Raw genomic sequence first — 57,671 nt, forward strand, 5'->3', positions numbered from 1 at the left:
TGATGTAACGTTCAGCATTTTTTAACGTTTGGCGACGCACATAATGAGGCGGCACTAAATGGCTTTGCCCTCGGCTTACTTGAATGAAGAAACCATGCACATTGTTATAACCAACTTTTAAGCTATCGATGCCGTGACGCTCGCGTTCCTCTGCTTCCATCTTATCTAAGTATTCAGTCGCACCATCCGCTAAATTTCTCAGTTCATCTAACTCTGCATGGTAGCCTTCTGCTAATACCCCGCCATCTCGGATCACTACGGGTGGGTTTTCTTTGATGGCGCGTTCGAGTAATGAACAGATCTCATCCATCGGTAAGCACGCTTTAGCCAGTTTTTGTAAATAATGGTGTTCGAAGCTTTGGGTAATGTTGCTTAATTCAGGCAATTGCTGCATGGCATTACGTAAGCGCGCTAAGTCGCGTGGCCGAGCCGAACGTAGCGCCAAACGGGCTAAGATGCGCTCTATATCACCAATACTTTTTAAGTTAGGGTGTAATTCAGCAAAGTAGGCGTTATCTTTAATTTCAGTAATCGCATCAAGACGTTGATTCAGTATGTCGTTGTTGCGCATTGGCTGATGCAACCAACGTTTGAACATACGACTTCCCATTGGGGTGGCGGTTTTATCGAGTACTTCCGCCAATGTGTTATCTGTGCCACCGGCTAGGTTATGGGTGATCTCTAAATTACGGCGAGTGGCGGCATCTAAGATCACCGACTCATCTTGGCGATCAAGGGTCAAAGAACGAATGTGCGGCAGCGCAGTACGTTGAGTATCTTTCACATATTGGATCAGGCACCCAGCTGCACATAAACCAAGCTTGGCATTTTCAACCCCAAAACCAACCAGATCTTTCGTACCAAATTGCATATTAAGCTGCTGCTTGGCAGTGTTTAATTCAAACTCCCAAATCGGACGGCGGCGTTGACCTTTTGATCTCTCAAGTAATGAGGTGGCTTCAAAGTCTTCTGGGTATAACAACTCTTTTGGCGAGGTGCGTTGAAGCTCGGCCTGCATCGACTCATAGGTTTCTGGTTCGCATAATTGGAAGCGACCTGATGTCATGTCTAATGTGGCATAGCCAAATTTATCACCTTGTTGGTAAATCGCGGCAACGAGGTTATCAATACGCTCTGGTAATAATGCTTCGTCCGTGACGGTACCAGGAGTGACAATTCGTACCACTTTTCTTTCAACAGGGCCTTTGCTGGTGGCTGGGTCTCCAATTTGTTCGCAAATCGCGACCGATTCACCAAGCTGAACTAATTTGGCTAAGTAACCTTCAACCGCATGAAAGGGAACGCCTGCCATAGGAATCGGTTCGCCAGCTGAAGCGCCTCGCTTAGTGAGGGATATATCGAGCAATTGTGAGGCACGTTTGGCATCATCGTAGAATAATTCATAGAAATCGCCCATACGATAAAACAGTAAAATATCTGGATTTTCTGCTTTTAAACGCAAGTACTGCTGCATCATTGGAGTATGAGTTTCTGATTTGGCCACGCTTACCACCCGAGGTTGTGTTGAAACATATAAGTTATAGCCCGACATGATATTTTTCATACCAATAGAAAGCAATGAAAATGGCCCAGTTCATGCTGAAGTGGGCCATTTTTAATATGGGTATAAATTTTTATGTTCGATTTAATCGTTGATTTAGGATAATGCCGGTTCCGCTCGCTTGGCATTAAGCACCATAATTACCGTCACTAATACAATGCACACTAGGCGATAAATATCATCAGTAAACAAAATCCCTAGCGCTAAGATGAGTAATAAACCACGTTCAACCGCATTTAGTGTTTTGATCAAACGTCCTTCAATTCCTCCGGCAAAAGCAAAGATCAAGCCTAATGTTGTGATCACGCCAATTAAGAAGTGAGTGAACTCGCCGTCGATCCAGATTAACCCAGAGAACGCCATCATTGCCGGAATAATAAAGAAGCCTTGTGCCAGTTTGAAGGCTTGAATGGCAGACTTCATTGGGGAGGCTCCTGCAATCCCTGCACCCGCAAATGCAGCTAGAGCAATAGGTGGCGTGACATTTGAGGTTTGGGATAACCAAAACACAATCATGTGCGCGGTGAGTAAGCCTAATCCAAAATCATTGAGCGCAGGTACGGCCATTACTGATAACACAATATACGCGGCGGTTACAGGAAGCCCCATTCCTAAGATTACTGCGGCAATGGCAATTAAACCTAATGCTGACCACAAGTAGCCGCCCGATAGCGCAATTAAGAATTGAGTGAACTGTAATCCAATACCGGTTTGCCCAACCACACCAACGACAATACCCGCGGTCGCACAAGCAATTGAAATAGGCACGGCAGAGGTTGCGCCTTCTTTTAAACCTTGTAGAAAAACAGGGAACGTAATACGGCTGTGTTTTCTTAACATGGCGGCGACTAAAATCGCAGCACATCCGGCAATACCAACCAATACTGGAGAGTAGCTCATTAATAATAAAGTGGTAATGAAGACCAGTGGCACGAGAAAATGCCAACCATTTTTCATGACTACTCCGATTTTTTCAGTGACGCTCATGCCTTGTAAACCAAGCTTACATGCCATTAAATGAACATAGAGCAGGGTGCTAGCAAAGTAGAGAATGGCAGGCGCAATGGATACCAGTAAAATATCGCTGTAGGGAATACCAGTAAACTGCGCCATTACAAATGCACCAGCCCCCATTACTGGCGGCATAATTTGCCCTCCGGTTGAGGCTGCAGCTTCAATGCCAGCCGCTTGCTCTGGTTTATAGCCGAGCTTTTTCATCATAGGAATCGTTAAAGCGCCAGTGGTTACCGTGTTAGCAATTGCAGAGCCAGAAATTGAACCTAAAGCTGCTGAAGCCAAAACACTGGCTTTAGCTGGACCGCCTCGATATTTACCCGCCACCGCGAAGGCAGCATCAATGAAAAATTGCCCCGCGCCAGTGACTTGTAAAAATGCACCAAATAACACAAACATAAACACTACCCCGGCAGCAATCGCAAGTGGGGCACCGAACACGCCGTTAGTCGAGAAAATATGAAATCGGATGACTTCTTCGAGGGAAAAACCTTTACTGGCAACGCCTGCTGGTAAGGCATCCCCAAAGAATGCGTAAGCTAAAAATAACCCAGCAATAAATACCATGACAAAGCCGACAGTGCGACGAGTTGCTTCTAGCAGAGCAACAATTAGAACCACGCCTGCAAGTTGATCAATAGGCTGTAAACCATCCAATAAAAAGCTGATGTCGTCGTAGTCAAAAATACTGATTTGATAAGTTGCCCAGCACGTCGCTACGATCAATACCAGATCAATCAACCGTGAGCATAAATAAAGTCCGATTGGTTTATTTTCTGGCTTGAGCAATGGGTAGAGTAAGAAAGCTAAAGTAAGAATCCAGGCTAGGTGAATTGGGCGAAAAACAGGTGCGGATAAAGTGGGTTGTAGACCTTGCCATACTTGAAAAACAGATAAGCCAACAGCGACCACCGCAGCAAAAAAGACAAACCCATCAGTTATGGTTTGGCTAAGCGGTTTGGATTGTGTCATTTCAAACTCCGTATGAAAAAACAGGTTTAGTAGTTGAAGCAATAAGGGGTTAAGCGGCAACTGTCACATTGCCGCTTCAGTACTAAGGTAGTGTTACTTCTTCATTTGTTCATCAAGGTATTGCTGCGCACCGGGATGCAGCGCAATGCCTGAGAGTTTGTTCATATTTTCAAGGGTTGTGAATTTAGTGACTCCAACCACTTGGCGAATTTTCTTCATGTTATCAAACGCCACTTTGGTCATTTCATAGGCTTGTTCTTTTGGCATGTTTTTATTCACAACCAACACATTCCATACTGCTGGTGTCGTAAATGCTGGGACATTTTTGTAGGTTTCGGCAGGCGCTTCTAATGGCTGATAGGATGGGTTGGCTGCTATGATTTTTTTCATTTCTTCATCGCTAAATGACAAGATACGAATTTTACGTGTTAAGGCTAATTCGGTAATAGCACCGACACCTAAACTCCCAACGATCACGCCGGCATCAATTTGTCCATTAGCTAATGCGTTAGTCGTGGCGGTATAGTTAAGTGACTGGGGTTTTACATCACTTTCATTAATGCCTAGTGTGCTTAAAATATTGACCGCGCTAACACGAGTCCCCGAACCTGGTGCGCCGAGAGAAATTCGTTTACCTTTTAGATCCGCAATCGATTTGATATCGGAATCGGCTGGCACCATAAATTGAACTGCATTTGGGTAAAGTGCAAAGAGAACCGAAACATCCATCTTTCTTGGAAATGGTTTTACACCTTCATTGGCTTGTAAAACGACATTGCCTTGAGCTATCCCAACCAGTTGTTTACCTGTTGCGACCTTGATGGTGTTTTCTACGGAGGCGGCGGTTACCTCAGCACGCATATCAAAATCATCAATATTCTCACTCCAGATTTTGGCTAAAATGCCACCAAGTGGGTAATATGTACCGCTTTGGCTGCCAGTTCCTATTGTATAGCTAGCCGCAAAAACGGGGATGGAAACCGCAAGCGATAGTGCAACTAGGGTTTGTTTAGCAAATTTCTTTAACATGGTAACTTCCCTTTTTCGTTATAAAGTAAATCTAGATGAACGACTTTATTGAGTATAGAGTGAATTGGCTTGTGAAATACTTGTTAATTTTGTGAGTGTGATTTCTAACAATGAATTACAACAAAAAGTTAAGTAGTGTCACAAAATTGACCACATTTATTATTAGCAATAAAAGAGAATAGAGCATGAATTTATCGGAATTACATATTCTTAGTAAACGAGTTGGTATCAAATTGAAACAGCAATCTCATTTATTAGTCACCGCGGAATCGTGTACAGGCGGTGGCATTGCAACGGCGATTACTGAAGTATCTGGTAGCTCTGCTTGGTTTGACCGCGCCTTTGTGACTTATAGTAATGAAGCTAAAATGGAAATGCTGCAAGTTTCAGAATCAACACTTCAACAATTTGGTGCGGTAAGTGAAGAGACAGTAAAAGAAATGGCTCTTGGTGCTTTGCAATATTCAAGAGGGACATATGCCATATCAGTCAGTGGGATTGCAGGGCCAACAGGAGGAACCGATGAAAAACCCGTTGGAACCGTTTGTTTTGCTTGGGCCAATACACAAGGGGAGTTAGAGATTGAAACGATGAATTTTAATGGCAGTCGTGAAGAAGTAAGACTTCAAGCTTGCTGGCATGCATTAGAGCATTTAGAAGACATGTTAGATAAAACCGAGCAAATGTGAGCGAAAAAAATTTAAAAGTAAAAAAATCATATACAGGTGTGGACACTGTACAAACAAACAGTATAATGAGTGCATCTTTACAAGAACAAGTTTAACGCATCTGATAGGTGGAATTAGAATGGACGAGAACAAACAAAAGGCTCTAGCGGCGGCACTTGGCCAAATCGAAAAACAATTTGGCAAAGGCTCAATTATGAAATTGGGTGATAACCGCACGATGGACGTGGAAACTATTTCTACAGGCTCTCTTGCTTTGGATATCGCATTAGGTGCGGGCGGCTTACCAATGGGACGTATCGTTGAAGTATATGGCCCTGAAAGTTCAGGTAAAACAACCTTAACATTAGAATTAATCGCAGCAGCACAACGTGTTGGTAAAACCTGTGCTTTTATTGATGCAGAGCATGCGCTAGACCCTATCTACGCTCAGAAGCTTGGTGTCAATATTAATGATCTTCTTGTTTCTCAGCCAGATACTGGTGAGCAAGCACTTGAAATTTGTGATGCGCTTGCTCGTTCTGGTGCTATTGATGTTTTGGTTATTGACTCAGTAGCAGCATTGACACCGAAAGCGGAAATTGAAGGTGAAATGGGCGATAGCCATATGGGGCTTCAAGCTCGTATGCTTTCTCAAGCCATGCGTAAATTAACGGGTAACCTAAAACAGTCTAACTGTATGGCAATTTTCATTAACCAAATTCGTATGAAAATTGGTGTGATGTTCGGTTCACCTGAGACCACAACCGGTGGTAACGCACTCAAATTCTACGCATCTGTTCGTCTTGATATTCGCCGTACTGGTGCGATTAAAGATGGTGACGAAGTTGTTGGTAACGAAACTCGCATCAAAGTAGTGAAAAACAAAATTGCAGCACCGTTTAAGCAAGCTGAAACGCAAATTCTATATGGTAAAGGCTTTAACCGTGAAGGTGAGTTAATCGACCTAGGTGTGAAAAACAAACTGGTTGAGAAAGCGGGAGCATGGTACAGCTACCAAGGCGATAAAATTGGCCAAGGTAAAGCAAACTCTTGCAACTACTTACGTGAAAACCCAGCGATTGCACTAGAAATTGATACTAAACTTCGTGAAATGTTATTAGCCCCAGTAGTTGCTGAAGGGGAAGCAGTTGAAGCTGCTGAAGTTGAATCTGGTGAAGAGTTTTAATGACTGACGCCATTTAAAGTCAGCAGAGAAAGAATCAAAATCAGCCCTACCTCCGAGTAGGGCTTTTTTGTTACTTATTCTTGTTGTTACCTATTTATATTTATCCAGTGTTACTACCAATATTAATCAGATGAATTGCCATGTATCGAAAAAAAATGAAACTTTCTGCCCGAGAAGTGGCAGTACAATTGCTTAGTCGACGGGACCATGGTGAATTTGAACTGAAACAAAAACTCAGTTTAAAAGAGTTCGAAGAACAAGATATTAATCAAGCGTTAGACTACTGTATATCGAACGGTTGGATGGATGATCTTCGTTATGCGAAGAGCCAAATTCGGCAGCATGTATCGAAGGGGCATGGTAAACGGAGAATTCAGCAAGAGCTGAACCTGAAGCAGGTTGCCGATCATATTATTGAACAAGCGTTTGATGAAGAGCCGCAAGATTGGTTTGAGTTAGCAAAAGAAACTGCAGAAAAAAAGTTTAAAGGCCAAAAAGCTATCGACCAAAAAGCTTACGCTAAACAGATACGTTTTCTACAATATCGCGGTTTTGATTTTGACCAAATTCATTACGCGTTATCCAGTTTTGAATCTCATGATTAACCTCACCGAGTGGCCGATGGGAACTTGTTTTACTAACGAGTCATCATCCATTACAATGACGCAAAATTATACCTCGAATATTTCCGGAAGAATTGCATGTATATGAGCACAGATGAGGTACGCCGCGCGTTCCTATCGTTCTTTGAAAGTAAAGGACACCAAATTGTTGATAGTTCTTCATTAGTTCCAGCTAATGATCCAACCTTGCTATTTACTAACGCAGGGATGAACCAATTTAAAGATTGTTTTCTAGGTGCTGAAAAACGCAGCTATACACGTGCGACAACCGCTCAACGTTGTGTACGTGCTGGCGGTAAGCATAATGATTTAGAAAATGTCGGCTTCACTGCGCGTCATCACACTTTCTTTGAAATGCTAGGTAACTTCAGTTTTGGTGATTATTTCAAACATGATGCGATTGGATATGCATGGGAATTCCTAACTGGAGTACTGCAACTTCCGAAAGACAAATTATTGGTTACGGTTTATGAAACCGATGATGAAGCCTTTGAAATTTGGAATAAAGAAATTGGTATTCCGGCTGATCGTATCGTACGTATTGGCGATAAGAAAGGCGGTAAAGCTTACGAGTCGGATAACTTCTGGCAAATGGGTGATACGGGTCCATGTGGTCCATGCACCGAAATTTTCTATGATCACGGCGAACATATTTGGGGGGGACGCCCTGGTACACCAGAAGAAGATGGTGACCGATTCATCGAGATCTGGAATAACGTATTTATGCAATTTAACCGCCATGCTGACGGTACAATGGAGCCGCTTCCAAAGCCTTCTGTTGATACGGGTATGGGGATTGAGCGTATCTCTGCCATCATGCAAGGCGTACACTCGAACTATGAAATTGATGTCTTCCAAACGCTAATTAAAGCAGCAGCAGACGTTATCGGCACTGAAGATTTAGATAATCAATCATTACGCGTAGTCGCGGATCATATTCGTTCATGTTCATTCTTGATCGTTGACGGTGTAATGCCATCGAATGAAGGCCGCGGTTATGTTCTTCGTCGTATTATCCGCCGTGCAGTACGTCACGGTAACAAACTTGGTGCTCAAGGTACCTTCTTCTACAAGCTAGTCGGTAAATTGGCAGAAGTCATGGGAACGGCGGGTGAGGAACTGAAAAAACAGCAGCCAGTGGTTGAAAAAGTCCTTCGTATTGAAGAAGAGAACTTTGCTCGCACACTTGATCGCGGTATGGCTATTTTGAATGACGCTATTGATGCTATGGACTCACAAGATGGTGAGAAAGTGCTTGATGGTGAAACCGTATTCAAACTTTATGATACCTACGGTTTTCCAGCGGATTTAACCAATGATGTGGCGCGTGAGCGTAATGTTGCGATTGATGAAGATGGCTTTGAAAAAGCGATGGAAGCCCAACGTCAACGTGCACGTGAAGCTGGCCAGTTTGGTACTGATTACAACAAAACGATTAAAACGGATGTGGATACTGAGTTCTGTGGTTACACAGGGGTTAGCGGCGAAAGTACGATTGTTGATATGTTCGTTGAAGGTGAGGCGGTTGACAGTATCAGCGCCGGTACAGATGCGATTATCATACTAAATGAAACGCCATTCTATGCTGAATCAGGTGGTCAATGTGGCGATGCTGGTGTTTTAAAAACCGATTCAGGCTTATTTAAAGTACTTGATACTCAAAAACTGGGTAATGCTATCGCACACCATGGAAAATTGGTTGAAGGTGTCATGGCTAAAGCGGATAACGTGTTAGCACAAGTGGATGCTGAACGCCGTAATGCTATCACTTTAAATCACTCAGCCACTCACTTGCTGCATGCGGCATTGCGTAAAGTGCTGGGTGAGCACGTAACACAAAAAGGCTCTTTAGTTCGTGCAGAGAACTTACGCTTCGACTTTTCACATTTAGAAGCGGTAACGGCACAAGAATTACGTGAAGTTGAGCGCCTGGTTAACCAACAAGTTCGTCGTAACCACCAAGTTGAAACTAATATCATGGATATTGAATCAGCGAAGCAAAAAGGAGCGATGGCCCTATTTGGTGAAAAATACGATGAGCAAGTTCGTGTTTTAACTATGGGGGATTTTTCAACCGAGCTTTGTGGTGGTATCCACGCTTCAAATACTGGTGATATTGGCTTATTTAAAATCACGTCTGAAAGCGGTATTGCAGCTGGTATTCGTCGTATTGAAGCAGTAACAGGTGAAGCAGCACTGGATGCCATTGAAGCTCAATATAGCCAATATGAGCAAAAAATCGCAGAAAGTCAGTCGAAGGCCAAACAGCTAGAAAAAGAAGTTCAACAACTTAAAGACAAGTTGGCTTCACAAGCCGGAGCGAGTCTAATTAGTCAAGTAAAAGAAATTGCTGGCGTTAAGGTATTGATCAGCCAATTAGATGGTGCGGATAACAAAGCATTACGTGGCATGGTTGATGAGCTTAAAAATCAAATTGGCAGCGGGATTATTTTACTTGGTAATGTGGCTGACGATAAAGTGGGTCTCATTGCTGGCGTAACGAAAGATCTTACTGGCCAGGTAAAAGCGGGTGAACTTGTTAATTTTGTTGCTCAGCAAGTCGGTGGTAAAGGCGGTGGTCGCCCTGACATGGCACAAGCAGGTGGTACAGACGGAGCGGCACTTCCCGGCGCTTTGAATGCAGCTGAAGCTTGGATTACTGAAAAACTTTAATTAGCAAAATGCAATGTGATTTAAAGGCGACGTTCATACGTCGCCTTTTTATATTTTGATGACAAAATATGCGATAGTTTTGATAAATCTTTTTAATAAGAAAGGTATAACATTATCGAAATAAACGGAAACGTAACGATGGTAGCTTAAACTGCTCAGTCAGCTTATACTGGATTAAAGTTTAGGTTGGATCATAAAATTGCGATTTAGTGGTCGCTAAGCCTTTAATTTTAATTGATTGTGTAAATGGAATGGTGATCAATATAGGTATTGCGTATGGTTTTCTCATTAGAGTAAATAATATGGCAACCATTGGCATCAAATTACTTAAAAAAACATGTTTTACCGATAAGTTTATTTACCTAAATATGACTTTTCATGGATAATGGCATGATTGAAATAATAAATAGAGATTACTCAAGGAGTATACAATGCTAATTTTGACCCGCCGAGTTGGTGAAACTTTAATGATTGGTGATGAAGTCACCGTAACCGTTCTTGGTGTGAAAGGGAATCAGGTACGTATTGGTGTTAATGCACCAAAAGAAGTATCGGTTCACCGTGAAGAAATTTATATGCGAATTCAAGCAGAAAAAGGTACAGGTTCTGCTCCAACGGATAACTTTTAATTTGCATTGTAAGAAGTAAGGTCAGCATCGCTGACCTTTGTTTTCTCTAATAAGGAAATCAATATCAGTGATCCTTCACTTTGTTTGATTTCGCGCTGAGCTATCGCTCTCTTCGAATAAAATTTCAATTAAAAAACAATAAATAGCTCATATTTTATCTGATTTGATTGAATACTATCCTATTGGACGTTTTTTCTGATTTTTTGCCAAGAAAGTGTTTGACATATTTTGGGTAAAACGTAATATGTGCCTCCGCAAGACGGTGAGGTGGCCGAGAGGCCGAAGGCGCTCCCCTGCTAAGGGAGTATGCGGTTTGTAGCCGCATCGAGGGTTCGAATCCCTCCCTCACCGCCATTCTTGCATTGTTTCTATAACCATTCAGGTTAGCAACTGAGTGTTAAGTTAGGAAACGCTCTAATTATAGAGATTCAGATTATTGCGCGCTCGTAGCTCAGCTGGATAGAGTACCTGGCTACGAACCAGGCGGTCGAAGGTTCGAATCCTTCCGAGCGCGCCATTCTGAAAAAAAAACAAAAAAGTGGTGAGGTGGCCGAGAGGCCGAAGGCGCTCCCCTGCTAAGGGAGTATGCGGTTTGTAGCCGCATCGAGGGTTCGAATCCCTCCTTCACCGCCATTTGTTGTTGAAGAATATTTTAGCCTAGCAACTAAAATCAATTCGAAACTAACTCTTATTAGAGATCAAATCATTGCGCGCTCGTAGCTCAGCTGGATAGAGTACCTGGCTACGAACCAGGCGGTCGAAGGTTCGAATCCTTCCGAGCGCGCCATCATTTGATTTAACTACTGAAAAGTAGAACAATTTAAAATTCTTTGCGCGCTCGTAGCTCAGCTGGATAGAGTACCTGGCTACGAACCAGGCGGTCGAAGGTTCGAATCCTTCCGAGCGCGCCATCATTCAAAACATTGAATGTTGTGAATAATTGAAAATACTGCGCGCTCGTAGCTCAGCTGGATAGAGTACCTGGCTACGAACCAGGCGGTCGAAGGTTCGAATCCTTCCGAGCGCGCCATTTCAATTAACGCAATGTTGGATGTATTAAAAAATTTGCGCGCTCGTAGCTCAGCTGGATAGAGTACCTGGCTACGAACCAGGCGGTCGAAGGTTCGAATCCTTCCGAGCGCGCCATATTTTGAAGCCCTGCACAATTGTGTGGGGCTTTTTTGCTTTTTGCACTAAAGGATCACTAAGTGGCTTTTAGTTGAGTGAATTGTGGGGTAATTTATTCGTTATTAATGGAACTTAACCCATACACACTCTATAGATAATATATGTATACCAATGTTGGTTTATTAACAGGCTATGGTTGGTATAACTTCAGCTAACTAAGAATAATGTGGATGTCATCGATGGTGACATAACGTAAAGGACAACAATCATGCCTTCAAATGCAAAAATTGTAATTTCTCAATTTGGCGGACCTGACCAACTTGAAATTTTAGATAGCGATATTCCTTCACCACAAGAAGGGGAAGTATTAGTTAAAGTCTCTTATGCTGGTGTTAATCCTATCGATGTAAAAACTCGAGCAGGATTAGGTTGGGCTGCACAGCACAATAAAAACAATCTCCCATGGACACCGGGTTACGACATCTCCGGTATGATCATAAAGCAAGGTGTGGGCAGCCATAAATTTAACCTTAATGATATGGTTGCTGGCTTTATCGGTTTCCCTTTGCGTGGTGGTGGCTATAGCCAATATGTGTGTGTACCTGAAAATGAACTCGCTCTCGTTCCTGAAGATATTTCATTGAAGGCGGCAGCGGCGATACCATTAGCTGGTCAAACCGCAGCACAAGCACTAGAAAAAGCTCAGATCCAATCTGGTGAAACGGTGGTGATTTTGGCTGGCGCAGGTGGTGTTGGTCATATAGCGATACAAATTGCCGTTGCCGCTAAAACCACCGTCTATGCAACATGCAGCTCAGATAATATCGAATATGTTAACTCTCTTGGTGCGACTGCGCTTGATTATACGAAGGCGGATTATCTTAAAGACATTGGGCAGATTGATGTATTGATCGATCTTGTGGGTGGTGATGTTGCATTACAAGCTTTGAATTATTTACACCCAGGTAGCCGAGTGATTACTGTGCCGACCATTACAGCTTCTAGTATTTGCGAACAAGCATCACAACAAGGCATCATTGGTGTCGGGATGTTAGTTGAACCGGATGTTACTCAGCTTGAAGAATTAGTTAAATTGATTAGTGCTGGCATGATCAAAGTGGAAGTTGAACAAGTGATCAACTATCAAGATGTTAGTCACGCCCATAAGAAAATTGAAACTGGCCGAGCCCGTGGCAAAATCTTATTGAATATGCAGTCTTAGGCTTTTCGTTGTCTGATTTTTATTTAGCTCTGCAAGACCTACTTGCAGGGCATCCACTCTGGTTTTTATTTAGCTCTGGCTTTCTAAGTGCGACTTTGCTTCCTGGAAGCTCGGAAGTGACCTTATATGCTGCACTTCGTTTAGATCACATATCGCTTTATAGTGTGATTTTTGTCGCTACTCTAGGAAATACTTTGGGAGGAATGACCAATTATTACATTGGCTTACTCTTACCAAATCGAACATTACGTGAAAAACGTGGTCAACAATTAGAGCGTTGGATTGAACGCTATGGTTATTGGGTACTATTAATGAGTTGGCTGCCTGTGATTGGTGACCCATTGTGTGTCGCTGCTGGTTGGTTAAGAATGAATCCATGGTTATGCTTAATAGCAATTATGCTTGGTAAAGGCTTGCGTTATGCTTGTCTTGTGATGATTTTTAAGGGATTGATATAAATGAAAAACTGGTTGGTAGTTTTCACTCTTCTTGCTTTATCTGGCTGTTCATTGTGGGGAGGGGCGACTCCATCTCATTCTTTACCACCAGGTGTTCACTTCATTGAATCTCAACCGGCTGATCCAAATAAAGCTTCTATTCCGTATTCAAAATATCAATTAGATAATGGCTTGACGGTTATTCTATCTCCTGATCATTCCGATCCGCTGGTACATGTTGATGTCACTTATCATGTTGGTTCTGCTCGTGAAAAAGTGGGCCGATCTGGTTTTGCCCATTTCTTTGAACATATGATGTTTCAAGGTTCCGAGCATGTTGGTGATCAGCAACACTTTAAGATCGTGACAGAAGCCGGTGGTACTTTAAATGGTACGACTAATCGTGACCGCACCAATTATTTTGAAACTGTGCCATCTAATCAGTTAGAGAAAATGCTGTGGTTAGAATCAGACCGTATGGGCTTTTTAGTTAACGCTGTTTCGCAACGCAAATTCGAAATTCAGCGTGATACGGTAAAAAACGAACGTGGCCAAAATTATGATAACCGTCCTTATGGCCTAGTGTACGAAAAAATAGGCGAAGCACTGTATCCGAAAAACCACCCATATTCATGGCAAACCATTGGTTATGTTGAAGACCTTGATCGTGTCGATGTGAATGACTTAAAAGCATTCTTTTTGCGTTGGTATGGCCCTAACAATGCCGTATTGACCATTGGCGGTGATATTGATGAAGCACAGACTCTTGCCTGGGTTAATAAGTATTTTGGCTCTATCCCTAAGGGACCTGAAGTCAACGATGCCGATAAGCAACCGGTAACGCTTCCAAATGATCGTTTCATCACGCTAGAAGACCGTATTCGCCAACCTATGGTAATGATGGCATTTCCTACCCAATATCGTGGTGCTGAATCAGAAGCGTCAATTGATGCATTAGCCGCTATTCTCGGTGATGGCAAAAATAGTATTTTGTATCAAAACCTAGTGAAAACCCAAACGGCTATAGATGCGGGGGCTTTTCAAGATTGCGCTGAGTTGTCTTGTACCTTATATGTGTATGCGATGGGGAATTCGGGCGATAAAGGCAATCTGACGCCTATCTACCAGGCGTTAAATAAAGCGCTTGAGCAAGTGAAAAGTGAAGGTGTCAAACAAGAGCAACTGGATGCGATTACTGGACAAGCCGAAGCCGGCACTATTTATGCTCTGCAAAGTGTCAGTGGCAAAGTGTCTCAACTGGCCGCAAACCAGACTTTTTACAATCAACCAGATCGCTTGCAGACAGAATTAGAGCAAATTCGTAATGTAACGCCTGAATCTGTCGAGCACGCTTACCAACAGTTTGTTGATGGTAAGCATAAGGTTGTTCTTAGCGTGGTGCCTAAAAAACAAACGCAATTAGAAGTGCAAAAGCCAAACTTCACGCCACCAAAACGAGATTTACCCAACTATCCAAAAATTACCGATGAACAGTTAGATATTCGTCAACCCATCGATGATTTTGATCGCTCAATTACGCCTGCGTTAGGAAAACCAGTTTCAGGTACGATGCCGGATTTGTATCGATTTAATTTAGATAATGACATTAAAGTTCTTGGCACTCAAACAACAGAAACGCCAACGGTCGCGATTCAAGTGTCTTTCCCAGCAGGCAGTCGTTATGTCACTCCGGGCAAAGAAGGATTAGCCGATTTAACCGCGGCAATGATGCAAGAAGGCACTACTGAGCATAGCAGTGAGCAGCTACAGCAAGAGCTTGATAAATTAGGCAGCAGTATCAGCTTTTCAGCGGGTGGTTACCAATCGAGTATGGTGATTACATCGTTGACGAAAAACCTTGATGCTACATTAAAACTAGCCGATGAAATGTTGTTTAAGCCAGCCTTTAAGCAACAAGATTTTGAGAGAATCAAAAACCAAAGCATTCAAGGCTTAATTTATTCTCATCAACAACCATCATGGCTTGCATCACAAGCAACCAAACAAGTTCTATATAAAGGAAGTTTATTTAGTCGCGATGCGGATGGAAGTGTCAATTCACTTAAGGAATTAACCTTAAATGATGTACAGCAATTTTATCGCACTCATTACACTCCAATGGATGCCAAAGTGGTCGTGGTTGGATCGATAACACAATCAAAATCAGCCCAAGCGCTGAGCTTTTTGAATAAGTGGAATGGCCCAAAAGTAGCAATGCCAGCGATAGGCAAAATAAATCCACCGATTAAACAGTCCATTTATTTAGTCGATAAACCTAATTCGCCACAAAGTGTGGTTAGATTGGCTCGTATTGGTATGCCTTATGATGTGACCGGAGAGATGTATTTAACCCAGTTAGCGAATTACAACTTAGGTGGCAATTTTAATAGTCGCATTAATCAAAATTTGAGAGAAGATAAAGGCTTCACCTATGGTGCCGGTGGTTCCGTTTATGGAACGAAAGAAACGGGCCTGATTTTATATAGCGCTCAAGTGCGAGCTGATGCTACTGCCGCTTCAATTAAAGAATTATTAAAAGAACTGAAAAATTACAGCCATCATGGCATTACCGATGATGAACTTGCGTTTATGCGTTTAGCGGTTGGTCAACAAGATGCTTTGAAGTATGAAACACCAGGGCAAAAAGCGAGCTTATTGTATTCAATTTTAGAATACTCACTGAGTGATGACTTTATTGATAAAAAAGCTGAAATAGTCAAAACAGTTGATAAAGCAACGTTAAATAAAGCTGCGGCAACTTGGTTTCAACCACAAGATTTTCAAATAATTGTCGTAGGGGATGCTAAAAAGTTAACGCCAGAATTGAAAAAGTTAGGAATTCCAATCCAAAACCTTGAAGTTAAGCGTTAGTGCCCATAAGTTAGTAATAGGCTCGTTATGAAAGGTACCTCTGAGTATAACGAGCCTCTGTTTTCTTGTGCTCTCAAGTTTTCTTGATGGCAATTATCCTCCAGAATGATTATCCTACCCGGATCGTGAACCACAATAAGTGAGTGCTATTTTGACCGACTTTTCTGCACGCCTTGAGCAAGTTGCTAGTAATCCAGACACGTTTAAGCAATTTGGACGCGGAATTGAGCGTGAAGCGTTACGTTATGATCTGAATGATCACCTTGCTTTAACTCCTCATCCTCAATCTTTAGGTTCGGCATTAACCAACCAATGGATTACTACTGATTTTTCTGAGTCTTTACTTGAGTTTATTACTCCGGTTTCGAATGATGTCGATGTATTGCTACAGCAATTGAAAGATGTCCACCATTTTACCATGACCAAAATGGGCGAAGAAAAACTGTGGCCGATGTCGATGCCTTGCTTTGTCAGTGATGAAAATAAAATACCATTGGCAGAATATGGCTCTTCAAATGTTGGTCGAATGAAAAACTTGTACCGCCAAGGTTTGAAGCATCGCTATGGAAGCCTGATGCAAATTATTTCGGGCGTTCACTTTAACTTTTCTTTCCCAGAAAGTTATTGGGACAGTTTATACGGTGAGCAAGACGAACAACAAAGAGCTGATGCTAAATCGGAAGATTACTTTGCTTTAATTCGAAACTATTATCGCTATGGTTGGATCATTCCATACCTATTTGGCGCGTCACCGGCACTGTGTCCTTCCTTTATTCAAGGTCGCGATATTGGTTTCGACTTTGAGACAATAGGTAAGACACTTTACTTACCGTATGCCACTGCTTTGCGCTTGAGTGATTTAGGCTACACCAATAGTGCTCAAAGTGATTTACATATTGGCTTTAACAGTTTGCAAGAATACTTAGACGGCTTAAATGCCGCGATGCACAAGCCTTCCGAACGATTTGCTAAGCTAGGCGTGAAAGTTGATGGCCAACATCGACAACTTAACAGCAATGTTTTGCAAATCGAGAATGAATTATACGCACCGATTCGACCTAAACGTGTGGCGAAAGAAGGTGAGAAACCATCAGAAGCCTTAAAGCGTGGTGGTGTTGAATATATTGAAGTCCGCTCATTAGACGTTAATCCATTTAGTTCAGTTGGCGTGTCAAAAGAGCAGGTACTATTTTTAGACCTATTCGTAACTTGGTGTGGCCTCAAAGAATCTGCACCAATGAAAGAGGGTGATCTAGAGTGCTGGCGCAGTAACTGGAACAATGTCATTTTGGAAGGTCGCAAGCCAGGTTTAGAATTTAAACTATGTTGTGATCAAGAGCCGAATACACTGGTTCATTGGGGTAAACGAATGTTTGCTCAATTACAAGAAATTGCGGTTGAAATGGATAAAGCGCATGGTAGTAATGATTACCAATCGGTGTGTGATACATTAAGCGCGTGGATTGATGATCCTGAGTTAACCATTTCAGGACGTTTGCTGAATAATATTCGCCAAGCGGGTGGTATAGGTAAAGTAGGTTGTCAATTAGGTGAACAATACCGCGATGAATTATTGTCACATCAATACCAAGTCTATAATCAAGATATGATGGAAGCTGAGGTTATCCGTTCTCGCCAAGCTCAACAAGAGATAGAAAACGCTGACCAATTAAGTTTTGATGACTTTCTTGCAGATTATTTTTCTTACTTAGTGAAATCATAATATGCAATTGATGCGGTTAATATCACTGAGTATTGTTGTAGCGAGTATTTTTCTGGCCGGCTGTGCGACGCCACCACCTAAAAATCAAAACAACATCTGTGATATTTTCCGCCAGTATCCAGATTGGTATGAAGATGCTTTAGATATGAATGATGAATTTGGTGTTCCCATTCAAATATCGATGGCATTTATGAAGCAAGAAAGCTCTTTTATTGGCGATGCAAAGCCGCCTCGTTACTACTTCTTAGGCTTCATACCTTGGGGCAGAGTGAGTAGCGCTTATGGCTATGCGCAAGCTCAAGATCCGGTTTGGTCTGAATATCAAGACGAAGTGAGTTCTTGGTCTTCAAGAGATGACTTTGGTGATGCCATTATGTTTATCGGTTGGTATATGGATGGTTCACAAAAGACTCTAGGTATTTCTAAGTGGGATGCTTATAGCCAATACCTTGCCTACCATGAAGGTCGTGGTGGGTTTAAACGCAAAACTTATGCTCATAACCCTGCGTTAATCAAAGTTGCTCGTCGAGTCGAACAAACCGCAAAAAATTATGGCTGGCAATTGAAGAAGTGCCAAGCTGAACTGGAAGATAATCGCAGTTGGTTTTAAGCTTGCTGTGAGTACAATTAGGAGAAAAAGGCATGCCTTTACTAGATAGTTTTACCGTTGATCATACTCGTATGAACGCTCCAGCGGTTCGTGTTGCAAAGACAATGCAAACGCCAAAAGGCGATACGATCACTGTGTTTGATTTACGCTTTTGCATCCCGAACAAAGATATTTTATCTGAGAAAGGGATCCATACGTTAGAGCACTTATACGCCGGTTTCATGCGCGCACACTTAAATGGTAACAACGTTGAAATCATTGATATTTCACCTATGGGCTGTCGCACTGGCTTTTACATGAGCTTAATTGGCACCCCAAGCGAACAACAAGTTGCTGATGCATGGCTAGCGGCGATGCAAGATGTGATAAAAGTGGAAGACCAAAATAAGATCCCTGAGCTAAATGAATATCAGTGCGGTACTTATTCAATGCACTCTTTAAATGAAGCGCAAGATATCGCGAAAAACATCATTGCTGCAGGCATTCAAGTGAACAAAAATGATGAACTTGCGTTACCAGAAAGCATGCTACAAGAGCTTAAAGTAGACTAGTTGCGTATTTCGAGTCTTGGGCAACTTCGCTGCTCATGCCTTTAAGTTAAGGTAATCACGTCTCTTATTTAAAAACAGCCCTTAACTTATTCAAGTTAAGGGCTGTTTTTTTTATGGGCTAGTACCCGAGATACGAGCAGTGAAGCGCCCGAATTACGAGTAACGCGATTAATGTACTTTCTTCGGTTTCTTCTTCGAAGGGTAGACTTTCACTAACTTGATCTTGTTCTCGGCGATTTCGATTAATTCCATCTTGTGGTTGGCCACTTCAATGCTGAGGTAGCTTTCTGGAATATCTTCTAAATGTTCTAGCACTAAGCCGTTGAGAGTTCGAGGACCATCAGTGGGCAGTTTCCAATTCAAGCCTTTGTTAATATCGCGGATATTAGCACTGCCTTCAATCAGGTAACTACCATCGCTTTGCGGTGTGATTTCATCAGCAAGGCTTGGAGACATTGAGGTGGTAAATTCACCGACAATTTCCTCAAGAATATCTTCTAGCGTAATTAAACCGATAATATCGCCATATTCATCAACGATCATACCAATGCGTTCTTTATTACGTTGGAACTTCAGTAATTGAACGTTAAGTGGTGTCGCTTCTGGAATAAAGTAAACTTCATCAGCGGCACGCAATAATGTTTCTTTATTGAACTCATTCTTTTCTAGCATTAATCGGTAAGCTTTACGCAGACGCAACATGCCAACGACTTCGTCGATTTGGTCTCGGTATAGAACTACTCGCCCATGAGCGGAGTGCGTCAATTGGCGAACAATCGACTTCCAATCATCATTGATGTCGATACCGGTGATTTCATTACGCGGCACCATGATGTCATTTACAGTGACGTGCTCTAAATCCAGAATAGAGATCAGCATATCTTGGTGACGACGAGGGATTAAGCTTCCTGCTTCATTCACTACGGTACGTAATTCTTCAGAGCTTAATGGATCGCCAGTGGAGTCTTCCGCTCTGACTCCGAGTAAACGTAATAACCCATTGGTAATTAGATTCACTAAAATAACCAGAGGGGATAGCACTTTCATTAATATGCGAAGTAGGATACTGCTGGCATAGGATACGCGCTCAGGGTAAAGCGCAGCGAGTGTTTTAGGAGTAATTTCGGCAAATACGAGAATGACTAAAGTGAGTACACCTGTTGCAATCGCCACCCCATAATCACCATATAGGCGCATACCGATAATGGTAGCAATTGCCGATGCAAGGATGTTGACGAGGTTATTACCAATTAGGATTAAACCAATAAGGCGGTCTGGTCGTTCAAGTAGGGATTCAACCCGTTTTGCACCTTTATGGCCTTGGCTTGCAAGATGTCGTAACCGATAACGGTTTAGTGCCATCATGCCGGTTTCTGAGCTAGAGAAATAAGCAGAAATGAGGATAAGTATTGCTAGTAGGGCAAACAACAGCCCCGTTGATATTTCACCCAAACTTAGGTTTTCCTTTGATAATTATAATTAGGCTCAAATTACCCATATGATAATTTGAAGATAGCAGTTATGACGAAATCTCATTACCCTGTCAATAGATAGGGATAATTAAGTTAATACAAATTAGTTTAAAATTATTTCTCTTACAAAACGGCTACCGAAATAGGCAAGCGTCAATAAGCTAGTACCGGTAATCGATAACCACAGCACTCTTTTACCACGCCAACCTTGCTGGTAATGACCCCATAATAAAATGCAGTATAAAATCCAAGCAATAAACGATAAAACACTTTTATGGGCATTCGGTGGTGAGAACATACCTTCAGTGTAGATTGCACCAGTAATGAGTGTCGCCGTTAACAGTATCGTGCCAATCAATATAACCTTGAAAAGATGCCTTTCCACCATCATTAAAGGAGGGAGGTTCGGGTTAATGATTAATGATTTTTTGCTTTTAAGTTGATGGTCAAGCCAAGCTAATTGTAAGGCAAACAAGGCACCAATGGTTAATGTGGAATACGCAAATAGTGCAATGGTGATATGAACTAATAATTCTATCTTCCCTTCGAAATGAGTAATGAAGGTACTAGGTAAAAAGTTTGCTGCGCAAAGGTTGATAGCCGCAAAGCTATATACGACCGGTAATAAAAACCAAAGTCGGGTCTTCCACATTGAAATGGTTAGCACAAAGCAAATAATAAAACCGATAAGAGAGGCGACATTTAGGATGCTCATATTCTGCCCATTGGGGTTAAAGATGAGATCGCTGATAAGCCAGCCATGAGTAGCAATAGCTAAAATCGCTAAACTAAATACTAATTGAATTCTGATGCCAGAACGGTGCACAAGCCCTGGGACGATCATACAAGTCGCCATGAAATAGAAAATAACAGCAATGATTGAAAGTAAGTTTTCCATGTTACTCATTAAAAAAATCCATCAGGTAGGTGATTATAACTCTTATGTGTTGCAGGGGCTATTTATCGTTTATATAACCAATTAACCCTATGATACTACCACTTTAATAAGATGAATTGGCCTTCATCACAGAAGAAAAAATAGCCAACAATAGGAAAGTCAGTGAAACATCGAGCTTGCATCGTTATACTGTCTGGTACTAGAGCGCCGAATGGCCCAATTTCATTTGAGCAAAAGGCTGAAATATCTCTGCGTTGTCAGTGCCTTCGTTCAGCTTTTTCAATAAAACTTATGTTTATTTAGGCAAAATCATGTTTGATAATTTAACCGAAAGACTATCCAGTACGCTGAAAAATATTAGCGGTAAAGGTCGATTAACAGAAGATAACATCAAAGATACTTTGCGCGAAGTGCGTATGGCACTGCTTGAAGCGGATGTTGCTTTACCTGTTGTTCGTGACTTTGTAAAACAAGTGAAAGAACGAGCCGTAGGCATTGAAGTTTCTAAATCTTTAACGCCAGGTCAAGAGTTCATCAAAATCGTTCAAGCTGAACTTGAATCGGTGATGGGTGAATCGAATGAAGCATTGAACCTTGCCGCTCAACCGCCAGCCGTTATTTTAATGGCGGGCTTACAAGGTGCGGGTAAAACGACCAGTGTTGGTAAGCTGTCAAAATTATTGACAGAGCGTGATAAGAAAAAAGTATTGGTTGTTTCTGCCGACGTTTATCGCCCAGCCGCGATCAAACAGCTTGAAACATTGGCGGCTGAAGTCGGTACCGATTTTTTCCCATCGAGCGCTGATCAAAAACCGATTGATATTGCGAATGCCGCGATTGATCACGCGAAGAAGAAATTCTATGACGTTGTGATCCTTGATACCGCCGGCCGTTTAGCCATTGATGAAGATATGATGGCGGAGATCAAAGATCTTCATAACGCTATTAATCCGGTTGAAACGCTATTTGTCGTCGATGCGATGACTGGTCAAGATGCGGCGAATACGGCAAAAGCCTTTGGTGATGCGCTGCCATTAACCGGTGTCATTTTAACCAAAGTCGATGGTGATGCTCGAGGCGGTGCCGCTTTATCGGTTCGTCACATCACGGGCAAACCAATCAAATTCTTAGGTGTTGGTGAAAAGACCGATGCATTAGAAGCTTTCCATCCAGATCGTGTCGCTTCACGTATTCTTGGCATGGGCGATGTACTTTCTCTTATTGAAGATTTAGAGAGAAATGTCGATAAAGCTAAAGCCGAAAAAATGGCGAAAAAGTTTAAGCAGAAAAAAGGCTTTGATTTAGAAGATTTCCGTGAACAACTTGGCCAAATGAAAAATATGGGCGGTATGGCTGGCATGATGAACAAATTGCCAGGTATGGGGAATTTACCTGCCAATGTAAAAGATAAAGTTGACGATAAAATGTTCACCCAGATGGAAGCGATGATTAATTCGATGACCATGAAAGAGCGTGAACACCCTGAGTTAATCAAAGGCTCTCGCAAAAAACGTATCGCCGCAGGGTCTGGTACACAGGTACAAGACGTAAACCGCATGCTAAAACAATTCACTCAAATGCAGAAGATGATGAAGAAAATGCAAAAAGGTGGCATGAAAGGCATGATGCGTAATATGCAAGGCATGATGGGCGGCGGTGGAATGGGAGGAATGGGCGGCTTTGGTCGTTAAATCTATTGCACCTAAATGCGTTCCGTGACATGAAGTGTTAACTCTGTCACACTTCAATGCTGAGTGAAACTTCACCAGAATTGATGACAAAAATACCGATACCTAAGTAACTTCAAGGTGCGAGTGTCAGCAAGAATAAAAAAGCTTTATGCTTCGTCAGATTGATTTGAAAGAAGTCTTTCCTTCGTCAATCTTCCTTGCCTAAAGATTTGGATGATAGCTCTGATTTCTGCATTTTGAAGTCACTTAGGTATAAAGCCCTTGCATTGACTCTGAATAAGAGTAAAATTCGGGGGCTTTATTTTGGCACGAGGCCCCAAGTCGTTTTGCTCCTCAATTTATTTGAGTGACGAAACTATATTTGGGGCTAATTTAATTATTGAGAAAGCAAAGAGGACGACATGGTAACCATTCGTTTGGCACGTCACGGCGCTAAAAAGCGTCCATTTTATCAAATCGTTGTAGCTGACAGCCGTTGCGCAGCAACTGGTCGCTACATTGAAAACGTAGGTTTCTTTAACCCTACAGCTCAAGGTCAAGAAGAAGGTCTTCGTTTAGACCTAGATCGCGTTAACCACTGGGTTGGTCAAGGCGCATCTGTATCTGACCGTGTTGCTAAACTAGTTAAAGACGCTCAAAAAGCGGCTTAATTATTAGCACATTAGTAGTTGTAAAGGTTAAGGGTTAAAACAATGAGTGAACAGCAAAACGAAAAAATTGTTGTAGGTAAGCTTGGTTCTTCTTACGGCATTCGTGGTTGGCTTAAAGTTTTTTCCTATACCGATAACGGCGAAAGTATTTTTGAGTACACCCCTTGGTTTATTAAACAAAAGGGTCAATTGGTTCAATATAAAGTCGAAAGCTGGAAGCGCCATAATAATGGTTATGTCTGTAAGCTTGAAGGCATTGATGTTCGCGAAGAAGCGCAATTGTACGCTAACGTTGAAATCTTAATTGATCCAATCGCACTACCAGAACTGTCAGAAGAAGAATTCTACTGGCGTGAGTTGTTTGGTATGCAAGTTTACACAACCCAAGGCTATCACTTAGGTGAAGTTACGGATTTGATGGAAACTGGCTCAAATGATGTTTTAGTAGTAAAAGCGAACTTAAAAGATGCTTTTGGCCAAAAGGAACGATTAATTCCGTTTCTTGAAGAGCAAGTGATCAAAAACGTTGATCGCACAGCTCAACGGATCGAAGTTGACTGGGATCCTGGATTCTAGACACCCAACAAGATAAGCGAGAAACACAATGTGGATTGGCATTATTAGCCTGTTTCCCGACATGTTCCGAGCCGTTTCTGAGTTTGGTGTTACTGGTCAAGCGGTTAAAAAAGGTCTTTTATCATTAGAGTCTTGGAATCCTCGAGATTTCACTCATGATAAGCATCGCACTGTTGATGATAGACCTTACGGTGGTGGCCCTGGCATGTTGATGATGGTTCAGCCTTTGAGCGATGCCATTAACGCAGCCAAGCAAGCTTCACCGGGTAAGGCGAAAGTCATCTACTTATCTCCTCAAGGTCGTAAACTTGACCAAGCTGGAGTAGAAGAATTAGCCACTAATGAGAATTTGATTCTTATTTGTGGTCGATACGAAGGAGTAGATGAACGTATTATTGAATCTTATGTTGACGAAGAATGGTCGATTGGAGATTTTGTAATGACGGGTGGGGAAATCCCAGCTATGACGTTAATTGATTCGGTGTCTCGGTTTGTTCCGGGAGTACTTGGGGATTTTGCGTCAGCAGAGGAAGATTCTTTTGCTAATGGCTTACTGGATTGTCCACACTACACACGTCCTGAAGTGTTAAACCAAAAAACAGTGCCAAGTGTGCTGACTTCTGGAAATCACGAGGATATTCGTCGCTGGCGATTAAAACAATCGCTAGGCCGTACTTGGCTTAGAAGACCAGAGCTTCTGGAAAACCTAGCTCTGACTGACGAACAGGAACAATTGCTGGCGCAGTTCATTAGTGAACAGCGGTCTTTGAAAAAAGATAGAAGCAACTAGCCTAATAAATTTAGTATCAGTTTAATCTAGGAAATAGACACATGAGTAATATCATCAAGGCTCTTGAAGAAGAGCAAATGAAACAAAACATCCCTGCATTTGCACCAGGTGATACTGTTGTAGTTCAGGTTAAAGTTAAAGAAGGCGACCGTGAGCGTCTACAGGCATTCGAAGGCGTAGTTATCGCTAAGCGTAACCGTGGTCTTCACTCAGCATTTACTGTTCGTAAAATTTCGAACGGCGAAGGTGTTGAGCGTGCTTTCCAAACTCACTCTCCAATGGTTGATAGCATTGAAGTTAAGCGTCGTGGTGCAGTACGTCGTGCCAAGTTGTACTACCTACGTGAGCGTTCTGGTAAGTCAGCTCGTATCAAAGAGAAGCTGGCTAAGAAGTAACGCACGCAGCGTTCTCATAGATAAAACGGGTCCCAATTGGGGCCCGTTTTTTTATAGGTAAAAGGAGCGCTACGCTTCTCGCTTCTAGTTGCTAGGAAAAGATTATCCGTGCTCGCTGTTGTTTTCACAGCAACACTTAACACGCCACTCGCAACCTTCTTATTCATCTCTCGAGCAACGAGAAGCGAAGCGCCCTCGACACGAGCAACGAAAAAACACTTCTTCCCATTCTTTTCTAAAAACGCTACATTCCAAATAACAAATTAATCAAAGGAGAGAGACGCAATGGTTCGTATTGCGATTGCAGGCGCAGCAGGTCGAATGGGGCGCAATTTAGTTAAAGCTACCCACCTCAATTCAGATGCTCAAATTGGTACAGGTTCAGAAAGACCAAGTTCCTCTTTAGTTGGTGTTGATTTAGGTGAACTCATCGGCGAAGGTAAATTTGATGTATCGATAGTGAGTGATTTAACACAGGTTATTGATCAGTTTGATGTGATTGTTGATTTCACTGCCCCTGTGAGTACGCTTGTGAATATTGAATTGTGCAAACAGCACAACAAAAAAATCGTCATTGGTACCACTGGATTCTCCGAAGAAGAAAAAGCGCTCATCGACCAAGCTTCTCAAGATATTGCCATTGTGATGGCCCCAAATTATAGCGTTGGTGTGAACTTGATGTTTAAATTACTTGAAAAAGCAGCCAAGGTTATGGGCGATTATTGTGATATTGAAGTGATCGAGGCGCACCATCGACATAAAGTCGATGCACCTTCAGGCACTGCCTTGGGAATGGGCGAAGCGATAGCGGGGGCTATGGGCAATAAACTCAGTGATGTTGCCGTTTACGCACGTGAAGGCATCACAGGTGAAAGAACCAAAGATGAAATTGGCTTTGCGACGATTCGGGCTGGCGATATTATTGGTGAACATACGGCAATGTTTGCCGATCTTGGTGAGCGTGTGGAAATAACACATAAAGCCACTGATCGTATGACTTTTGCCAATGGTGCGATCAAGGCTGCGGTTTGGCTAGATCAGCAACCTTCAGGGTTTTATACTATGCAAGACGTGCTAGGTTTGAATGAGTTGTAATTGATGTGCAATCAATGATTCATAAAATATGAAACTGCACTAATATGCATATTTAACAAAATGTATTTTGTGTAATTACTGCTTTCCTTAAAAAGTCGCTCATTTAATGAACGGCTTTTTTTGTATTTTAAGTGGAATAAAGAAACGATTACGTGAACTTGTTTTGTTGTTTTTATAGTTGCTCTGTTTTGTTTTTCTGTCCTAACGCTTGAATTTATTGGTTAACCTTTCAGTTTTCATCGTTTTTTTATTACTTAAATTTTTATATAGGTTAAAGTTTGTTCTTTTTTATTTTATCTGTTTTTATCTGACGAAAAGCCATTTATCAAGGTGCTAGATTGTATTTTTTAAGGGTTTAGTTGGGGATGTGGTATAAGTTGCACTTTATTGCTGATTTCTTTTTCTAACAGTATTGACACATTTAGCCTCCATCTCTAGAATAACGCCAATTTACCTAAATTCCATAATTATGGTTATTTAGAAAGATAAGAGCGAGAGCTTATACATTTATTTTGCATATTTATTCTGGAGGTTATCTTGAGTAATTCCGCACTGTTAGTCCTAGAAGATGGGACGGTGTTCCGCGGTCAGTCCATTGGAGCAGATGGGTCCGCCGTTGGAGAAGTTGTTTTTAATACCTCGATGACGGGGTACCAAGAAATCCTCACTGATCCTTCTTATTCACAGCAAATCGTTACTCTAACTTATCCCCATATTGGCAATACCGGAACTAACTCAGAAGATGAAGAGTCCTCTTCAATCCATGCTCAAGGCTTAGTTATCCGTGATCTTCCTCTTATTGCTTCTAATTTCCGCAGCGAACAAACCCTTTCTGAATATCTAAAATCACAAAATATCGTTGGTATCGCTGATATCGATACACGTAAGTTAACGCGTGTACTCCGTGAAAAAGGTGCACAAAATGGTTGTATCGTTGCTGGCAACAATCTAGATGAAGCATTAGCGCTTGCGAAAGCCAAAGAATTCCCAGGCCTTAAAGGCATGGACTTGGCAAAAGTGGTCTCGACCAAAGAGTCTTATTCTTGGAAGCAAGGCTCATGGACACTAACGGGTGGTTTACCAGAAGCAAAATCTGATGCTGAATTGCCCTATCATGTGGTGGCTTACGACTTCGGTGCGAAACGTAATATTTTGCGCATGCTGGTTGACCGTGGTTGTCGCTTAACTGTTGTTCCAGCAGAAACCTCAGCAGAAGAAGTATTAGCGTTAAACCCAGATGGCGTATTTTTATCAAATGGCCCTGGCGATCCTGAACCTTGTACATACGCGATTGAAGCGACTAAAGCCTTCTTAGATAAAGGATTACCTATCTTTGGTATCTGTCTTGGGCACCAAATTTTGGCCCTAGCGTCAGGTGCTCAAACCATCAAGATGAAATTTGGTCACCACGGTGCTAACCACCCAGTGAAAGATCTTGATCGCAACGTTGTGATGATTACTTCTCAGAACCATGGTTTTGCTGCAGACGAAGCAACATTACCTGACAACTTACGTGCGACGCACAAATCATTATTTGACGGTTCGCTACAAGGTATTCACCGTACCGATAAGCCGGCATTTAGCTTCCAAGGTCACCCTGAAGCAAGTCCTGGTCCACACGATGCTGCGCCATTGTTTGACCACTTCATTGAATTAATCGAACAACATAAGAAATAATTGGGAGTTGTAGAAAATGCCAAAACGTACTGACATAAAAAGCGTACTGATTTTAGGTGCTGGCCCAATTGTTATCGGTCAGGCTTGTGAATTTGACTATTCTGGTGCTCAAGCATGTAAAGCACTGCGTGAAGAAGGCTACCGAGTTATTCTTGTTAACTCTAACCCTGCCACCATTATGACCGACCCTGAAATGGCCGATGCGACTTATATCGAGCCGATTCACTGGGAAGTAGTTCGTAACATTATTGCGAAAGAGCGTCCAGATGCAGTCCTTCCTACCATGGGGGGGCAAACGGCTCTGAACTGTGCACTTGAGCTTGAAAAGCACGGTGTACTTGCCGAGTTCGGTGTGGAAATGATTGGTGCGACTGCCGATGCTATCGATAAAGCAGAAGACCGCTCTCGTTTTGATAAGGCGATGAAATCGATTGGCCTTGAATGCCCACGTGCTGATACGGCAAAAACCATGGAAGAGGCTTATAAAGTGCTCGATATGGTGGGCTTCCCTTGTATCATTCGTCCTTCGTTTACTATGGGCGGAACCGGTGGTGGTATCGCGTATAATAAAGAAGAATTTGAAGAAATCTGTCGTCGCGGTTTAGATCTTTCTCCAACCAATGAGCTTCTTATCGATGAATCATTGATTGGTTGGAAAGAGTACGAAATGGAAGTGGTTCGTGATAAAGCGGATAACTGCATCATCGTCTGTGCGATTGAAAACTTCGACGCAATGGGCATCCACACCGGTGATTCAATCACCGTTGCACCAGCTCAAACACTAACTGACAAAGAATACCAATTAATGCGTAACGCTTCTTTAGCGGTATTGCGTGAGATTGGTGTTGAGACTGGTGGTTCAAACGTACAGTTTGGTATTAACCCGAAAGATGGCCGTATGGTTATCATCGAGATGAACCCACGTGTTTCTCGCTCATCTGCATTAGCTTCTAAAGCAACAGGTTTCCCGATTGCTAAAATTGCAGCAAAACTTGCGATAGGTTACACCCTTGATGAGTTGATGAATGACATCACTGGTGGCGCAACACCGGCATCATTTGAACCTACCATTGATTATGTTGTAACTAAGATCCCTCGCTTTAACTTTGAGAAATTTGCTGGTGCGAATGACCGATTAACGACTCAAATGAAGTCGGTTGGTGAAGTGATGGCTATTGGTCGTAACCAACAAGAATCATTACAAAAAGCATTACGCGGCTTAGAAGTCGGCCGTGATGGTTTTGATGAAATGGTGGATCTTGAAGCACCAGATGCACTGACTAAGATTCGCCAAGAATTGAAAGAAGCCGGTTGTGACCGTATTTGGTATATTGCTGATGCATTCCGTGCTGGCATGTCGGTTGATGGTGTATTCAACTTAACCAATGTTGATCGTTGGTTCCTAGTTCAAATTGAGGAACTAGTGAAACTGGAAGAAGAAGTCAGAGCTGGCGGTTACGCTGGTTTAAACGAAGATGTTCTTCGCAAGATGAAACGTAAAGGCTTCGGTGATGCACGTTTAGCGAAAATCTTAGGTGTGGCGGAAAGCGAAATTCGCCGCATGCGTGAACAGTTTGATATTCATCCTGTTTACAAGCGTGTCGATACTTGTGCTGCTGAGTTTTCTTCAGATACCGCTTACATGTACTCATCTTATGATGAAGAGTGTGAAGCTAACCCATCAGACAGAGATAAAATCATAGTATTGGGCGGTGGTCCAAACCGTATAGGTCAAGGTATTGAGTTTGACTACTGTTGTGTTCATGCATCATTAGCATTACGTGAAGACGGTTATGAAACCATCATGGTTAACTGTAACCCTGAAACGGTTTCAACAGACTACGACACTTCTGACCGCTTGTATTTTGAACCCGTAACATTGGAAGATGTACTAGAAATTGTACGCATTGAAAAGCCGAAAGGTGTGATTGTGCAATACGGTGGTCAAACGCCACTTAAGTTGGCACGCGCACTAGAAGCGGCTGGTGTTCCAATTATTGGTACTAGCCCGGATGCGATTGACCGCGCGGAAGACCGTGAACGCTTCCAAACCGCTGTTGACCGTTTAGGACTACTACAGCCAGAAAATGCCACGGTAACCACAATGGAACAAGCGATTGAAAAATCTCGTGAAATTGGTTACCCACTAGTCGTACGTCCTTCGTATGTACTAGGTGGCCGTGCGATGGAAATCGTGTATGACGAACAAGATCTACGCCGTTACTTTAACGAAGCGGTAAGCGTATCGAATGAATCGCCAGTTCTTCTAGACTTATTCTTAGATGATGCGGTTGAAGTGGATGTTGATGCGATTTGCGATGGTGAGCAAGTGGTGATTGGCGGCATCATGGAACACATCGAACAAGCTGGTGTTCACTCTGGTGACTCCGCATGTTCATTGCCGGCTTATACACTAAGCAAAGAAATTCAAGATGTGATGCGCGAGCAAGTTGAAAAGCTAGCGTTTGAGTTAGGCGTACGCGGCTTAATGAATACCCAATTTGCGGTTAAAGATGGCAAAGTATACCTAATCGAAGTGAACCCTCGTGCGGCACGTACCGTTCCATTTGTATCGAAAGCAACCGGCGCTCCATTAGCGAAGATTGCAGCGCGCGTCATGGCGGGGCAATCTCTAGCATCACAAGGGTTCACCAAAGAAATTATTCCACCTTACTACTCAGTGAAAGAGGTCGTATTACCGTTTAACAAGTTCCTAGGTGTGGATCCATTGTTAGGCCCTGAAATGCGTTCAACGGGTGAAGTGATGGGGGTAGGCAAAACCTTTGCTCAAGCCTTTGCTAAAGCTGAACTGGGGATCGGTAATGTTTATCCTGAAGGTGGTCGTGCACTGCTTTCTGTTCGTAAAGAAGATAAAGAACGTGTCGTTGAATTGGCCTCTCAGTTAATCAAACTGGGCTACCAGCTAGATGCAACGCACGGCACAGCAGTTGTGTTAGGCGAGGCGGGCATTAACCCACGCTTAGTGAACAAGGTTCATGAAGGTCGTCCTCATATTCTTGACCGTATCAAGAACAATGAATACACCTACATTGTAAACACGGCTGCAGGTCGTCAAGCAATTGAAGACTCTAAAGTACTACGTCGCGGCGCACTACAAGAAAAAGTGAACTATACGACGACGCTTAATGCGGCTTTCGCGAGTTGCATGGCACACAAAGAAGATAACCGTTCTGATGTCAGTTCTGTTCAAGAGCTACATGCGAAGGTAAAAGCTTCACTGGCTTAATCGGTTTTCGATAAGCAAGTAAAAAATAAACCCACTTTAGTTTCGGCTAAAGTGGGTTGTTTTTATTCACGTCTCTCGGGTTTCGAGAGCTTAATGAAGAAAGTTCGAAAGATTAAATAAATATTATTGATGTAGCATGCAATGATTTTTAAATTACTGACGAAACACGTAATATCGAGTCACGAGAAGCGCCCGATTTACGAGTCTCGTGATTTATTCCTTCGTCGCCTTTATCAAATTCTGATAAAACGCTTGTTCAAATTGCGTCAGTGGCGGAATTGTGCTGGTGTTGTTCTGCGGGTGATAATCCGTCACTAATTGCACAAACATAGTGGTTGGTTCACCTTTATTGTTGAGTACAAAACCTGCCATGTTATGTGTGGCAAATAAAGAGCCACTTTTCGCGACTATATTGCCTTTTATTGGATCTTTTCTCATGCTAGAGCGGTATTTTAATGTGCCATCTATTCCTGCGGTGGGCATTAAGCGAATGAAATCCAGTTTATGATCATTGGCTTTAATGAATTTTAATACCGAATACAGTTGATTTGGAGTAACGCGGTTGTTACGAGAAAGCCCTGATCCATCTTCTAAAACCGCATTAGATAGGTCAACTTTGGCTTGTTTCTTTAAAATTTGTTTAATGGCTTCTGTACCGTTGGCAAAGGAGCCTGCTTGATTAAAGTAATGCTCCCCCAAAGTTTTCGTTAGGTTGTTAGCGTAGAGATTATCGGAGTCTTTTAGCATGTGCTCCAGTAAAACTGGTAATGACACAGACTGATGCTTAGCCAGTACCTTTGTATTCTTGGCCAGTTCTTTGGTAGTGACCGCCGTCGCTAACTTAATGCTGCCTTTTAGCTTTATACCTTGCTCGTCTAAAATTTGATGCAGAGTTGCCGAGGCGTATAAAAATGAGTTTTGTATAGCAAAGTTAAGCGGTAATGGTTGATCGCGTTTCACTAAACAGCCCGATAAACGGTAATGGTTAGCCTGAGTGGTCGTCAGTTCTAAATCACAATATTGTTGCTTTTGTTGTTTACGTGTAATCGCCTCTGCACTAGTACTGACATTGACTGGTTGGTGCGGGGGGGTAAACACACGAGTACTGCCATCTGCATTGGTATAAATGGATGCCATCACACAGTTGCCATTTAAGGTTATCGCACTCGATGGGGTGCTATAACAAACCCCAAGAATATCCCACGGCCAGCCAACGGCTTTTTCATAGCCAGTAAAAGCACTGTTATCTAGAATAAGATCGCCGTCAATCGTTGAGATATTGGTACTTTTTAGCAGTTGGCTAATATCGTCAGATGTTAAGCTCGGATCACCAGAAAAGCGTATGACTAGATCTTTACCGTTTTGCTCTAATTGTGTGGTGTAGCGAAAATCATCCCCCAGTTCTATTTTAGCGGCCAGTGCGGTCATTAGCTTTAATGTACTCGCTGGTGGAAAAAACTGATCATTGTTCTGATAAAGCAGTGTAGAGCTCGGAGACTTAGCTATTAACCCGACTCGAGTGCCTGCAGGTAAAATATCACTACTTGGAAAATGTGGTTTGATGGGGGCTGAGTAGCTTGATAAAGAAAATAGAGAAGATGCTAGTAAAGCAATTGCAGACGACAAGCGCATGAGTTCAATCCATGATGTGGAGGTGTGGTGAGTATAAACAAAAACGCCTACTAAAATAAGTAGGCGTTTTAAATTCTAACTAACCTCTAAAGAGGCGCTAGATTAGAATGCGTAACGTAGGCCAATTTGGATTTGATCGTCAGTTTGTGCGTCAGACGCTGCATCACTATCAGAAAGCAAGTTGATCATATATGCGCCGTAAACTGTTGCATGATCACCAAAGTAACGAGCATATTCAAGACCAATATTGTTCATGTTTAGGTTTTTTTGCGTATCTGTATCGTAGTAGTTATAAGTTAGGTTTACGTTGTTATCACCAAAGGTGTAACCTGCGTAAGCATCAGCTGCATTGAAGTCATCTTCATCATTTTCAGTTGAAGAAACTTTACCACCTTCATACGTTGCAGCTAACCATAAACCATCATTTACGTATTTAACAGCAGCTGTGTAGGTTTGGTTTTTGCCTGTATCATCAGAAGTAAGAATATTACCATTACTGCCTTTTATGATATTGGCATTACCATCTGCAGCAGCCCAACCCGCACCAATTTCTAGAGCGTCAGTTAGTTTGTAAGCCGCGATGATACCGTAGCCATTGTTATCAGAAGCAACCGCACCATCAGCATCAGAGTTACCTTGGATGTGAGCCTGAACTGTTAAACGGTCAACTGATAAAGCATAACGTAAAACATTATCAGCTCGGTCAGCCGTTGCTGCACTGTATTCATTGATGCTGCCAGAGAAGTTTTCTGCAACATCGGTGAAGTTTGTTAGGTAAGTAAATGAGGTATCTTGGTGACCATAGTAAAGGTCGCCATAAGTAGTTTGGATACCTGCGAATAGGTAACGAGTGTTGATATCAGTATCATCACCCCCAGTTGCTTTATCCGATAATTCGTATTCAGTAAAGCCATAGAAAGACAAATCATCATTGTATTTTTGAATGCCTTCGATATTAAGACGTACACGTGAAGCGTCTTTATATGTATTGTCGTTAGCATTTTGATCTTTATTAGCATCAGAGAAGTTAGCACGAACTTCTACACGGCCACCCATGTTTAAAGTTGAAGTGTCGTCTTTATAAATAGTTGCTGCTGAAGCTGCTGTTGATACTGAAGCAGCGGCCACTGCTAGAGCAAGAAGTTTTTTATTCATTGTATTAATCCTAAACTGAGTTACTTTTCCATGAATGAAGGAGTAGTTCGCTACTCTCTATTGATGTTGCTATGCACAACTTTGCATAGTAACCACTATAATTTAGCCAAAATACATAAGCTTGCATATAGTCCGTGTGGTGAACTTTGTACTCTGAAAGTTCCCTAGCGCGATAGTTAAATGATATAAAAATAACTAAATCAATTTTTTTTAAGTGTGGTTTTAGATTTTTATTTTGTTATTTTAACCTTTAATCAGTGACTTATGGTTTTGTTGGTTTTTTTGTGATCTTGGTCTTGTTTTTGTTTTTTTTAGACTTTTGCCGCGAAAGTTGTACAAATTACTTGTTTTTTAGAAATGATTATTTTTTTGTAAAATAGCTATATTTTCAATGAAATGTGATGCGTGTCTTACTTTTATGGTGACTCAACAAGCAAGTTTAATTACACTGAGGAAACAAGTTATCTTAATGTCACCCACTCAGCACTTTTGTTGAGTGGGGTTTTATTGTCCGAAATTCGCTCTTTGGAGTTGAAGTTGGAGTGAGGTTTGAAATGGATAAAGTCCCGATGACCGTGAGTGGTGAGCAATTACTACGCACAGAATTAGAAGCGTTATTAAAGCGCCGCCCGTTGATCTCAGCGGCTATTGCTGAAGCTAGAGAACTTGGCGATTTAAAAGAAAATGCTGAATACCATGCTGCACGTGAAGAACAAGGTATCTGTGAAGCTCAAATTCGTGATATTGAATATAAACTTTCAGTTGCCCAAGTTATCGATGTGACGAAAATGGATAATACGGGTAAGGTTATTTTTGGTTCTACCGTAACTTTACTTGATCTTGATACCGACAAAGAAGTGAAGTATCAAATCGTCGGTGATGATGAAGCCGATATTAAATCGGGTAAAATCTCCGTTAGCTCTCCGATTGCTCGTGGGTTAATTGGTAAAATGGAAGGCGATGAAGTCGTTATTTCTACGCCTGGAGGGGATAAAGACCTCGAAATCACGCAAGTAGATTATATCTAATTGCTGGTTTAAAGTTGGATGCAAAGAAAGGCTGCAGATTTTGCGGCCTTTTTTATTGGTGAGTTTTCAAGTTTAAGATATATAACTATCGTCGCCAGTAACGAAGTATTCGATACACCAAATAAAAAAAGACCGCACTAGGCGATCTTCTATCTTGAAATCAAAGTAATTTGGTAAGTGAGTAGTTACTTACGAGGGATCTCTATTTTACGTTGCTCGCTTTGGCGGTATAAAACTAAGACTTTTCCAATAGTTTGTACTTTTTCCGCTTTAGTTTCACGAACAATGGCGTCTATAATCAGAGACTTGGTTTCACGGTCTTCAGAAGCGACTTTGACTTTAATCAGCTCGTGATGGTCAAGTGCAAGCTCAATTTCCGCAAGAACAGCTTCAGTCAATCCATTTGCGCCCATTAGCACAACAGGTTTTAAACTGTGAGCTAGTCCTTTCAAGTGCTGCTTTTGTTTGGTGCTTAGGTTCATTGTGCGGCCATTTTTTTATAGTATAAGGGTTGAAAACATCTATTTTAGCGCCATCTATTCTGGAAGACTATATTTTCCGTAATAGTTTTTATACCCAAGTAACTTTAAGATGCGAGTTTCAGCAAGAATAAAACAAGTTTTAAGCAAGGCAAATTGAATATGATCATAGCGATTCTATCTCTGTCCGATTTAACGCAGCATAAAGCTTGTTTTAACTTGCCCTTCGGGAGCTTCATTCAAACCTCCTCTTTTTAGTAGGAGAAAGGCCGCGTCAGATTGGTTTGAAAGGTGCTTGCATTCCTGCGCTAATCTTCTTTACCTAAAGGTTTGGATGATAGCTCTGAATTCTGTATCTTAGAGTCACTTGGGTATGTTAATCGCAATGGCTCTTGTGATGTTTATGCAGCAGCTGACACTTCCTTCATAGTAATAATGTTAGAAGTATTGAATAATCATTAGGAATGAAATGAGTAAGAAAAAACACTCGGCCAGCTCTGGCCGTTGGCTACAAGAGCATTTTGATGATAAGTATGTAGCGGAGGCTCAAAAGCGAGGTTACCGATCTCGTGCTATTTTCAAAATTGAAGAAATTCAAGAAAAAGATAAGCTCTTAAAGCCGGGAATGACAGTGGTCGATTTAGGTGCCGCACCGGGGGGCTGGTCTCAATATGCAGCAGAAGTTGTTGGTGATGATGGCCAAGTAATAGCTTGTGACATTTTATCTATGGATTCGATAGCAGGTGTTAGCTTCCTTCAAGGGGATTTTCGTGAGGAAGCAGTATTAAGCGCCTTACTAGAACGCATTCAACCTGATATGGTGGATGTGGTAATGTCCGATATGGCACCGAACATGAGCGGAAATCTGGCCGTTGACCAACCACGAGCGATGTATTTAGTTGAATTAGCATTGGATATGTGTCGACAAGTTCTAGCTCCGGATGGTAGTTTTGTCGTTAAGGTATTCCAAGGCGAAGGCTTTGATCAGTACGTCAAAGATGTACGAGAAATGTTTAAAGCTGTAAAAATTCGTAAACCAGACTCTTCACGTGCTCGTTCTCGTGAGGTATATATCGTAGCTACAGGATATAAACTGTAGTAATCTACTTTTAATTAATAGAGACCGAGAGGCTGACACCTTGAGTGACATGGCAAAAAATTTAATTTTATGGCTAGTAATCGCCGTAGTTTTGATGTCAGTTTTCCAGAGCTTTGGGCCTGGGGACAGTAACGGAAAAGCGATTGATTACACATCCTTTGTAAAAGACGTTGGTCAAGGCCAAGTTCGTGAGGCAAAGTTCAAGGATAGAGAAATTACCTTTGTTCGAACTGATAATTCTCGCAATGTAACTTATATGCCAGTTTATGATGATAAGCTTCTCGACGATCTTATTAACCAAAATGTAAAAGTATCAGGCACGCCTCCTGAGCAACAAAGCTTGTTAGGTACCATTTTCATTTCTTGGTTCCCAATGATCTTATTGATCGGGGTGTGGATTTTCTTCATGCGTCAAATGCAAGGTGGCGGTGGCGGTAAAGGCGCTATGTCATTTGGTAAGAGTAAGGCCCGAATGATGGGTGAAGATCAAATCAAAACGACCTTTGCTGATGTTGCTGGTTGTGATGAAGCCAAAGAAGATGTGAAAGAGCTAGTTGATTACTTACGTGATCCAAGTCGTTTCCAAAAGCTAGGGGGAAAAATTCCTACCGGTGTTCTTTTAGTTGGTCCTCCTGGTACAGGTAAAACGTTATTAGCGAAAGCGATTGCCGGTGAAGCGAAAGTACCATTCTTTACGATTTCGGGTTCTGACTTCGTTGAAATGTTTGTTGGTGTTGGTGCATCTCGTGTGCGTGACATGTTTGAACAAGCGAAAAAAGCTTCTCCATGTATCATCTTTATTGATGAAATCGATGCTGTAGGTCGTCAGCGTGGCGCTGGTGTTGGTGGTGGGCATGATGAGCGTGAACAAACCCTAAACCAAATGTTGGTTGAGATGGATGGTTTTGAAGGCAATGAAGGTATCATCGTTATTGCTGCTACTAACCGTCCAGATGTATTAGACCCAGCATTACTTCGCCCAGGTCGTTTTGACCGTCAAGTTGTGGTTGGTTTACCTGATGTACGTGGGCGTGAACAAATTTTAAAAGTTCATATGCGCAAAGTACCTCTGGCTGAAAATGTTGAACCTTCTCTAATTGCTCGTGGTACACCGGGATTCTCTGGTGCTGACCTTGCAAACTTAGTGAATGAAGCAGCATTGTTTGCCGCTCGTGGTAACAAACGCAATGTTTCAATGGTTGAATTTGAACTGGCGAAAGACAAAATTATGATGGGCGCTGAGCGTCGTTCGATGGTGATGTCTGAAGAAACCAAAGCATCGACTGCCTATCATGAAGCGGGCCATGCGATTGTTGGTCGTTTAGTCCCTGAGCATGATCCTGTTTATAAGGTTTCAATTATTCCTCGTGGCCGAGCACTTGGTGTCACCATGTACTTACCTGAGCAAGATCGAGTCAGCATGAATCGCCAACATCTAGAGTCTATGATTTCTAGTTTATATGGTGGCCGTCTAGCTGAAGAGCTCATTTATGGTTCTGATAAGGTATCGACGGGAGCTTCAAATGATATTGAACGCGCAACCGATATTGCTCGTAAGATGGTGACTCAATGGGGCTTCTCTGAAAAACTAGGACCTTTACTTTATGCTGAAGATGAAGGCGAAGTGTTCTTAGGACGTTCAGTAACACAGACGAAACATATGTCTGATGAAACGGCACGTTTGATTGACCAAGAAGTACGAATTCTGATAGACCGCAACTATGATCGTGCTAAGAAAATTTTAGAAGAAAATATGGATATCATGCATGCGATGAAAGATGCTTTGATGAAATATGAAACGATCGATGCTGGTCAGATTGAAGATTTAATGAATCGTTCTGAAACTATTCGTCCACCACAAGGTTGGACAGACAGCGAAGCTAAACCAACAGAATCAGCTACTGAATCAAAAGTAGACGAAACTAAAGTTGAAGCTAAGCCAGAAGATGATAACGAATCGAAAAATAAAGATTCATAATTTTTTGTTAATATCTTTAAGCCCTGATGAAAGTCAGGGCTTTTTGCTTTCCTATATGCTCAAGCACCCTCAAAATGCTGAAACATCTGTCTTGAGGCGGCTTGGTTATATCCATTATTCTCTTCGTATTATCTAAACCTGCTAGAGATTTGCTTGTTATGAAATTGACTTCGAACAATAAACAACTCGACCTTTCCAAGCCTCAAATTATGGGTATCTTGAATGTTACCCCTGACTCTTTTTCTGATGGTGGTCGATTTAATCAATTGGACAAAGCGATGGCACAAGTCACTGCTTTGATTAAGTCTGGCGCCACTATCATTGATATTGGTGGTGAATCAACTCGACCTGGAGCACAAGAAGTTTCACTCGAAGAAGAATTGCAGCGAGTGATTCCTTTAGTAAAGGCTATTCGTGAAAGTTCGGATGTATGGATTTCTATCGATACAAGTAAAGCTGAAGTCATGAAGCAAAGTATTCAATGTGGAGCGGATATCATTAATGATGTGCGCTCACTTTATGAGCCTGATGCATTAGATATAGTGGCAGAAGCGGGTATTCCCGTATGTATTATGCATATGCAAGGTGATCCTAAAACCATGCAGAATAATCCAAAATATAACGATGTGTTACATGATGTTGAAACCTTTTTAACCCAGAGAATTGACGAGTGCGTCGCCGCAGGTATTAAGCGTGAGAATATTATTATCGATCCAGGCTTTGGTTTTGGTAAGAGTTTAGAGCATAATTATCACTTACTGGCAAATCTTGAGCGTTTTCATCAATATCAATTGCCAATTTTAGCCGGAATGTCGAGAAAATCTATGGTATCCAACGCCTTAGAAAAGCCGACTAGCGAATGTGTTATCGGCAGTGTTGTATGCGCAACACTTGCAGCTCAACAAGGTGCACACATCATTCGGGTCCATGATGTAAATGAAACTCAAGATGCCATGAGAATTTTGGCAATCACACAAACTAATAAATAATTCAATTTTGACAGTTAAGCGATACTAACTGTCAATGTTCAGTTTGAAATTAAAGGACAAATCATGTCAACGAGAAAATATTTTGGCACCGATGGTGTGCGCGGTAAAGTTGGAGAGTATCCAATCACTCCTGACTTTGTATTGAAGCTAGGTTGGGCTGCTGGACGAGTATTAGCGAAGCAAGGTACCAAGCAAGTGATCATCGGTAAAGATACTCGTATTTCAGGCTATATGTTGGAATCTGCATTAGAAGCAGGTTTAGCCGCAGCTGGTCTTAAAGCTATTTTGACAGGGCCAATGCCAACCCCCGCAGTTGCTTACTTAACGCGAACTTTTCGTGCGGAAGCGGGGATCGTGATATCGGCATCTCACAATCCTTATTACGATAATGGTATTAAGTTCTTTTCATCTGAAGGGACAAAGTTGCCGGATGATATTGAGTTGGCGATTGAAGCGGAACTTGAAAAAGAGATTGAATGTGTTGAATCTGCCATGCTAGGTAAAGCTAAGCGTATGGTTGATGCTGCTGGCCGTTATATCGAATTTTGTAAAAGTACCTTCCCTAATGAACTGAGCTTAAAAGGACTAAAAATCGTAGTGGATTGTGCTCATGGTGCTACTTATCATATTGCACCAAGTGTTTTTACCGAATTAGGCGCTGAAGTGATCGCAATAGGTTGTGAGCCTAACGGTTTGAATATCAATGCAGAAGTTGGTGCAACGGATGTCCGAGCTCTACAACAGCGAGTATTAGCTGAAGAGGCCGATCTTGGCTTAGCGTTTGACGGTGATGGTGATCGTATCATCATGGTGGATGAGCTTGGAAATAAAGTTGATGGTGACCAAATCGCTTATATTATTGCTCGTGATGCTTTGCGCCGTGGTGAGCTCAAAGGTGGTGTTGTCGGTACCTTGATGACCAATCTTGGTATGGAGAATGGCTTGAAGCAATTAGGGATCCCCTTTGTTCGTTCTAAAGTTGGCGATCGCTATGTTATGGAACAGTTACTTGAGAAAGGTTGGAAAATTGGCGCAGAAAACTCCGGTCATGTCATCTTGTTAGATAAGGTTACGACTGGTGATGCGATTGTTGCTGCATTGCAAGTGCTTGCTTCAATTGTTGGGAGTAAATTGTCTCTTAGTGCCTTAGCATCCGGCATGACTTTATACCCTCAAGTGCTGGTTAATGTGCGTTTTTCTGGTGATACCGATCCGTTACAAAACCAAGCCGTATTAGCCTCGGTTCAAGAGGTGGAATCTCAATTAGGTGATAAAGGCCGAGTGCTGTTACGTAAATCGGGTACAGAGCCGTTAATTCGAGTAATGGTTGAAGGAGAAGATGCGCAACTTGTTGAATCATCAGCTAACGCCATTGCCCAAAAAGTGAAAGAACATTGCTAAAAAGGTGGTGAGGCCTGGTGTGTATTTTTGTACACCGGCCTCATTCTTGTTAGTTTTGTCCCTTTTTTAATCATTTGAACCGCAAGTTGGACTTTTTTGATAATTTTCACTTGTCAGTGAGCGTTGGTTTAGTTAGTATCACTCCGCCTCATTAGGGAGGTGCGTTATTGTTTTCTATGAAAGCAATAGCTCAGAAATTTAGAACATAGGTGGAAAAATGTTAACAGTTCTACTTGTGATTTATCTACTGGCTGCGCTTGGTGTAATTGGCCTAGTGTTGATTCAGCAAGGTAAAGGCGCAGACATGGGAGCTTCATTCGGGGCTGGAGCATCAAACACAGTGTTTGGCTCTGGTGGCTCAGGTAATTTCCTAACCCGATCTACAGCGATTTTCGCAACCGTATTTTTTATCCTTAGCTTGGTTCTTGGCCATATTTCAACGGCGAAGCATGACTCTAAGTTTGCTGCACCGCAATTAAGTGTTGAGCAAAAAACGGATAAATCAGAAAGTGTTGCAACTGATGAAATTCCAGCTCCTAAGAGCAACGACGAAATTCCTCAGTAATAGTTACGTTAGTAACAGAAATATATTCAGTAAGAATATTGCCGAGATGGTGAAATTGGTAGACACGCTAGCATGAGGTGCTAGTGCCTTATGGTGTGGGGGTTCAAGTCCCCCTCTCGGCACCATTGTTTGTAAAACTTGTAATGTCTATTGTAGCGAGTATAATGCCGCTCAGATAGAAAGCAAAATCGGACGCGGGGTGGAGCAGCTTGGTAGCTCGTCGGGCTCATAACCCGAAGGTCGTCGGTTCAAATCCGGCCCCCGCAACCAATCCTTTAATAGGATATGCTGTTGCAAGTTTTTGTGTTGAGAGTCTGACTTTTAGCACAACTAAGCTAAACTTTTAGCTTGGTAATATCAGGGTCCAGCAATAAAAAACCCCGACTTATCGGGGTTTTTTATTATCTGCATAACTTGATTGGCTAAAATTAGCAGATTAAGTTTGTTATAACGCAGATAATGCATGGTGTTTGAATTGGGCTTTAAGCCCTTTTTTTGTTTCTGGACGATTGGCTTTAAGCTTAGCTTCTTGGTTTTGTTGGCTTTTTTTATACATAAAGTAACAAAATGTGGAGAAAGCTTCATTTCCGGAGAGAGTATGACTGGTTTAGAAAAACAATTAACCGAATTATTGGAAGCGCCAGTGGCCGCTTCTGGTTATGAATTAGTTGGCTTGGAATTTATCCGAGCTGGCGAGCACTCCACATTGCGTATTTTTATTGACCATGAAAATGGTATCAATGTTGATGACTGTGCTGAAGTTAGTCGTCAAGTGAGCGCGGTAATGGATGTCGAAGATCCAATTACAGTCGCCTACAACTTAGAGGTTTCCTCACCAGGTTTAGAACGTCCACTGTTCAAGCCTGCTCATTACCAACAATTTATTGGTCACGAAGTGAACTTGGTATTGAAGATGGCGGTCAATAACCGTCGTAAGTGGAAAGGTGTAATTACCGCTATCGAGGGGGAAATTATCACAATTACCCTCGATGGCAATGAAGAACAATTTGCTTTAAGTAATATTTCTAAAGCTAACTTGATACCAAAATTTTAAGTCTGAAGAGGCGAGAACATGAACAGAGAAATTTTAGCGGTTGTTGAAGCAGTTTCGAATGAAAAAGCTGTTCCCCGTGAGCGTATTTTTGAAGCATTAGAAATTGCTTTAGCTACGGCAACAAAAAAGAAAAGCCCACACGAAATTGAAGTGCGTGTTGAGATTGACCGTAAAACCGGTGATTTCGAAACTTTCCGTCGTTGGTTAGTGGTTGAAGAAGTTGAATTTCCAACTAAGGAAATTTCAATTGAAGCTGCTCAATACGATGATGAAACTATCGAGCTTGGTGGCTATATTGAAGATGATATGGAGTCAGTCACTTTTGACCGTATTACGACTCAAACCGCTAAGCAAGTTATCGTCCAGAAAGTACGTGAAGCTGAGCGCGCTCAAATCGTTGAACAATTTATTGATAACGAAGGTGAGTTAGTAACTGGTGTTGTGAAAAAAGCAACACGTGATGCAGTTATCGTAGATTTAGGTAATAACGCAGAATCCGTCATTTTACGTGAAGACCAATTACCACGTGAAAACCTACGCCCAGGTGACCGTATTCGCGGCCTTCTGTATGCAGTTAAGCCAGAAGCTCGTGGTTTCCAACTGTTCTTAACTCGCTCTAAGCCAGAAATGCTGATTGAACTTTTCCGCATTGAAGTGCCAGAAATTGGTGAAGAACTGATTGAATTAAAAGCAGCCGCTCGCGATCCAGGTTCTCGTGCGAAGATCGCGGTGAAAACTAACGACCGTCGTATTGATCCAGTTGGTGCTTGTGTTGGTATGCGTGGCGCACGTGTACAAGCGGTATCTGGCGAGCTTGGTGGCGAGCGTATCGATATCGTGCTTTGGGATGATAACCCAGCGCAATTCGTGATTAACGCAATGGCACCTGCTGATGTGGCTTCAATTATTGTTGATGAAGATTCTCACTCAATGGATATTGCCGTTGAAGCGGATAACCTAGCTCAAGCGATTGGCCGTAGTGGTCAAAACGTACGTCTAGCATCTCAGCTTACCGGTTGGGAATTGAATGTAATGACGGTGGCTGACTTAAATAGCAAGCACCAAGAAGAATCGGTAGCCGCTATCGAAAGCTTCGTGAAACATTTAGATATCGAGCAAGATTTTGCCGAGTTACTGGTTGAAGAAGGCTTCTCTACTCTTGAAGAGATTGCTTACGTTCCAGTAAACGAATTACTAGAAATTGATGGCCTTGAAGAAGAGATGGTTGAAGAACTACGCGTTCGTGCAAAAAATGCATTAACAACTTTAGCTCTTGCTCAAGAAGAATCATTTGAAGGTTTAGAGCCTGCTGAAGACCTACTTGCTTTAGATGGCTTAGAGCGCGAAATGGCGTTTAAACTCGCAGCTAAAGGGGTAGTGACTTTAGAAGATTTAGCTGACCAAGGCACCGATGACCTAGAAGGCATCGAAGGCCTAGATGAAGTACGTGCAGGCGAATTAATTATGGCCGCGCGTAACATTTGCTGGTTTGGCGACGAAGAATAATTTTCAGCAAGGAGAAAGCAGTATGACAGAACTGACAGTGAAAGCACTAAGTGAAGAAATTGGTACTCCAGTTGAGCACTTAGTAGAACAACTTGCTGATGCTGGTATGAAAAAAACCAGTACAGACAGTGTTACTGATGCCGAGAAGCAACAGCTTCTTGCGCATCTTAAAAAAGGCAACGGTTCAAACAGTGATTCAGAGCCTACTCGTCTTACTTTGCAGCGTAAAACCAAGAGTACATTAAGTGTGTCTGCTGGTGGCGGTAAAAGTAAAGAAGTACAAGTTGAAGTGCGTAAAAAGCGTACTTATGTGAAGCGTACTGCTGTTGATGAAGAAGCAAAACGTGAAGCTGAAGAACAAGCCGCACGTGAAGCAGCAGAAATTGCAAAACGCGAAGCGGAAGAAAAAGCAAAATTAGAGGCAGAAGCTAAGGCAAAAGCTGAAGCGGAAGCAAAAGCAAAGCGTGAAGCTGAAGAAAAAGCGAAACGTGAAGCTGCGGAAAAAGCAAAAGCCGAAGAAGCAAAAGCAGCCGCTAAACGTTCTCCTGAAGAAAAAGCGCAACATGAAGCTGCTAAAAAAGAAGCAGAAGCATTGAAACGCCGTCAGGAAGAAGAAGCTCAACGTAAAGCAGAACAAGAAGCACAAAAATTGGTAGAAGAAGCACGTAAGTTAGCAGAAGAAAACGAAGCTCGTTGGTCTGAAGAAGAGAAGAAGAAAAAAGAATCTGAAAACTCTGATTACCACGTTACGACAAACAAACACGCACGTGATGCTGAAGATGAAGCCGATCGCCGCAGTGAAGCAAGCCGTCGTAAGAAGAAAAAACCAGCGAAAAAAGAAGAAGAACGCTTTAGTGGGCGTAATGCTCGCGGTGGTCGTAACCGTAAAGGTAAATTGGCTAAGCCGACATCTATGCAGCAAGGGTTTGATAAAAATGCCACTGTAGCAAAAGCCGATGTTGTGATTGGCGAGACGATCGTTGTGTCTGAACTGGCGAATAAAATGTCAGTGAAAGGGACTGAAGTCATTAAAACCATGATGAAGATGGGCGCAATGGCGACCATCAACCAAGTGATCGACCAAGAAACAGCGGCATTAGTGGCTGAAGAAATGGGTCACAAAGTGGTTCTTCGTAAAGAAAATGAATTAGAAGAAGCGATTTTATCTGATCGTGACAATACAACAGAAGCTGTGCCTCGCGCGCCAGTTGTTACTATCATGGGTCACGTTGACCACGGTAAAACATCAACACTTGATTATATTCGTCGTAGTCGTGTTGCATCAGGTGAAGCGGGTGGTATTACTCAGCACATCGGTGCTTATCATGTTGAAACTGACAATGGCATGATCACCTTCTTGGATACTCCAGGACACGCCGCATTTACGTCAATGCGTGCTCGTGGTGCTCAAGCGACAGATATCGTAGTACTTGTTGTGGCTGCCGATGATGGTGTGATGCCACAAACTGTTGAAGCGATTCAACACGCAAAAGCAGCGGGTGTACCTCTGATTATTGCGGTTAACAAAATCGATAAAGAAGATGCAAATCCAGATAACGTTAAAAATGAGCTTGCTCAATATGACGTAATCCCAGAAGAGTGGGGCGGCGAAAACATGTTCGTTCATATCTCTGCTAAAACGGGTGAAAATATCGATGGGCTTCTTGAAGCTATCTTGTTACAAGCAGAAGTTTTAGAGCTTAAAGCAGTAACCGATGGTATGGCTTCTGGTGTTGTCGTTGAATCTCGTCTTGATAAAGGTCGTGGTCCAGTTGCAACGGTTCTTGTTCAAGCGGGTACGTTACGCAAAGGTGATATCGTATTATGTGGTCAAGAATATGGTCGTATCCGCGCGATGCGTGATGAGAATGGTCAAGAGATCACAGAAGCGGGTCCTTCAATGCCTGCTGAGATTCTTGGTTTATCAGGTGTACCGGCTTCTGGTGATGAAGCAACAGTAGTACGTGATGAGCGTAAAGCACGTGAAGTTGCGAACTATCGTCAAGGTAAATTCCGTGACGTGAAACTAGCTCGTCAGCAAAAATCGAAACTTGAAAACATGTTCTCTAACATGGAAGCAGGTGAAGTTGCTGAGCTTAACGTGGTACTGAAAGCTGACGTTCAAGGTTCAGTTGAAGCGATCGCTGATTCACTACGTAAACTTTCTACGGATGAAGTGAAAGTGAATATTGTAGGTTCAGGCGTTGGTGGTATTACTGAAACTGATGCAGTACTTGCAGCCGCTTCTAACGCTATTATCCTTGGCTTTAACGTACGTGCTGATGCTTCTGCTCGCCGTACTGTTGAGAATGAAAGCTTAGACTTACGTTACTACTCAATCATTTATCAATTGATTGACGAAGTTAAATTGGCGATGGGCGGTATGCTTGCTCCTGAATTTAAACAAGAGATCATTGGTCTTGCGGAAGTTCGTGATGTCTTCAAGTCACCTAAACTAGGCGCTATCGCTGGTTGTATGGTAACTGAAGGCGTGATTAAGCGTAGCAACCCAATCCGTGTACTTCGTGATAACGTGGTTATTTATGAAGGTGAGCTTGAGTCTTTACGTCGCTTTAAAGATGACGTACAAGAAGTTCGTAACGGTTACGAGTGTGGTATCGGCGTTAAGAACTATAATGATGTTCGTGCTGGAGACCAAATCGAAGTATTCGAAATCGTTGAGATTAAGCGTACTCTTGATTAATCAAGTTTCATTACCTTTTAAAGGTATATGACGAACGGTTGTTTAATACACCATGGGGAGCATTATGTGCTCCCCATTCTTTCTGTAGAAACACTCTAAATTTGAGTGAACAGATGTGAGAAAAGATATGTCAAAAGAATTTAGTCGTGCACAACGAGTTGCACAGCAGTTACAAAAAGAATTAGCGTCAATCTTGCAGCGTGACGTACGTGATTCACGTATTGGTATGGTGACTATTTCTGACGTAGAAGTGTCACGTGACCTTGCTTATGCCAAAGTTTTTGTGACCTTCTTTTGTGTCGGTGAGCAAACTCCTGAATCGAGCTTAGCAGCCTTGAAAGAACATGAAGTTGCTGTGCGTATGGCACTAGGTAAGCGTATTCGCCTACGCCTAACACCAGAAGTTCGCTTTACTTATGACAACACACTGGTTGAAGGTATGCGTATGTCTAACCTTGTGAGTGAAGTTGTCAGCAAAGATAACAAGCGTAAAAAAGAAGCTGGTCGTGAGGACGAAGGAGAAGAGTAATGGCTCGTAGACGTCGTGGTCGTCCTATAGATGGCGTTTTATTACTAGATAAACCAACCAGTATCAGCTCAAATGATGCGCTGCAAAAAGTGAAGCGACTCTATTTTGCTGAAAAAGCAGGCCATACTGGTGCACTCGATCCACTCGCTACTGGGATGCTGCCTATTTGTTTAGGTGAAGCAACCAAGTTCTCTCAATTCTTACTCGATTCTGATAAGCGTTATCGTGTGATCGCCAAATTAGGTGAGCGAACTGATACTTCGGATTCGGATGGTGAGGTCGTGCAAACTCGTGATGTGAAAATTGACCGTGGGTTACTTGAACGTTGTATTGCGAAATTTCGTGGCACAACCGATCAAATTCCATCGATGTTTTCAGCGCTAAAATACCAAGGCAAGCCTTTGTATGAATATGCACGTCAAGGTATTGAAGTACCACGAGAGTCGCGCAAAATTACGGTGTTTGAGATTACCTTGCTTCGATTTGAAGGGCATGAAGTTGAGATGGAAGTACATTGCTCAAAAGGCACTTACATCCGAACTATCGTGGATGACTTGGGCGAAATGCTAGGTTGTGGTGCTCATGTAACTTACCTACGTCGAGTCGGTGTTGCTCGTTATCCCTATGAGAAAATGGTCACGCTTGAGCAGCTTGAAGCCTTGTTAGAACAAGCTCGTGAACAAGATATTGAACCGCGTGAATTACTTGATCCATTGTTATTACCAATGGATACCGCGGTGGAAGATCTTCCAGAAGTGAATATGAACCTAGCGTTGGCTGAGTTAGCTCAACACGGCCAACCAGTGCAAGTTTCTGGTGCTCCAGCTGAAGGGGTGGTTCGTATGACGATGGGAGAAGAGCGTACCTTTATTGGTGTGGCTAATATCGATGATGATGGACGTGTCGCACCGAAAAGACTCGTGGTGTTTAGATAAAGAGCGGAAGCGTAAGAGATCGACTCTCGTGGCTCGGACGCTTCTCTTCTCGTATATCGAAAAAGCGGTCTGTGGTCGTTGACAGGCTAGCTAATCACATTAAAACGCACCTCGAGCAACGTAGCGCCCGAAGCTCAAGCCTCGTGAATATTTTTTTAGATATGAAACTCTTTGCTTTTACGGTTTCATTCATCTATAATCCGCGCTTCGCGTGTCGGCTGAATCAGAGATTGGCTGACACATTTTATAAACTACTCTTAATTAGGAGAGCATTATGTCTCTGAATGCAGAAACTAAAGCAGCAATCGTTGCAGATTACGCACAAGCTGAAGGCGATACTGGTTCACCAGAAGTACAAGTAGCACTACTTACTGCTTCTATCAACCACCTACAAGGTCACTTCGCTGATCACAAACACGATCACCACAGCCGTCGCGGTCTACTACGTATGGTTTCTCGTCGTCGTAAACTTCTAGATTACCTAAAAGGTAAAGACCTAGATCGTTACTTCGCTCTAATCAAGCGTCTTGGCCTACGTCGTTAATTCGTCGTTTGGTTTAAAACCAAGATTAGAAAGCATTTGTTTTATTGATTTGCTGCTTGCTTGAATTTCAACAAGCGAAGAAAAATAAACAGATACTTGATAAAAAAGGAGCCTCGGCTCCTTTTTTTGTGCGTGTAATTTAGGTTATCTCTACATTATCTAGCGCTGAAATAAGACATTTCGACCTAAGTGGTTTATACTACGTCTCGTTTGTTTTAGTTAACAAATCTTCTTTTGGTTAAAAATAAAATAAACCTCTGTTGATTAACTTTACAGTCACCGATGTCGACCATGAAGGTCGCGACTAATAACAGCCTTTTCCCGTATCGCTTTTTCATTATAGAGCGAGTGACATTAAGAGAATTCTGCTATTAGTCGCGATTGGTAAAGTAGTCACAGAGTATTGATATACTTTGAAATTATTAAATTAAGGATCTTTACGTGAAAGCAATCGTAAAAAAATTCCAGTACGGTAACCATACCGTTACTTTAGAAACTGGCGTAATGGCTCGCCAAGCAACTGCAGCTGTTATGGCAAGCATGGATGACACTTCAGTATTTGTTTCTGTTGTGGCTAAAAAAGACGCGGTTGAAGGTCAAGATTTCTTCCCGCTAACAGTGAACTACCAAGAGCGTACCTATGCTGCTGGTAAAATTCCTGGTGGTTTCTTCAAGCGTGAAGGTCGTCCTTCTGAAGGCGAAACTCTAACCGCTCGTCTAATTGACCGTCCAATTCGTCCACTTTTCCCGGATGCATTTAAAAACGAAGTTCAAGTGATTGCGACTGTGGTTTCTGTAAACCCAGACATTCAGCCTGATATGATCACGATGATCGCAACTTCAGCGGCATTAGCTATCTCTGGTGTACCATTCAATGGTCCAATCGGTGCGGCACGTGTTGGTCACATCAATGGTGAGCTAGTGCTTAACCCAAGCCAAACTGAGCTTGAGTCTTCTAAACTTGATCTAGTGGTAGCTGGTACAGCTGGCGCAGTATTAATGGTTGAATCAGAAGCTGACAACCTAACTGAAGAAGAAATGCTAGCGGCAGTTGTTTACGGTCACGACCAACAACAAGTTGTGATCTCTGCCATCAATGAGTTTGCTGCTGAAGTGGCGACTCCTGCGTGGGATTGGACTGCACCGGCTGAAAATACAGAACTAAAAGCAAAAATTGCAGAGCTAGCAGAAAGCGAATTAGTTGAAGCTTACCAAATCACTGAAAAGATGGCGCGTTATGACCGTATCCATCAGCTTGGTAATGAAGTAAAAGAAAAGCTACTAGCTGAAAACGAAGAATTGAATCCAAAAGAAATTCACACGATTTTCCATGATTTGGAAAAAACAGTTGTACGTAGCCGCATTATTGCTGGCCAACCACGTATCGATGGTCGTGAAAAAGACATGGTTCGTGCACTAGACGTTCGCACTGGCGTTCTTCCTCGTACCCACGGTTCTTCTTTGTTTACTCGTGGTGAAACTCAAGCACTTGTTACTGCAACGCTTGGCACACAACGTGATGCACAAATCATTGATAGCCTATTAGGTGAGAAGAAAGATCACTTCCTTCTACACTACAACTTCCCTCCATACTGTGTAGGTGAAACGGGTTTTGTTGGTTCACCTAAGCGTCGTGAAATTGGCCATGGTAAATTAGCGAAACGTGGTATTGCTGCGGTAATGCCTTCTGTTGAAGAATTCCCATACACAGTACGTATCGTTTCAGAAATCACTGAATCAAATGGTTCGTCTTCAATGGCGTCTGTTTGTGGTACTTCTCTTGCGCTTATGGATGCGGGTGTACCAATTAAAGCTTCTGTTGCAGGTATCGCAATGGGTCTTGTTAAAGAAGGCGACGATTTCGTTGTTCTTTCTGATATCCTTGGCGACGAAGATCACCTAGGTGACATGGACTTTAAAGTAGCGGGTACTAACGAAGGTATCACTGCGCTGCAAATGGATATCAAAATCGAAGGTATCACTAAAGAAATCATGCAAATTGCGCTTAACCAAGCACAAGGTGCACGTAAGCACATCCTTTCTGTAATGGATGAAGCGATTTCTGGTGCTCGTGAAGAGATTTCTGAATTTGCTCCACGTATCTACACCATGAAGATCAGCTCTGAGAAAATCAAAGACGTGATCGGTAAAGGTGGTGCTGTGATTCGTGCGCTTACTGAAGAGACTGGTACGACAATCGAAATCGATGACGACGGTACAATCAAAATTGCAGCAACTGAAGGTAAAGCGGCGAAAGAAGCGATTCGTCGTATTGAAGAAATCACTGCTGAAGTTGAAGTGGGCCGTATTTACTCTGGTAAAGTGGCGCGTCTTGCCGACTTTGGTGCCTTCGTAACGATTCTTCCTGGTAAAGATGGTTTAGTACACATTTCTCAAATCGCTGATAAGCGTATCGAAAAAGTGTCTGACTACCTATCTGAAGGTCAAGAAGTTCAAGTTAAAGTACTTGAGATTGATCGCCAAGGTCGCGTACGTCTAAGCATGAAAGAAGCGGTAGAAACAACTGAAGCACCGGCTGAACCATCAGCTGAGTAAGTTGTCTTAATTTAGACGCTGATAAGAGAGGGGCTTCGGCTCCTCTTTTTTTATACGCATTTTAAAATATCATTTGAACGCCATGCGTTCTTTAGTATCAATATAACATTGGGCTTACCTCATCCCTGTTCTACTTTATAAGAAGTGGTGACGAGAGGGAACAAGGTGTATATTGGTGGCTAACACCATGTCACTAAAGTGATATTCGTATATGCAAGAACAGTTATACTGCAGAGGAGCACGTTATTCGTGAAATATGTTAAATGGTTTAGCCTGATTGCCGCCTTCTTTTTAATGGGATGTGCCAATCAAGGTAACTCTTCAAGCTCATGGGCATATCCGCCTCTTGCGATTCCATTGCAGCCTTCTATTCAGCAAGAGCTTCAGATCGCGCGTCTAAATCAATTGTTAACTCGAAAAGATGTTAGCCAGAATGTACGTGCTCAGATGTTTGCCGAACGTGGTCGTTTTTTAGATAGCGTTGGCTTATCTGATTTAGCGCGCATAGACTACGAACGCTCTTTAAAATTAAACCCTGCACAATCGGAAGTCTTTAACGTACTTGGTGTTTACTTTACCCAAACGAGTGATTATGACTCTGCGTTTGATGCCTTTGATTCGAGTTTAGAGCTTGATCCAAATAATGAATATGCTGAGCGTAACCGTGCCATCGCTTTATATTATGCCGACCGTAATTCTCTAGCACTTCAAGATATGACCAGTAATTATGAAAAGGATCCTTCTGACCCTTATCGTGCTTTATGGTTGTTCTACATTCAACGTGAAGATAATGCAGAGAAAGCAACCGCTGATCTTCAACAGCGTTATGATCAGAAAGATGATCAATGGGGGTGGAATTTAGTTGGTATGACTCTAGGTAAGCTTAGCGAAGGTGAAGTACTAGAATCGGTTGCGATGAGTACGCAAAATAATGTTGAACTCGCCCAAAAGCTGACAGAAGTGTATTTTTATTTAGCGAAGAATTACCAATATAAAGGTGACTACTCTAATGCTATTGCGTTATACAAATTAACCATTTCAATGAATGTATATGAGTTCTCTGAACATCGTTATGCTTTCTTAGAATTAGGCCGTATTTTTAAGTCTATTCAAGCTGAGCGCGCTGAAGCAAAGAAAGAAGCGAGTAAAGGTCGGGAGAGCGAAGAAAGCAAGCCGTTACCACAGCAAGAATCAAATCAACCATTACAAACCTATCAAGCGCCTAAGCTAAGTGCTTAATTGGACTCACTAGTCATCAAGTCAACTTTAGGCGAGTGGTTAATGATAAAGAAGGGCCTCACATACCATGTGAGGCCCTCCTTTTTATATTCCAATACTATCTGTCATAAGCGAAAGATTAATGCTGCACTAGTCCCGCCAATTGATGCCAATAACCATTACATTGCTTGCTATCGGTAATGATTCGATTTTGATTATCCTCATTGGCTTTAAAATTCGATAATGTGGTCAGTGTTTCTGTACCTAATGGACTTAAACGCACCACATCAACAAAACCTTTCATGCTCTGCAGATCATTACCTAGGTTATAACAATAACCAGACTGCGTTTGGATACCATTTAAGTTGAAGACTTCTTGACCTTCTTGGCTGCTTACTTGAATACCTGTTGGATACTTGATACAGCAAGTTTCACAATCATCTTTCGCTTTATCTTCAGCGCGCGCGGTAAAGCAACGAGCAGAGTAGGCGAGAGGTAAATATCCATAACTGAATACTTCTACTTCAAATTGCTCACGAATGCCCAGTTCATCACATTGCTCTAATGTGTTAAGTAACCAATCTCGAGATAACTCAACTGGCATACACCAGCGTATCATGCCTAGTTTGGCAAACAATTTTAGCGTGTGGGCATTATAAGTATTCACAGCTGTGCCTACTACGAAAGGGATCTTCGCTTCATGCGCTAACTGAATCGCTGAAACATCATTCGCTTCAATAGCAAAGTCGCCATTGTCGATGTATCTTTTCATCACATTCACTTCACTTGGCGCTTCAAGCAAAGCCATGGTTGATAAGACGACTTGTTTACCCGCCTCCGCTAATTCTTTGGCAATATCAAACCATTGAGCCGGTTTCATTTCTCGGCGTTTAGAGCAAACCGATTCGCCAAGATAAATGATGTCAGCCTGGCTTTGTTTTGCTTGCTGATAAAAACTTTCCACATTGGCTTTTGGCCAAAAATAAAGAATAGGGCCAAGGGAGTATTGTAAGTTATTTTCTTGAGTCATGGTTTTGTCCTATCTACTACTGCCATTTACGGTGATAAGCACCAAGTGTCGTTTGTGTGCCTTCAGACACATTGGCTAAAGTAGCATCCCATTGAGGTTCAACTTGGTATGCCTCTGGGTTAGCTAGATAGCGATCGATTGCCGCACGCCAAGTGCGTGTCACTTGTTCCACATATGCAGGGCTACGTTGACGGCCTTCAATTTTCACTGAAGCCACATTGGCAGCAAAAAGCTCTGGTAGCATCGATAATGTATTCAGACTCGTTGGTTCTTCTAATACGTGATAACGCTGATCTTCACCGGTGATATTAATATCAAAGCGGCCTTTGCAAAGCGTTGGGTAGCCAGCATTCTCGCCTTCTCCATAACGGTCGATGAGAATGTCGTTCAAGCGTGACTCTAAGCCATTTGATGTTTCTTGCCAGCGAACATACTTAGCAGGAGAACAAGCTCCGACCGTGTTTGGGGATTCACCGGTTAGGTAAGACGAGAGATAGCAACGGCCTTCAGACATAATGCATAAGCTGCCAAAAGCAAACACTTCTAGTTCAACACCCGCCGGAATATTTCGCGATAATTGCTTCACTTGGTGCATAGAAAGGACGCGCGGTAGAACCACTCGTTTAACATTAAAGTTACTGGCGTAGAAGTTGACGGCAGCGCTGTTGGTTGCTGATGCTTGAACGGATAAATGCAATTCCATCTCTGGGTATTTATTCGAGGCATAGTCGAGTAACGCAATATCCGCGATGATGAGTGCATCGACTCCAATATCAACGGCTTGATCGACTGCATTGGTCCAACGTTCGAAGCCATTAGGGTGAGCAAAAGTATTTAACGCGACATGAATTTTTTTATTATGGTCGTGGACATATTGAACCGCTTTATCGAGTTTTTTTCCGCTGAAGTTTAATCCAGCAAAGTGACGAGCGTTGGTGTCATCTTTGAATCCAATATAAACAGCATCCGCACCACAATCGATAGCCGTTTTGAGTGCAGGTAAATTGCCCGCGGGGCAAAGTAGTTCCATCCTTTTTACCTTGTAAATTGTATAGTGAGTAATATTTTATGGGATCTGTACTCGCAGGAATTGATGTAAGGCAGGTTTCTGTCTGATACCACTAACCATAAAGTGGTTTTTTTCGGTAAATGAGATGTTTTTTGATTCAACTCAGGGATGTCATTTATCAACTATGTAAAGTGAAGGTTTTTAAATGGAGGTTTTATGTTTTCTCGTTTCCGCTCTCAAGCCGTTGCCAGTGCAGCTTCGTTGTTGGCCATTCCTACCAAACTGATCCCACAATCGCTTCATAATAAAGTATTACTTGAAGGGCTAAAGCGAGTTTTTCATGAAGCGCTAGAAGATGGGGATTTTGAGTTTTTACAAGACCGTTGGCTAAAGGTTTCGATCAATGATATCCAGTTAAGTTGGATGATCAGTTACGATGATGGGCAATTGATCGTATCGAATAAACTTCAACAACAAGATGTCAGCTTTTCTGGTTGCCTGAATGACATGGTCTTGATTGCTGGGCGAAAAGAAGATCCTGATACCTTGTTTTTTCAACGTCGTCTAAAAATTGAAGGGGATACCGAGCTTGGGTTAGAGGTGAAAAATTTGATGGATAGCCTAGATTTAGATTCCCTACCTAAACCCGTTACTCAAACGATGCAGCAATTAGCGAGCTTTGTTCAGCAAGGCTTAGTCGATCAGACATCACAAACCGTGGTTGCTTAAACCAGAATAAATGTATGCTTTTTGAGTTTGCCCACAATTGATGTGAGAAAAGTGACAATGATGGCGTGATTCGGTATAGAATTCACTCCCTTATTTTCACAATTACAATGAGAGTCACCATGCAAATTCGTACCGAAGCGCCGGCTGATATTTTAACGATTGATGCATTACTGCGAGATGCCTTCCCAACCTCAGCTGAGGCTAAATTGGTTCGTTCATTACGCGAAAATAGCCGCTTTACGCTTTCATTGGTTGCGTGCAGTGATGAAGGTGAAGTGATTGGTTATGCGTTATTTACCCCAGTGACGGTTGATGGTGAAGATTATGGTTGGCAAGGTTTAGCGCCAGTGGCCGTCAAATCGTCTTTTCGTAAACAAGGTATTGCAGAACAACTAATACGCTCAGGTTTTGATTCGTTACTCGAATTTGGTTATACCGCCTGTGTCGTATTAGGCGATCCTAACTACTATTCTCGTTTCGGCTTTCAAAATGCCGAGCAGTTTGATTTGGTGTCGGTTTATAACCAACTGCCTGAATTTGTCCCCGGTGCATTTCAAGTGATGCCGTTGGATGATGGTGCTTTAGATGGGAAGTCAGGCTTGGTAGAATACAGCCCAGAATTCCAAGGCTAACAATATTATGTTTGAAAATTCCAGTTCAGAGCAGCGCAAGCAACGTTATTTAAAGGAAATGGGCATTTCAATGTTTGACGTCGCCCATCCGGATAAACTTGAGGGTTACCAAACCCCTGGTATTACATTGCCTAAAGAGTGTGTTTTATTGCTGGTGGCTGAACATTTACCTCAAGGTGAAGATGCGACGCTTTTTATCAAAGTATTGGCTAGTATGAAGTTGCAACCAGAACAAGCAAGGCACTTAACGCCAGCTCAATTAAATCAATTGCAATCACATCACTTAGAGTGGCTTTGGTGCGCCGGAGATGAGGCTTTACTGTCGAGTGCGGATGTTATCCCTCAACGAGAATCGTTAAAGTTTTTACGTTCTTCCGCATTAAATGCGATTCATGGGAATACCCAAAACCGTCGCGATCTTTGGCAACAGATTTGTTCTTATGATTGATAATTACCGCATTATGCCCTTACACGTTGATCACCTTGATGCTGTCTGGGCCATTGAAAAAGTAGCACATAGCCATCCTTGGTCTGAATCGATGATTCGCGATCTCTCTCATCAAAATTCACCTAACTCAAGTAAGTATCAGTTTGGCTTATGGACCGACGAGCAACTTGCTGGTTATGTGTATAGCCAAAATGTTGTTGGTGAAGTGACGCTATTGACCATTGCGGTTGCCCCCAACCAACAAGGCAAAGGCTACGGTCGTAAATTGCTAGAACACTTGATTGACCATAGTGAAGCGTCGAAAGCGGAAAGTATTTGGCTTGAAGTGAGAGAAAGCAACCGAGGTGCGTATCAATTATATGATGCGCTTGGATTTAATGAGATCGACCGACGCGTCAATTATTACCCCTCAACAAGCAGTAAGAATGGCAAGGAAGATGCCATCATCATGAATTTGATGTTGGATGATGACTTTAATCCATTTGCTTAAGCTTGAGTAATACTGAATAGGTTATACCCGAAACTGTGATGACTTTAGGCTTTCAACTAGAGTTATCATGAATTTTGCGTATAATTCGCCCATCTCACTTTTGTGATCCTATTATTTTGCTGTCTTTGAACAGCGATAAGCTAAACAGTTTATAAGGTTTCCTTCATGTCTTTCCTTTCTGAAGTTAGTAAGCGTCGTACGTTTGCGATCATTTCTCACCCGGATGCGGGTAAAACAACCATTACTGAAAAAGTATTGTTATTCGGAAATGCTTTACAAAAAGCAGGTACTGTTAAAGGTCGTGGTTCAAATCAGCACGCGAAATCTGACTGGATGGAAATGGAAAAAGAACGTGGTATTTCGGTAACCACTTCAGTGATGCAGTTCCCTTATAATGATTGTTTGGTGAACTTGCTTGATACTCCAGGACACGAAGATTTCTCGGAAGATACTTACCGTACTTTAACCGCGGTGGATTCTTGCTTGATGGTGATCGATGCGGCGAAAGGTGTCGAAGACCGTACGCGTAAGTTGATGGAAGTGACGCGTTTACGTGATACGCCGATCGTTACC

48 protein-coding genes and 9 tRNA genes (2 of these 57 cut by a window edge) are annotated in these 57,671 nt (G+C 42.3%); 47 read left to right on the forward strand and 10 right to left on the reverse strand.

The features are described 5' to 3' along the window. From mutS to VRUMOI_RS03425, 3 genes are all read right to left on the reverse strand, one after another. Positions 1-1,477 carry the 5' portion of a DNA mismatch repair protein MutS gene (mutS, locus tag VRUMOI_RS03415; RefSeq protein WP_231897502.1) on the reverse strand. The gene continues 1,082 nt to the left of window position 1, outside the view, so the window shows 1,477 of its 2,559 coding nt (coding positions 1-1,477); it begins with the start codon at positions 1,475-1,477; the stop codon falls past the left edge of the window. 180 nt (positions 1,478-1,657) lie between these two features. After that, positions 1,658-3,547, reverse strand: a complete 1,890-nt coding sequence (locus tag VRUMOI_RS03420; protein ID WP_089137600.1) for a TRAP transporter permease — start codon at positions 3,545-3,547, stop codon at positions 1,658-1,660. Positions 3,548-3,640: 93 nt separating this feature from the next. Continuing rightward, complete coding sequence (locus VRUMOI_RS03425; protein ID WP_089137599.1) at positions 3,641-4,576, reverse strand: TAXI family TRAP transporter solute-binding subunit; 936 nt, start codon at positions 4,574-4,576, stop codon at positions 3,641-3,643. Positions 4,577-4,761: 185 nt separating this feature from the next. Between VRUMOI_RS03425 and pncC the strand changes: the two genes are divergently transcribed. The 18 genes from pncC to luxS all read left to right on the forward strand — a co-directional run bounded on the left by pncC (position 4,762) and on the right by luxS (position 18,897). Further along, on the forward strand, positions 4,762-5,265 hold the full coding sequence (gene pncC / locus VRUMOI_RS03430) for a nicotinamide-nucleotide amidase (RefSeq protein WP_089137598.1): 504 nt from the start codon (positions 4,762-4,764) through the stop codon (positions 5,263-5,265). Between the two features lie 118 nt (positions 5,266-5,383). Next, the gene (recA, locus tag VRUMOI_RS03435) at positions 5,384-6,430 is read left to right on the forward strand and encodes a recombinase RecA (protein ID WP_089137597.1); all 1,047 of its coding nucleotides are present in this window, start codon (positions 5,384-5,386) and stop codon (positions 6,428-6,430) included. A 140-nt stretch (positions 6,431-6,570) separates the two neighbouring features. Next, positions 6,571-7,035 carry a recombination regulator RecX gene (gene recX, locus VRUMOI_RS03440; RefSeq protein ID WP_089137596.1) on the forward strand — a complete coding sequence of 155 codons (465 nt, stop codon included), beginning with the start codon at positions 6,571-6,573 and terminating at the stop codon, positions 7,033-7,035. 96 nt (positions 7,036-7,131) lie between these two features. Continuing rightward, the gene (alaS, locus tag VRUMOI_RS03445) at positions 7,132-9,726 is read left to right on the forward strand and encodes an alanine--tRNA ligase (RefSeq protein WP_089137595.1); all 2,595 of its coding nucleotides are present in this window, start codon (positions 7,132-7,134) and stop codon (positions 9,724-9,726) included. 431 nt (positions 9,727-10,157) lie between these two features. Then, positions 10,158-10,355 carry a carbon storage regulator CsrA gene (csrA, locus tag VRUMOI_RS03450; protein WP_089137594.1) on the forward strand — a complete coding sequence of 66 codons (198 nt, stop codon included), beginning with the start codon at positions 10,158-10,160 and terminating at the stop codon, positions 10,353-10,355. 261 nt (positions 10,356-10,616) lie between these two features. Continuing rightward, a tRNA-Ser gene (locus VRUMOI_RS03455) sits at positions 10,617-10,709 on the forward strand. A gap of 86 nt (positions 10,710-10,795) precedes the next feature. Continuing rightward, positions 10,796-10,872: transfer RNA gene (locus VRUMOI_RS03460), tRNA-Arg, on the forward strand. Positions 10,873-10,895: 23 nt separating this feature from the next. Beyond that, positions 10,896-10,988, forward strand: a tRNA-Ser gene (locus tag VRUMOI_RS03465). Positions 10,989-11,065: 77 nt separating this feature from the next. Continuing rightward, positions 11,066-11,142: transfer RNA gene (locus VRUMOI_RS03470), tRNA-Arg, on the forward strand. A gap of 47 nt (positions 11,143-11,189) precedes the next feature. Further along, positions 11,190-11,266: transfer RNA gene (locus tag VRUMOI_RS03475), tRNA-Arg, on the forward strand. 42 nt (positions 11,267-11,308) lie between these two features. Beyond that, a tRNA-Arg gene (locus VRUMOI_RS03480) sits at positions 11,309-11,385 on the forward strand. Between the two features lie 39 nt (positions 11,386-11,424). Further along, positions 11,425-11,501: transfer RNA gene (locus VRUMOI_RS03485), tRNA-Arg, on the forward strand. A gap of 250 nt (positions 11,502-11,751) precedes the next feature. Then, positions 11,752-12,705, forward strand: coding sequence for an NADP-dependent oxidoreductase (locus tag VRUMOI_RS03490; RefSeq protein ID WP_089137593.1), 954 nt, complete (start codon positions 11,752-11,754; stop codon positions 12,703-12,705). Between the two features lie 8 nt (positions 12,706-12,713). Further along, positions 12,714-13,163, forward strand: coding sequence for a YqaA family protein (locus tag VRUMOI_RS03495; protein ID WP_231897483.1), 450 nt, complete (start codon positions 12,714-12,716; stop codon positions 13,161-13,163). Next, the gene (locus tag VRUMOI_RS03500) at positions 13,164-16,013 is read left to right on the forward strand and encodes a M16 family metallopeptidase (protein ID WP_089137592.1); all 2,850 of its coding nucleotides are present in this window, start codon (positions 13,164-13,166) and stop codon (positions 16,011-16,013) included. A 151-nt stretch (positions 16,014-16,164) separates the two neighbouring features. Continuing rightward, positions 16,165-17,736 carry a glutamate--cysteine ligase gene (gene gshA / locus VRUMOI_RS03505; RefSeq protein WP_089137628.1) on the forward strand — a complete coding sequence of 524 codons (1,572 nt, stop codon included), beginning with the start codon at positions 16,165-16,167 and terminating at the stop codon, positions 17,734-17,736. A gap of 1 nt (position 17,737) precedes the next feature. Then, positions 17,738-18,346 (forward strand): transglycosylase SLT domain-containing protein, encoded by a 609-nt coding sequence (locus tag VRUMOI_RS03510; RefSeq protein WP_089137591.1) that lies wholly within the window; start codon positions 17,738-17,740, stop codon positions 18,344-18,346. Positions 18,347-18,378: 32 nt separating this feature from the next. Continuing rightward, entirely contained in the window at positions 18,379-18,897 is a 519-nt protein-coding gene (gene luxS / locus VRUMOI_RS03515) for an S-ribosylhomocysteine lyase (RefSeq protein WP_089137590.1), read from the forward strand. A 168-nt stretch (positions 18,898-19,065) separates the two neighbouring features. On the opposite strand, the gene VRUMOI_RS03520 is transcribed toward luxS, so the two are convergent. Both VRUMOI_RS03520 and VRUMOI_RS03525 read right to left on the reverse strand, forming a co-directional pair. Then, complete coding sequence (locus tag VRUMOI_RS03520; protein WP_089137589.1) at positions 19,066-20,349, reverse strand: HlyC/CorC family transporter; 1,284 nt, start codon at positions 20,347-20,349, stop codon at positions 19,066-19,068. Between the two features lie 123 nt (positions 20,350-20,472). Continuing rightward, a complete protein-coding gene (locus tag VRUMOI_RS03525) occupies positions 20,473-21,267 on the reverse strand; it encodes a cytochrome C assembly family protein (RefSeq protein ID WP_089137627.1) in 795 nt (264 codons plus the stop codon). 311 nt (positions 21,268-21,578) lie between these two features. Here VRUMOI_RS03525 and ffh point away from each other — a divergent pair, with 311 nt between their 5' ends. The 8 genes from ffh to carB all read left to right on the forward strand — a co-directional run bounded on the left by ffh (position 21,579) and on the right by carB (position 31,388). After that, positions 21,579-22,958, forward strand: a complete 1,380-nt coding sequence (gene ffh, locus VRUMOI_RS03530) for a signal recognition particle protein (RefSeq protein WP_089137588.1) — start codon at positions 21,579-21,581, stop codon at positions 22,956-22,958. Between the two features lie 401 nt (positions 22,959-23,359). Further along, entirely contained in the window at positions 23,360-23,608 is a 249-nt protein-coding gene (gene rpsP / locus VRUMOI_RS03535) for a 30S ribosomal protein S16 (RefSeq protein ID WP_027697617.1), read from the forward strand. Positions 23,609-23,650: 42 nt separating this feature from the next. Beyond that, complete coding sequence (rimM, locus tag VRUMOI_RS03540) at positions 23,651-24,184, forward strand: ribosome maturation factor RimM (RefSeq protein ID WP_089137587.1); 534 nt, start codon at positions 23,651-23,653, stop codon at positions 24,182-24,184. A 28-nt stretch (positions 24,185-24,212) separates the two neighbouring features. Beyond that, a complete protein-coding gene (trmD, locus tag VRUMOI_RS03545; RefSeq protein ID WP_089137586.1) occupies positions 24,213-24,974 on the forward strand; it encodes a tRNA (guanosine(37)-N1)-methyltransferase TrmD in 762 nt (253 codons plus the stop codon). Between the two features lie 41 nt (positions 24,975-25,015). Next, the gene (rplS, locus tag VRUMOI_RS03550) at positions 25,016-25,369 is read left to right on the forward strand and encodes a 50S ribosomal protein L19 (RefSeq protein ID WP_017023813.1); all 354 of its coding nucleotides are present in this window, start codon (positions 25,016-25,018) and stop codon (positions 25,367-25,369) included. A gap of 285 nt (positions 25,370-25,654) precedes the next feature. Further along, complete coding sequence (gene dapB / locus VRUMOI_RS03555; protein WP_089137585.1) at positions 25,655-26,464, forward strand: 4-hydroxy-tetrahydrodipicolinate reductase; 810 nt, start codon at positions 25,655-25,657, stop codon at positions 26,462-26,464. 537 nt (positions 26,465-27,001) lie between these two features. Next, entirely contained in the window at positions 27,002-28,141 is a 1,140-nt protein-coding gene (gene carA / locus VRUMOI_RS03560; protein ID WP_089137584.1) for a glutamine-hydrolyzing carbamoyl-phosphate synthase small subunit, read from the forward strand. A 16-nt stretch (positions 28,142-28,157) separates the two neighbouring features. Continuing rightward, a complete protein-coding gene (gene carB, locus VRUMOI_RS03565; protein WP_089137583.1) occupies positions 28,158-31,388 on the forward strand; it encodes a carbamoyl-phosphate synthase large subunit in 3,231 nt (1,076 codons plus the stop codon). Between the two features lie 213 nt (positions 31,389-31,601). On the opposite strand, the gene dacB is transcribed toward carB, so the two are convergent. Next, positions 31,602-33,020, reverse strand: coding sequence for a serine-type D-Ala-D-Ala carboxypeptidase (gene dacB / locus VRUMOI_RS03570; protein ID WP_089137582.1), 1,419 nt, complete (start codon positions 33,018-33,020; stop codon positions 31,602-31,604). 102 nt (positions 33,021-33,122) lie between these two features. After that, positions 33,123-34,175, reverse strand: a complete 1,053-nt coding sequence (locus VRUMOI_RS03575; protein WP_089137581.1) for a porin — start codon at positions 34,173-34,175, stop codon at positions 33,123-33,125. 554 nt (positions 34,176-34,729) lie between these two features. Between VRUMOI_RS03575 and greA the strand changes: the two genes are divergently transcribed. After that, entirely contained in the window at positions 34,730-35,203 is a 474-nt protein-coding gene (gene greA / locus VRUMOI_RS03580) for a transcription elongation factor GreA (RefSeq protein WP_089137580.1), read from the forward strand. Between the two features lie 185 nt (positions 35,204-35,388). Here the strand turns inward: greA and yhbY are convergent, their stop codons facing one another. Continuing rightward, the gene (yhbY, locus tag VRUMOI_RS03585) at positions 35,389-35,685 is read right to left on the reverse strand and encodes a ribosome assembly RNA-binding protein YhbY (protein ID WP_089137579.1); all 297 of its coding nucleotides are present in this window, start codon (positions 35,683-35,685) and stop codon (positions 35,389-35,391) included. A 466-nt stretch (positions 35,686-36,151) separates the two neighbouring features. Between yhbY and rlmE the strand changes: the two genes are divergently transcribed. The 15 genes from rlmE to nlpI all read left to right on the forward strand — a co-directional run bounded on the left by rlmE (position 36,152) and on the right by nlpI (position 52,781). Next, positions 36,152-36,781: a 23S rRNA (uridine(2552)-2'-O)-methyltransferase RlmE gene (gene rlmE, locus VRUMOI_RS03590; protein ID WP_089137578.1), complete on the forward strand. Its 630-nt coding sequence runs from the start codon at positions 36,152-36,154 to the stop codon at positions 36,779-36,781. A 40-nt stretch (positions 36,782-36,821) separates the two neighbouring features. Beyond that, positions 36,822-38,759 carry an ATP-dependent zinc metalloprotease FtsH gene (gene ftsH, locus VRUMOI_RS03595; RefSeq protein ID WP_089137577.1) on the forward strand — a complete coding sequence of 646 codons (1,938 nt, stop codon included), beginning with the start codon at positions 36,822-36,824 and terminating at the stop codon, positions 38,757-38,759. A 158-nt stretch (positions 38,760-38,917) separates the two neighbouring features. Further along, the gene (gene folP / locus VRUMOI_RS03600) at positions 38,918-39,748 is read left to right on the forward strand and encodes a dihydropteroate synthase (protein WP_089137576.1); all 831 of its coding nucleotides are present in this window, start codon (positions 38,918-38,920) and stop codon (positions 39,746-39,748) included. 63 nt (positions 39,749-39,811) lie between these two features. After that, a complete protein-coding gene (gene glmM / locus VRUMOI_RS03605; RefSeq protein WP_394607833.1) occupies positions 39,812-41,149 on the forward strand; it encodes a phosphoglucosamine mutase in 1,338 nt (445 codons plus the stop codon). Between the two features lie 217 nt (positions 41,150-41,366). After that, complete coding sequence (secG, locus tag VRUMOI_RS03610) at positions 41,367-41,714, forward strand: preprotein translocase subunit SecG (RefSeq protein WP_089137574.1); 348 nt, start codon at positions 41,367-41,369, stop codon at positions 41,712-41,714. Positions 41,715-41,754: 40 nt separating this feature from the next. Further along, positions 41,755-41,839 (forward strand) — tRNA-Leu (locus VRUMOI_RS03615). Between the two features lie 68 nt (positions 41,840-41,907). Further along, positions 41,908-41,984: transfer RNA gene (locus VRUMOI_RS03620), tRNA-Met, on the forward strand. A 328-nt stretch (positions 41,985-42,312) separates the two neighbouring features. Next, positions 42,313-42,768 carry a ribosome maturation factor RimP gene (rimP, locus tag VRUMOI_RS03625; RefSeq protein WP_089137573.1) on the forward strand — a complete coding sequence of 152 codons (456 nt, stop codon included), beginning with the start codon at positions 42,313-42,315 and terminating at the stop codon, positions 42,766-42,768. Between the two features lie 18 nt (positions 42,769-42,786). After that, positions 42,787-44,274, forward strand: coding sequence for a transcription termination factor NusA (nusA, locus tag VRUMOI_RS03630; protein ID WP_089137572.1), 1,488 nt, complete (start codon positions 42,787-42,789; stop codon positions 44,272-44,274). Between the two features lie 22 nt (positions 44,275-44,296). Next, positions 44,297-46,978, forward strand: a complete 2,682-nt coding sequence (infB, locus tag VRUMOI_RS03635; protein ID WP_089137571.1) for a translation initiation factor IF-2 — start codon at positions 44,297-44,299, stop codon at positions 46,976-46,978. Between the two features lie 127 nt (positions 46,979-47,105). Next, the gene (gene rbfA, locus VRUMOI_RS03640) at positions 47,106-47,507 is read left to right on the forward strand and encodes a 30S ribosome-binding factor RbfA (protein ID WP_089137570.1); all 402 of its coding nucleotides are present in this window, start codon (positions 47,106-47,108) and stop codon (positions 47,505-47,507) included. Next, positions 47,507-48,442 (forward strand): tRNA pseudouridine(55) synthase TruB, encoded by a 936-nt coding sequence (truB, locus tag VRUMOI_RS03645; protein ID WP_089137569.1) that lies wholly within the window; start codon positions 47,507-47,509, stop codon positions 48,440-48,442. Before rbfA ends, truB begins: the two co-directional genes overlap by 1 nt. A gap of 274 nt (positions 48,443-48,716) precedes the next feature. Further along, entirely contained in the window at positions 48,717-48,986 is a 270-nt protein-coding gene (gene rpsO, locus VRUMOI_RS03650; protein WP_089137568.1) for a 30S ribosomal protein S15, read from the forward strand. Between the two features lie 441 nt (positions 48,987-49,427). Beyond that, positions 49,428-51,542 (forward strand): polyribonucleotide nucleotidyltransferase, encoded by a 2,115-nt coding sequence (gene pnp, locus VRUMOI_RS03655; RefSeq protein WP_408646248.1) that lies wholly within the window; start codon positions 49,428-49,430, stop codon positions 51,540-51,542. A gap of 294 nt (positions 51,543-51,836) precedes the next feature. After that, positions 51,837-52,781 carry a lipoprotein NlpI gene (gene nlpI, locus VRUMOI_RS03660; protein ID WP_231897503.1) on the forward strand — a complete coding sequence of 315 codons (945 nt, stop codon included), beginning with the start codon at positions 51,837-51,839 and terminating at the stop codon, positions 52,779-52,781. 118 nt (positions 52,782-52,899) lie between these two features. Here the strand turns inward: nlpI and VRUMOI_RS03665 are convergent, their stop codons facing one another. Then, positions 52,900-53,790, reverse strand: a complete 891-nt coding sequence (locus tag VRUMOI_RS03665) for a U32 family peptidase (RefSeq protein ID WP_089137565.1) — start codon at positions 53,788-53,790, stop codon at positions 52,900-52,902. Between the two features lie 16 nt (positions 53,791-53,806). Further along, positions 53,807-54,820 (reverse strand): ubiquinone anaerobic biosynthesis protein UbiU, encoded by a 1,014-nt coding sequence (gene ubiU, locus VRUMOI_RS03670; RefSeq protein WP_089137564.1) that lies wholly within the window; start codon positions 54,818-54,820, stop codon positions 53,807-53,809. A 195-nt stretch (positions 54,821-55,015) separates the two neighbouring features. Between ubiU and ubiT the strand changes: the two genes are divergently transcribed. From ubiT to prfC, 5 genes are all read left to right on the forward strand, one after another. Next, positions 55,016-55,528 (forward strand): ubiquinone anaerobic biosynthesis accessory factor UbiT, encoded by a 513-nt coding sequence (gene ubiT, locus VRUMOI_RS03675; RefSeq protein ID WP_089137563.1) that lies wholly within the window; start codon positions 55,016-55,018, stop codon positions 55,526-55,528. A 119-nt stretch (positions 55,529-55,647) separates the two neighbouring features. Continuing rightward, entirely contained in the window at positions 55,648-56,160 is a 513-nt protein-coding gene (locus VRUMOI_RS03680; protein ID WP_089137562.1) for a GNAT family N-acetyltransferase, read from the forward strand. Between the two features lie 7 nt (positions 56,161-56,167). After that, entirely contained in the window at positions 56,168-56,608 is a 441-nt protein-coding gene (locus tag VRUMOI_RS03685; protein WP_089137561.1) for a DNA polymerase III subunit psi, read from the forward strand. Next, on the forward strand, positions 56,601-57,098 hold the full coding sequence (gene rimI / locus VRUMOI_RS03690; RefSeq protein WP_089137560.1) for a ribosomal protein S18-alanine N-acetyltransferase: 498 nt from the start codon (positions 56,601-56,603) through the stop codon (positions 57,096-57,098). The genes VRUMOI_RS03685 and rimI overlap by 8 nt, the downstream gene beginning before the upstream one ends. Before the next feature lie 165 nt (positions 57,099-57,263). Next, a protein-coding gene (gene prfC / locus VRUMOI_RS03695; RefSeq protein ID WP_089137559.1) for a peptide chain release factor 3 crosses the window boundary here: on the forward strand, positions 57,264-57,671 show its beginning. 1,173 nt of this gene lie beyond the right edge of the window; 408 of the gene's 1,581 nt are visible here — the first part of the coding sequence; it begins with the start codon at positions 57,264-57,266; its stop codon lies beyond the right edge, outside the window.

This window comes from Vibrio rumoiensis, assembly GCF_002218045.2.
Lineage (GTDB): Bacteria > Pseudomonadota > Gammaproteobacteria > Enterobacterales > Vibrionaceae > Vibrio > Vibrio rumoiensis.

Bases quoted from the DNA above. Each gene is read 5' to 3' on its own strand.
- VRUMOI_RS03420 (WP_089137600.1), bottom strand. From the start codon at position 3,547: ATGACACAATCCAAACCGCTTAGCCAAACCATAACTGATGGGTTTGTC.
- VRUMOI_RS03425 (WP_089137599.1), bottom strand. From the start codon at position 4,576: ATGTTAAAGAAATTTGCTAAACAAACCCTAGTTGCACTATCGCTTGCG.
- pncC (WP_089137598.1), top strand. From the start codon at position 4,762: ATGAATTTATCGGAATTACATATTCTTAGTAAACGAGTTGGTATCAAA.
- recA (WP_089137597.1), top strand. From the start codon at position 5,384: ATGGACGAGAACAAACAAAAGGCTCTAGCGGCGGCACTTGGCCAAATC.
- recX (WP_089137596.1), top strand. From the start codon at position 6,571: ATGTATCGAAAAAAAATGAAACTTTCTGCCCGAGAAGTGGCAGTACAA.
- alaS (WP_089137595.1), top strand. From the start codon at position 7,132: ATGTATATGAGCACAGATGAGGTACGCCGCGCGTTCCTATCGTTCTTT.
- csrA (WP_089137594.1), top strand. From the start codon at position 10,158: ATGCTAATTTTGACCCGCCGAGTTGGTGAAACTTTAATGATTGGTGAT.
- VRUMOI_RS03490 (WP_089137593.1), top strand. From the start codon at position 11,752: ATGCCTTCAAATGCAAAAATTGTAATTTCTCAATTTGGCGGACCTGAC.
- VRUMOI_RS03500 (WP_089137592.1), top strand. From the start codon at position 13,164: ATGAAAAACTGGTTGGTAGTTTTCACTCTTCTTGCTTTATCTGGCTGT.
- VRUMOI_RS03510 (WP_089137591.1), top strand. From the start codon at position 17,738: ATGCAATTGATGCGGTTAATATCACTGAGTATTGTTGTAGCGAGTATT.
- luxS (WP_089137590.1), top strand. From the start codon at position 18,379: ATGCCTTTACTAGATAGTTTTACCGTTGATCATACTCGTATGAACGCT.
- VRUMOI_RS03525 (WP_089137627.1), bottom strand. From the start codon at position 21,267: ATGGAAAACTTACTTTCAATCATTGCTGTTATTTTCTATTTCATGGCG.
- ffh (WP_089137588.1), top strand. From the start codon at position 21,579: ATGTTTGATAATTTAACCGAAAGACTATCCAGTACGCTGAAAAATATT.
- rpsP (WP_027697617.1), top strand. From the start codon at position 23,360: ATGGTAACCATTCGTTTGGCACGTCACGGCGCTAAAAAGCGTCCATTT.
- rimM (WP_089137587.1), top strand. From the start codon at position 23,651: ATGAGTGAACAGCAAAACGAAAAAATTGTTGTAGGTAAGCTTGGTTCT.
- trmD (WP_089137586.1), top strand. From the start codon at position 24,213: ATGTGGATTGGCATTATTAGCCTGTTTCCCGACATGTTCCGAGCCGTT.
- rplS (WP_017023813.1), top strand. From the start codon at position 25,016: ATGAGTAATATCATCAAGGCTCTTGAAGAAGAGCAAATGAAACAAAAC.
- dapB (WP_089137585.1), top strand. From the start codon at position 25,655: ATGGTTCGTATTGCGATTGCAGGCGCAGCAGGTCGAATGGGGCGCAAT.
- carB (WP_089137583.1), top strand. From the start codon at position 28,158: ATGCCAAAACGTACTGACATAAAAAGCGTACTGATTTTAGGTGCTGGC.
- dacB (WP_089137582.1), bottom strand. From the start codon at position 33,020: ATGCGCTTGTCGTCTGCAATTGCTTTACTAGCATCTTCTCTATTTTCT.
- VRUMOI_RS03575 (WP_089137581.1), bottom strand. From the start codon at position 34,175: ATGAATAAAAAACTTCTTGCTCTAGCAGTGGCCGCTGCTTCAGTATCA.
- greA (WP_089137580.1), top strand. From the start codon at position 34,730: ATGGATAAAGTCCCGATGACCGTGAGTGGTGAGCAATTACTACGCACA.
- yhbY (WP_089137579.1), bottom strand. From the start codon at position 35,685: ATGAACCTAAGCACCAAACAAAAGCAGCACTTGAAAGGACTAGCTCAC.
- rlmE (WP_089137578.1), top strand. From the start codon at position 36,152: ATGAGTAAGAAAAAACACTCGGCCAGCTCTGGCCGTTGGCTACAAGAG.
- folP (WP_089137576.1), top strand. From the start codon at position 38,918: ATGAAATTGACTTCGAACAATAAACAACTCGACCTTTCCAAGCCTCAA.
- glmM (WP_394607833.1), top strand. From the start codon at position 39,812: ATGTCAACGAGAAAATATTTTGGCACCGATGGTGTGCGCGGTAAAGTT.
- secG (WP_089137574.1), top strand. From the start codon at position 41,367: ATGTTAACAGTTCTACTTGTGATTTATCTACTGGCTGCGCTTGGTGTA.
- rimP (WP_089137573.1), top strand. From the start codon at position 42,313: ATGACTGGTTTAGAAAAACAATTAACCGAATTATTGGAAGCGCCAGTG.
- nusA (WP_089137572.1), top strand. From the start codon at position 42,787: ATGAACAGAGAAATTTTAGCGGTTGTTGAAGCAGTTTCGAATGAAAAA.
- infB (WP_089137571.1), top strand. From the start codon at position 44,297: ATGACAGAACTGACAGTGAAAGCACTAAGTGAAGAAATTGGTACTCCA.
- rbfA (WP_089137570.1), top strand. From the start codon at position 47,106: ATGTCAAAAGAATTTAGTCGTGCACAACGAGTTGCACAGCAGTTACAA.
- truB (WP_089137569.1), top strand. From the start codon at position 47,507: ATGGCTCGTAGACGTCGTGGTCGTCCTATAGATGGCGTTTTATTACTA.
- rpsO (WP_089137568.1), top strand. From the start codon at position 48,717: ATGTCTCTGAATGCAGAAACTAAAGCAGCAATCGTTGCAGATTACGCA.
- nlpI (WP_231897503.1), top strand. From the start codon at position 51,837: ATGGGATGTGCCAATCAAGGTAACTCTTCAAGCTCATGGGCATATCCG.
- VRUMOI_RS03665 (WP_089137565.1), bottom strand. From the start codon at position 53,790: ATGACTCAAGAAAATAACTTACAATACTCCCTTGGCCCTATTCTTTAT.
- ubiU (WP_089137564.1), bottom strand. From the start codon at position 54,820: ATGGAACTACTTTGCCCCGCGGGCAATTTACCTGCACTCAAAACGGCT.
- ubiT (WP_089137563.1), top strand. From the start codon at position 55,016: ATGTTTTCTCGTTTCCGCTCTCAAGCCGTTGCCAGTGCAGCTTCGTTG.
- VRUMOI_RS03680 (WP_089137562.1), top strand. From the start codon at position 55,648: ATGCAAATTCGTACCGAAGCGCCGGCTGATATTTTAACGATTGATGCA.
- VRUMOI_RS03685 (WP_089137561.1), top strand. From the start codon at position 56,168: ATGTTTGAAAATTCCAGTTCAGAGCAGCGCAAGCAACGTTATTTAAAG.
- rimI (WP_089137560.1), top strand. From the start codon at position 56,601: ATGATTGATAATTACCGCATTATGCCCTTACACGTTGATCACCTTGAT.